The following is a 57,671-nucleotide window of genomic DNA, read 5'->3' on the forward strand; positions in this document are numbered from 1 at the left end:
TTTTCGATTCATAGGCTTCCTTGATGTATTTGTTAGTATTTATATCAAAGTTATCCTCATTCCATTCAATTATTTCATAGTCCGGACAAAATTTTCTCCAACTAGCTATGCATTTTTTTGCTAAAGGAGGTAACTCAGCTCTCCCAAACCAACAATAATGAATAATCTTTGGAATCATATTTATCTCCTCTTATACGGTTTAGTTAATTTAGTTAAACTTTTTATAATCGAAACAATATTAATTTATCCAATTAATCCTATTTTATTGAATACTAATACGGCATTTCTTGTCCCTAAAGTAAGACAAATCACAAATAAAATCTTATATTTCATTCCCAAACCATACTTAAGTACATACCTTCTCGTTTTTAAACCTTCTACAAGTATATTAAATTGTTCTTTACTTATAGATTTATATTGAAATGTAGATAAAAATACTCCCACAAAAATACTACTGCATCTTCTAACTAATGCAAGTTTTTCAGCTTCATCATATTGTTTTTTTTTAGATTCGTTGTATAAATCATCTATAATCAACAATTTATCTAATTCTCTCTTTATATTAACGTCAAAGGTTATTGAACCCAATCTATTACTTCTTGCATAATAAAAACAATGATTATTAAACCCGATAGTCCGACTGTTAAGTATTAATTTTGGGGACCACTGCTCATCCTCATGCAGTAAGCCTTTAACAAAAAATAAGTTTTTTTCAAGTAGATATTCTCTTCTAACAATAAACATCCAAGCACTTGCCCAAAAACCTGGTAATTCAGTACATATTTCATAGGTTTCAGCTGCACTTTTAACATTTAATTCATCTTCGTCAAAATAGTAAAGACATTCTGTTTCTTCATTCGTATCATCCTGGTAAATTTTAATCCTACTCATTAAAACATCTGGATTTGAATATTTATCGATTGCTCTTTGTGCAATCTTTAATGCATCATGATTTAGCCAATCGTCACTATCCACAAAAACTAAATATCGTCCCTTCGCTTCTAAAATCCCAACATTTCTGGCATCTGATAATCCACCATTTTGTTTATGTATTACTTTGATATTTTCATGTTTAAATGCATAGTCATCGCATATCTGAGGACACAAATCAGGTGAACCATCATCAACTAATATAATCTCTATGTTGTTATAGTCTTGTTTGATAATACTATCTATACATTGACATAAATATTTTTCTACATTGTAAACCGGAATTATTATGCTAAAAAAAGGAATAATGTCCATGAATTCACCTACTTATTTAATATTTTTTAAGTTTCGAGCGTATATACAGAATTCTACAAGTAATTTTCAATCCTAATATTCTTGAGAAATTGTAAATTAATTTTTGCTGTGATGAAGTTGTATATTTGCATACCCACACTGTTTCATTAATTTTATCAAATAATTTACTGCGATCATTTTTATCTATATGATTAACCACAATAAGAGCCGAATAAAAAATACATGATAGGTTATTACATAATAATTTCTTAAGTCTAATATCGATTATATTATTTTCTATCCATTTAATATTGTTCTCAATAACATTAAGTTTCATATATTCAGTCGTATATTTGTAATTATTACTGGTTGAACCTAAACGTCGATTTCTATAACAATATAAAACTTCTTTACTCACCATTACTGTATTGCATTTTAAGATCATTTTATATACCCAATCAACGTCTTCATATACAATTCCGTGCTCAAAAAATAAACTATTATCTATTAATAAATCCCTTTTTATAATATATAAAACAGGGTACCAATTGAAATTAGGATTTTCATTCAATAATCTTTCAATCATTTTTTTTCCGTTCAATATATCATTATCGAATGACTCTAATTCATGTTCTCCTTTACTAAGGAGACTGCGTTCTTGATCAGAGCAGCAGCAATAGTTGAATAGCACCATATCCAAATCTCGTTTACCTATTGTTTTATTCACAATATTATCTAATATGTCCACCAACCAATAATCATCACCATCTAAGAACACCACATATTTTCCCGATGCTAGTTTCAGTCCATCATTTCTTGCTGCTGCCTGTCCTTGATTTTCTTTGTGTATTACTCTGAATCTTTTATCTAAATTTGCATATTCCTCACAAATAATAAAACTATCATCAGTTGAACCATCATCAATTAAAATTATTTCCATATCTAATTTTTTTTGATTTAAAACACTATCTATACACTCTCTTAAGTACTTCTCAAGATTATAGATAGGAATTATGACGCTGAGTAATGGCATAATCTGCTCCTTTCAAAGACACTATATCAATTTGCATAGTAGTAACTTCTTAATTGATGCTCCATTTAAATGACTCACTCAATTCCCTTATCTTTATAGTTTCGATCATTAAATATCACAAAAAATGCCAAAAGCATTGTAACACTTGTTCCAACATTGTAACTTATGATAACAGTCTTTATATTGGAAATAAAAAATGAAATTAACAAAAAGACTACTAAAATTCTATCAAGTTGATGATATTTACTCCTAAATGCTTTGAGAAACATATAATTAAACGGTATATAAAGAAGTAGACTTCCTATTAATCCACCTAACCATAAGTCATTAACGTAACCTATATCTGAATGACTATATCCCGTAGCTTCATAAACTGTATGACCTGTTCCAAACACTAAAAATAATGACTCTGGAAAAAACCACATAGTATTAGTTAATTTACTTACAGAATCCGTACCGTTATCTTGACCGTTAAAAAATGCCAACAAATCATCAACTCCATTACTAACCCAAGACATTGTAGTAGGCAATATCTCATTTAAATAATTTAGTGCAATTGAAGAAATAAATATCAGACCAGTGATTATTAAGATAAATTTCATTTTTTCTTTTAAGCTACTTAAAAATAAAACATTAGGTATGAGACATATAATACCAATGCAAGCAATAACTAAGCCCGTTCTAGAATTAAGAAAAGGAACTATTAACAATATTGGAGTTAATAGCAAATATACAAATTTTCTTTTGTATATACCATAAAAAATCGGCAATACTGATATAATGCCAGTACCATATCCAAATGTATCCAAAACATTTTGTGAGAAGGCAAAATATCTTCTTTTAAAATGCCAGATATTTTGGGTGGTAGTATCCCCAGTATTTAAGTACATTATTGAGACGAAAAAATCCTTTACAGAAGGAATTAATGCCATTGAAATCGAGATAATTGCTTGAAATAAACCAGCAAAAATAAGAGCTTTAATTAATTCATGTAACCCATAGTTTAATTCTTTACATCTCAACATAACATATAAAATACATGTGATAATTACGGGTGTTATCAGAAAAAATCTGTATATCACTTTGATGTAATTCGAAAAATTAACTGGATCAATTAAAACACCTATCAATATAATAACTAGAATATAGAGATAGGCAATTATTATTAAATTAAGAAATGTATTCAGTTTGCTTTTTCTAAAAACATCTTTTACTTCTTTTTTATATTTTGTAATTATTTTAAAAAACGAATAAGCAAATACAATAAGTACAAAATTGATATTTGGAATAATAGGAGGAGCAAAAATAAAACAAAATAAATACATGTAAAATGTTATATTTTTAAACTCATTTTTAATAACCATCATATGTAATACTTCTCCTAACCTATGAACTGGATATTTGTTTTTCTATAATATTAAAACTCGAGTCAGTATCAAGAAGTTTGTGTAAGTCAGTTCAATCGCAGCTGCTAAGTGTAAAAGGAGCTATGTCGCTCGCTTTCATGGTTCTCAAGCAAGGAATAGCGTTTTTCATCCCTCTTAGTCAATTTCTTTTGACTTCTAAGTCACCAAATCCAAGAAATACTGTTTACGCAAAGCGTTTGTGTAATTAATTAAATCTATATAGATAATTTCCACAACCGCATCCTAAAATTGGTAGCTGTTCATCAGCTATAGAAGTTTGCGAGTTTTTGGGAATATTTAGCTTGTTTTATGAACTATACAAGTGCTACACGTACTGGCCTACGAATATGCTTTCTGAACTTCAACCTTGATAGTTAGCCTAATGTATCCAGTAGGACTTTTTATGTAGGTAATTATAGATTTCATTTAGCACATCTCTCCAACCATTCGCTCTCTTTGACACTCATAACCTAGGATTTGACGGTTCCCATTCATCATTTAAGTTTTACATACAGACCATCCAGATTCATTGCGAAGGGTTCAGTGAACTTCGACAAATAATCCCTTAATCCCTTACTGTTTTTTATGCTATGATCAGTATCAATTTTTTGATATAAACAAAGGAAACAGCAATAAAAACTCTAGTCCTCTAAAAAAAACAAATCTATGTTCTCTTATGGTGAATTTTTTTAATTATATGATAGAATAATTTTTGATTCATACAAAAAATAAGAGCTGATAGTTTGACTAAATAATTTGGCGACTTATTAACTAAGCTCCTCATGGAATCTTTAGTATCAAACTTAGTTATTAACTTGAGAAATAAGTCTCTTCGTCCAAATTTAGAAAAATCTTTCAATAGCGCCAGCAGCGTTCTGTCAAACATATAATTATGGTATGTATAATAGAATTCTATATTATTAAATTCCAAATAATCTTCTACTCTTTTTACAGAACATAATGCATCAGTTACTCTCCATGTAATATTATTCATTACAGATGTGGGGTTATTATAGTAACCATAAAGAGGAATATCTACAAAAGAACCCTTTTCACAGTGGGTTAAATATTTCCAAGTGAATTCTAAGTCCTCACCATATTTTGAATTTTCAGTGAAGGTTATATTATTGTTTTCTAAAATTGATTTTTTATATATAAATGAGAAAAATGCACAAGGTCCCCTTCTATACATAAAACTCAACATTAAGCTTTTTCTGTCTTTGTGAACATTTTTTCTTTCAGGTTTAACCCTAGTATCATTTAACAGTTTCTCTACATTTCTGGAATAGCAACAATAAGCGGTATCAATATCGTCAATAGTTACGGCCTCGCTCAAAATCTCCAAAAAATATGGATGATAAATATCATCAGCATCAAGAAATGTAATAAATCTCCCTCTAGCATTAGCTAATCCTACATTACGAGCTATACTAACTCCAGCATTCTTTTGATCAATATATCTATAATTGAAATTACTATTTTTTAAATAAGACTCTATTATTTTATTACTGTTATCTTTAGAACCATCATTAATAATAAGTAATTCAAAACTACGATAAGTTTGCTTTGATAAAGAGTCTAAGGTTCGTTCAATCGTCGTTTCCGCATTATAACAAGGTATAATGACAGTAATAGTTGGTTTTAACTCATTTCCAGAATTGTAATTATCCATAAATAACTCCTTTAAAACTTTAAATTAAATCAGCTACATAGTAATATCTCGTTTGATTGATTTCATTTCAATTGACTAAATGGTTATTAAAATCATCATTTCTAAGAAATTTTTTATAAAAAATCATTCTTAACCTATTTGGAAACATTGCTACCGTACCTTGCATTATTGCTGAGATTATAAAATCATATAATGTATAAAAACCTAGTTTTTTAAGATGCCATTTAAAGTTGATGATACACTTAAGGTAAGAATATCCACCTCTTCTTTTGTACATATCTTTGTTCGCACGCATATAAAGTAATGGCTCATAAATATTGCCACAGATGGCTCCATTCATAATAATCCGTGCCCATAGATAATAATCCTCAAACAACTCAAAATGTTTATATCCACCCACTAGATCAATTACAGATTTTTTATACATTACCGCAGGATGATTGAATGGATTTCTCTTCTTTGCAAATTTAACTATAGATTCATGTGTTATCGGTAATCTCTTTATAGACTTTATGTGATTTATATCCTCTTCAAACTCCATTACAGAGCAACTAACTACAGAAAGCAATTCATTTACCATAAACATTTTCACTTGTTTCTCGCAACGATCTCTCCTAGAAATATCATCTGTATCCATACGAGCAATCAATTCATTTTTACAATGAGTCATACCAATATTCAGCGCTTCTCCTAATCCTAAGTTTTTTTTTAATGCAACTATCTTAATACAAGGTTCATTTGCATACTCACTCAATACTTCCTCAAGCGAAGAGGTTAGTTCACCATCTTTAACAATAATTATTTCATCAGGCTTAAGAGATTGATTAAGCATGCTATCTATACTTTCACGCAAATAACATGCATTTTCCTTGTAATAAAGCGACATTAAAACTGAGTATTTCATCTCGTCCATATTCGTCTCCATTAATTTAGTTACTTTTTTTAATTGTATCCAAAAAATCACTAGTAGTAATTATCTCAGTATCAGTAAGTTCAAAATCGTAAACTAGTGAGCCAAATAGCTTGTTAGCAATTTTTAAAGAAGGCAATAATAAAATCATTTTTGCAAGTATCTCTGAGAGATAAATTTTTTTATTATTATTTAGTGCAATTGCCTTTATCATCTCTTGAATATCAATATACTCAGGATTCTGTGGGTGAAAAACTCCAGATTTCTTTTTATTAATTAAAACTCGTATGAAATCACTTAAATTATCTATATATAGCATACTTCTCTTACTTCTGATTTTCGGAAAAATAGGGGAAGCAAGAACTAAGCGCTTCAATTTTTTGAAATTACCTGGACAGTTCGGTCCATAAATCATTGGCGGTCTAATAATTGAAATTATATAGTCATTATCTTCCATTTTTAAAAGTTCTTTCTCTGCTTGAAGCTTAGTTTCTCCATATAATGTATTAGGATTTTCTTTAGTATTTTTATTAATTACAATATTTTTTTTCATGCTACCTTCTAGTCCGTAGACTGCCATAGTACTCAAAAAAACAAATTGTTTTACTCCATCTTTTTTCGCTTTTTTTGAGAGTTCAATCGTCAGTTCCTTATTTATAGTGTAGTATAAATCATGCATTGAGGACTTTTCTTTTCTATGTACTAGAGCAGCCACATGAAAAAGAACGTCAAATTGTGAGAAATCTTTCTCTCTCCATTTTTCATCCCTGACTGGAATAAAATCAATTTCATAGTCTTCTGGCCATTGACTTAACCATAATCCGAATTTCTTACCAATATAGCTTTTTTCACCTGTAATAAGTATCTTCATGTATAGCGTTCTCCGAATCAATTTACATTTTTAAAATTTACGATAAATTATATACATACAGCATTCTATTAAAATAGAAACTCAAAAATTGCTTTAAAAACCATTAATTAAGTTCAAATGATTATTATTACATTACATCAATTTATTCAGATAATCTCATCTCTGATTGTTTATTCCCCTCAACAACTCCTTCATTTTTCAGAACACTAAATATTGTTAAATAGAATACTTTAGTATCTAGCTTTAAAGATATAGCAAGAGTATATTCACCATCTAACTTTGCCTTTTCCTCAATATTCAATTCATCCCGACCATTAATCTGTGCCCACCCAGTCAGTCCAGGTTTGATATCATTTGCCCCGTACTTATCACGTTCAGCTATCAAATCATACTGATTCCACAACGCAGGGCGAGGTCCAACGATACTCATTTCACCTTTGAGGATATTAATAATCTGAGGTAGTTCGTCCAAGCTTGTTTTTCTAAGGAACTTACCTACTTTAGTGATAAAGAAATCCGGATCCTTCAATAGATGAGTTGGCATATCATCAGGAGTGTCCGTTCGCATGGTTCTAAATTTAAGGATGTAGAATTCCGTTTTATTTTTACCTAATCGTTTTTGTTTAAATAAGATAGGGCCTTTTGAGCTTGTCTTAATCGTAATCGCGATGATCAAGAAAACCGGCCATAACACTAACATTCCGATTAAAGCCAGCAGAAAATCAATGGCTTGTTTCACGTAAACATAAGGTCTCATAAATTCACCTGATCCTTTAAGATGCTATTTTCTATCTATGTACATCATCTCTATGTCCAAGAGACATAGAGATGATCGTGTGATATTGTTTAGTTCTTCATTGCCTCAGCCGCATTTTTCCCTGACTGAAGCGTCGCTTCAAATTTACTTCTATACTGACTAATAATCTCCGTACTATATCCGTTACTGTTCAGTTTTTGTTCAGTGTCGGCTATTATACTGTTGAAGCTGGCACTAAATGAGGATAATTGTTGTGCGCCTTTAGCCTTAATACTTTGCTTACTCGCCTCATCTTTTGCTCCAAGATACTCTGCAAAAGTGCTCATTAAAGTCGATTCGCTTTGATTTCTAAGCTCAGCAAGCTTGGCTTCCGTTTCACTAGTAATGGATTCATAAGAAACTTTACCAGTTCCCGCTGAACCACCACCAGCTGCACCAGTTGAATCCGTTGGTGCTGGTGTCGCTACTGGAGATGAATTCTTGCCACCTTGCTCTTGATAAGCCTTAGAAGCGGCTGTAATGGTTTTCGTCTTCTGATCCCAGCTAATGTTATGACCTACAGATTCCGATAAAAAACGTAGAGGGACATATAAAGAGCCATTCAGAATAAAGCTGGATTGCCCATTAGGTAATGCCTTAGTTGCACCGTTAAATACATAACTTGCCTTCACTTGGTTGAGTACAAGATTCTTAGATACTGCTGAAGCACTATTTCCTTTGGTTGCATTCATTAGGTACTCTTTAATCACTACTAGCTCTGATTTGCTAGGCTCTGCTACAGTAACTTTAACGTTTTTAGCATCCCAAGCTACACTCTTTTGCAAGGCATATGACATAAAGCGTAATGGAACATAAGTTGTATTGTTGTACATGAATACATATTGACCTGCAGGGGTCCCAATACTCACTCCATCAAAAATCATATTCACGTTCATACTTTGTACTTTGACCGTAGTTGTTGCCGTCTTAGTTGTTGCACTAGGTACTGCCGCTGCTAATACGGAAATAGGCGCGGATGCCGTTAAGGGTGCTAACCCTATTGAAGCTATTAACGATAGAGCTATGACTGGTAGCGTTGCTTTAGACATAATTATTCACTTCCCTTTTCTTTCGCTTTTAATTGTTCTTCTTCTTTAAGGACTTGATCACGTGTCTTCCCTTGACTCACGCCATACTTCTTAGCAACCTGTGAAAGCTCATTGTATTGTTCTTCGGAAACTTTACCAAGGATGATACTGCGTGCTTCCCGCTTCTCATCAAGCGTTAGGCCACCCTTGGCTAGATCTTTTAGACGGTTGATATCAGATACACTTAGTTGACCGAGCACAATAGCAGCTACATCTGCTTTATCCTTCATCGTTACGTTCTCTTGAATTTCTTTAGCTTTATCCGTTGAGATCTGTGCCGTATATCCATCTGAAGAAGTATCTTTCGAATCTGTTGATGGAGCATTCGTAGGTTCACTAGTAGTAGAAGCTGTTGTATCTTTTCCGGTTTCCTCAGTATTTTTGCTTCCATCATCATATGTTGATGGAGCAGGTGTTGCAGACGCTGTAGGGTCAACTTTACCATCTACTATTGTATCTTCGGGTGCAGTTCCTTGATCTTGACCACCACTAACTTGATCCTCAGACTCCAGATCAAAACCATCCACCATAGAATTCATCAGCTTATCGACAGCATAATTAGCAGCGAACAATCCACCAACACCTAGAACTACAATGATTGACAGCGTCCATAAAAGGATCTTTTTCCATCGTTTGTTGAACATTCAAGTATCCCCTTTATGAATAAATTAGCTGATAGCAACTTGGGCAACGGGCTGCATGGGTACAATCTGATTAATCACTTCACGTATAACTTCAGGTTCTTCAGCGAGAACACGTTCCAAGCGTTTAAATTCCAGTTCTAGCTGATTCAGACTTATCACATTAGGTCTACCGATAAAGATTCTTCCGTGATCTGTAGAACCTAAATTCTCTTCATCTGTTAACAGTTCTTCATATAATTTCTCGCCCTCACGAATGCCGGAGAACTGAATATCAATGTCCCTATAAGGCTCATAACCAGAGAGAGTAATTAAATCTTCCGCTAATGTTAGAATCTTAACCGGTTCTCCCATATCCAGAATGAACACTTCTCCGCCTTTGGCAAAAGAACCAGACTGGATTACAAGCTGAACCGCTTCTGGAATCGTCATAAAATAACGGACCATTTCTGGATGAGTAACCGTGACTGGCCCACCAGCAGCAATCTGCTGTTTAAAAGCTGGTATTACACTTCCGCGACTGCCAAGCACATTCCCAAAACGCACAGCAGAGAACTTCGTTTGACTTGTGGTATGCAGACTCTGCACATACATTTCAGCGATTCGCTTAGTTGCACCCATCACACTTGTTGGGTTAACTGCTTTATCCGAAGAGATCATTACAAATCTCTCCGCACCATACTTATCTGCGCAATCCGCAACATTCCTTGTACCGAAGACATTGTTCTTAATGGCTTCCGAAGGATTTCGCTCCATCAATGGAACGTGTTTATGTGCTGCCGCATGAAAGACAACATGTGGGTGATTGCTACTGAATACGTCCATCATCCGACTGCGATCCTGCACATCCGCGATTACGGTAACAATATTCAGATCTGGATATTTCTTGCGCAGCTCCATCTCAATCGTATAAATGCTGTTCTCACCGTGTCCAAGCAGCATTAACTTGTCTGGACCAAAAGGAGCTATTTGCCGACAAAGTTCTGAACCAATAGATCCACCAGCCCCTGTAACTAACACAGTCTTATGGTGTACATAACCTAGAATACTGTTCAAATCCGCTATAATCGGCTCACGACCTAGTAAATCCTCAACGCTAACATCTCGCAATTTCTTTACTGATATTTTTCCAGCGATCAGATCGTTAAGCGCCGGTATAATCTTTAGCTTGGCCCCTGTCTTCTTCGCCAAATTAATAATTTCAGAGATTTCAGTACGTGAAACGGAAGGCATGGCGATAATAATCTCATGAATTTCCCGTTCTTTCACAATAGCAGGAATCGCGTAACGATTTCCTAACACGGGCACACCCAATATAGACATATGATATTTATTGATACTATCATCGATAAAACCTACCAGCTTCGTATGAGCAAAAGACGGACCCATCATTTCCCGAGCAATTAGTATTCCACAATCGCCTGCACCAACAATAAGTGTATGGGTCTGAGTGTCTTTATAATTGATTCGATCATTATGGAGCACTCTCCACAAGAATCGAATCCCACCTACTAACACAAGAACAGTCTCCATAGTCCGAACTTCTATTGCTAAAGGTACCCGTTCTGGCAATATAAAATATGCTGCTGCAAATGAGAGTATTGACCCTACTACAATCGCTTTTGAAACAGATATGATCTCACCAATGCTTGCATATTGCCACATTCTTCGATATAAACCGAAATAGATCAGACTTCCACCGAATGCAACCGTTGCAATCACACCAAATTGCAGCATCTGTACAACATAATCCTGAATAGGATGATTAGGATACCGAAACAAATAGGATGTTATAATGCTGAACCAGATGATTGCAAGGTCAATAAAGAATAAAAGAACTACTCTAGATTTCGCTGTCATTTTCAGTACCTCCAAAAACAACATTATTGTTAAAGAACAAATCAATTTCCATAGTAGTAGTAATAGTAACCTTCGCTGGCTTTACGTTTTACATTATTGAGAACCACGCCAAGCATTTTTGCACCTACACGATCGAGGTTAGCTTTTGCTTTTACAGCAATATCCCGTTTTACCTTGCCATAGCTGACGACCATAATGACACCATCACTCTTGGAAGCCATAATCTGCGCATCCGTAACCGCCAATAACGGTGGAGTATCGATAAGAATGACATCGTAACGCTGACGTAAGTCCTGCAAGAGCGTGCTCATCCGATTTGAAGCCATCATTTCCGCAGGATTTGGAGGGATCGGCCCAGAGGTCATGATGGAAAGATTAGGAACACCAGAATCTTGGACAATGTCTTCAAGAACCGCCTGCTGCGACAGTAGTGATGATAACCCGAAACGGTTACTAAGCGAGAAAGTCTTATGTGCTGTCGGCTTCCGCAAATCCGCGTCAATCAACAATACTTTCTTATCTGCCTGTGCATAGGCTGCCGCCAAATTCGCTGATACCGTAGATTTACCTTCCTCAGGTCCGGACGAAGTTACCATGATTACTTGAATAGTCTCATCCACAGAGGAAAAATCAATATTCGTGCGTAGCGCACGAAATGCTTCAGATACAGGGGAGCGAGGGTTCGTAACGGTAATCAGATGACGTTGTTTATTTGGCAGCTGTGACATGTTCGAGTTCGCCCGCCTTTCTGGATGTTTGCGTCTGTGCCTGAGTTGCGCCTTGTTTACTTTCTTCTGAACCCAATCTAGTAATCATAGCTATCGTTGGAAGACCAAGATATTTCTCAATATCTGCTTCAGTCTTCAGCGTATCGTCCATGTATTCCAGCAAGAAAGCAATCCCTAGACCAATCATCAAGGAAACGATGAAAGCTATAGCCATATTCATTAAGACATTCGGTTCTACAGGTCCTGGCTCGTTAAGTGGATTCACTTTGGCCTCATTCAGAATCGATACGTTCTCCACGTTAAATAGGTTAGGAATCTCGTCCTTGAATACAAGTGAAATGGCATTCACGATTTCAGCAGCTCGCTGATACGAATTATCTCGAACGACAAGTGTCATCACCTGCGTATTATTGACAGAGCTCACATTAACCTTCTTCAACAGCTCTTCTGCAGTAATATTGAACTGCGGATAATCCCTAGTAACAATATCAAGGATCGCTGGAGTCTTAATAATTTCCTTATACGTATTAATCAATTGAATATTAGTATTAATCTGATTCAAATCAAGCTGCGCTGCTGCTGACTGAGTCGGAGTCTGGTTAACAATAATCTTAGTGGATGCTTCATACACCGGATTCTTAATATACAGACTGTACACACCAGCAACACCGCACACCAAAACAACTATGCTAACAATCAGCCATAGTCTCTTCCTGACGATCTGAAAATAATCGCGAAGATCCAATTCTTGTGATGACAAGTGTAATTACCTCCAAGCTATTTCTGAAATATTTCGTTACAATATTCGAACACTTCTCGATTGGCAAAAAAGCGCCTCCTCTCACCTACATGAGAGGAGGCTGTATTCTATACTTTTAAATTTATTTACTTAAAGTTAATGGTACGGTAGATAATTACTGCTGCTTCAGCACGAGTAGCTGTATCGTTCGGGTTGAACTTACCAGCATTTCCGATAACCAAGTTATGATCTGCTGCGAATGCTACGCCATCTCTCAAAGATGCACTGATCTTAGCAGCATCGGAGAATTGGCTAATTGCCGTTACATTTGTTGTTGCAGCTGGATTCATAGATTTCACTGCGCGGGAAATCATTGTTGCCATCTCTGCACGTGTGATAGTTGCATTAGGATCGAACTTGTCCGCACTGCGGCCAGTAATGATTCCTTTTTCTGCTGCAACAGCTACATATGGTGCATACCAAGCCGCCCCACTTACATCGCTAAAGCTTTGTACGGCTGAATTGTTCTCCAGGTTAAGCGCACGAATCAGCATTTTAGCGAACTCTGCACGAGTTACATTGCTCTTCGGTGCGAATTTACCTTCGCCTACGCCTTCAATCGCACCTTTTGCAGCTACGACTTGAATTTGTTTGCCAGCCCATGCTTGTACACTAGCAATATCCGTAAAGTTCACTTTATTCTCAAGCACTGCATAGGAAGAGAAGGTATCACGCGGTTCTACGATGAACTCTCCTACAAGTACACCACCTTGGAATTGCAGGCTGCCGTATACAAGCTTCGCTACGGACAGTAATTCTTTATCAAGACCCTCAGTGTTCTTAAGCGGAAGTTTAATGGTGATTGGTTGTTTGAATGTGCTTGTTGCTACACCATCCACACTAAGTCCAAATTCATAAACATCCGAAGCCAATTTCAATTGTGTAACGGAAGTTACGACTTCTGGTTTAGCAGTTGTTACAGTCAATGCAATCGCTGTGCTGAACTGACTTACAGGAATCGTTACGGTTACGCCATTAAAGGTTACTGCGATATTTGCAATACCATTCGTCTTAGCTGCTTCAACAATAGCTTTGGACAATGGAACTTCAACCGTAGGCGCAGTGATCGTGCCAAGATTCAATGTCAGCGTAAGGGCAGTTCCTTCTTTGCCGGCAGCTTTAGCTGCAGCAGCAAGATTAGCCAATGCATTGATTGTGTCGCTATCTACCAATTTCACAGTTGCTTTACCATCTACTACTTGTACTAGTTTAGATACATCGTAAGTAGCAGCAGCTGCCAGCTTCTGATCCACTGTTAGTACAGGTGGAGTTGTTATAGAACTGGAATCGGAAGTTCCTGGATTAGTTGGATTAGTTGGTGTAGATGTTTTTAGATAGGCGTTATAATAAGCCTTCGCCAACACTAAAGCGGCTGCTTTTTCATTAGTAAGTGTGGATTCAACATTGTTTTTGGTTGCTGCAATCATCTCTTTAGTAATCTTAAGTTCTGCAAGAGACGCTCTCAAGGAATAGTTCGCAGTACCAATGGTGCTGTCGAGAACAAGAGTCTTCACTTTATTAGCCAATTCACTGTTCGGATGAATAATAAGGTCAGCCAGCTCCGATTCTGATTTTCCTTTTAGCAAGTTGATTAGCTGCTGTTCAACACCGTTTGAACCAAAGATGAAGCTGTACACTTCTTCAACCGAAAGATCTGTAACACCGGCTTGTTCACCGATCTTCTTCAGTAGTGCTTGATAAGCATCATAATTAGGGGATTTCAGAATATCTGTAACTGCGGATAAATCCGGAGTATAGATAGATGATACTACTTCTAAATAGAGATCAAACAATGTAGTTTTTTCTGCATCGCTAAGCTCAAGTTGAGCCAGAACAGGTGCGAAATCTGCTTCCAGTTGTCCACGTGAAAGGCCTTGAAGCTCAGTACGGAAATCACGAAGCGTCTGCTTATCAGCATCAGTAAGTGTGCTATAAAGCTTCGTTGCACGCTCCTTCAAGCTTGCAAAATCCGAGCTAGTCGCTGCAGATGCAGTTCCAACGATTCCAAACTGATTTGCTAATCCTTTACTGCTAAGCGGAAGTCCTGCTACTGCAACCGCTGCCATGCTAACTGCTAATGTCGATACTACTAGTTTCTTTTTCAAAGTCACTAAATATCCACCTCTTTATATGTATTTAAATTCCTTTTGTTACTATAGTCCTAGACTATTTCACCTTATGTCTACACTATTACGTATATCAACGATTCACCCAATAAAACCCATTCTACCACTATTAGGTAGATTAGTCAGCCCTTTCGGGAAAAAATGCCAAACAACTTGTGTCTATTCCTCCTTTTTTGTACGTGATTACCATGATTAACCTCACCATTTGCCACAATTTGCTGAGAGTTTTCACGCATATAGTCGCGCATCTCAGGACCTAATTCTTTCTCTAAAACCACATAAGCAGCATTTAATCCAAAAGGACGGTGAACACTGTCATGTGCATCAGAGGCCAACACATGTACTGCATTTCTACGACATAACTCCAGGGATAGCTTCTGAAGTTTATTCCCGAAGACGCCTGCAAGACTTTGTGCGGTTACCTGACCTAGTGATCCTAGCTCTATCAATCTTTCTAACTTAGAAGGATCGGCAGCTACCTCAGCATTACGCTCCGGATGAGCAATGACCGGAACGAAACCTTGAATGATCAACTCGTGACAGATTTCTTCCATGTTGCGTGGGACTCGTGAAGAAGGCATTTCTAGCAAAATATACCGCGAGTCTGCAAGACTTAGCAGTTGCCCCCGCTCCAGATCATCCAGTAAATCCCCGTACACTCTAATTTCCTGACCTGGAAGAACAAGCAGTGGATTTCCATGCTGATGAAGTTTCTCATTCATCAATTCCACTGCTTCTCTTATACTGGAGGCATTATTCATATATTGACCGTTGGCGTGATGTGGTGTGGCAATGACGGAAGTAATCCCGTCTCTGTAGGCGTCATGCGCCATGGCGAGAGCGGATTCCCAATCAGCGGCTCCGTCATCCATAAAGGGTAAGATGTGGCAATGGATATCTTTCATATGTTATCTATCGGTCCCTTCTCACAGAAAATTTAGTTTTAACGGCAAAAAAATACAACCATTCCCAAAAGGAACGGTTGCTTGATTGTAAATGAGTTCTATCTTAAGCTTCAGTAGATTCTTCTTGCTGAGGTTCAATTGCATCTATTTCAGCATCCTCAGAATCTGGAGTTTCATCCTTCGAGGAGAGAACATACCCGTCGATTAAGCCCCAAAGTTCTTCTTTACCAAGGCCAATCTCTGAAGAAAATGGAATGAAATTATCCCCTGGCAGCACGCCAAGCTCCTGCTTCATGATCTTAATATGCTTTTGCCAGCGAGTCTTCGGAATCTTATCCGCTTTTGTCGCTACTACACACATAGGAAGATCATAATGCTTCAACCAATCGAACATCATCTTATCATTACTGGTCGGCGGATGACGTAGATCCACGATGAGCAGAACAAGCTTCAATGTATCGCGCTCAGAGAGATATTTCTCCACCATCTTGCCCCATGTTGCACGTTGCGTCTTCGACACTTTAGCATATCCGTAACCTGGAAAGTCAACAAAATACATGCTGTCTTCATTGATACGGTAATAGTTCATATGCTGGGTCTTACCCGGGGTGGAGCTTGTCCGAGCCAGATTCTTGCGGTTAATCATTCGGTTAATGAGGGAGGACTTCCCTACATTGGAGCGCCCTGCCAGAGCAACCTCTGGCAAAGCATCATCAGGGTATTGATCAGGGCCAACGGCACTGATTATAAATTCGGCAATATTAACTTTCATAGGACTTCCTTTCTAATGCACACTACTCGGTGGCTCACTGCTAATTTCATTATGATGCTCTACTAATGCATGATGCAAGACCTGATCCATAGTAGATACTGGTATGAACTCCACATCATTACGCACGCTCTCTGGAATTTCTTTTAGATCACGTTCATTGTCTTTTGGAAGAAGGATCTTTTTATATCCGGCGCGGTGTGCAGCGAGAGATTTTTCTTTCAGTCCACCGATCGGCAACACGCGCCCACGCAGGGTGATCTCACCGGTCATCGCTACATCCTTCGAAACATAACGCTTCGTGAGTGCGGAGATCAACGCGGTAGCAATCGTAATCCCTGCAGATGGGCCATCCTTCGGAATCGCACCTTCAGGAATGTGGATATGAATATCAATCTTCTCATAAAAATCGGGCTGGAGCCCCAGCTCCTCCGCCTTCGAACGTGTATAACTGAAAGCAGCCTGCGCCGACTCCTTCATTACATCGCCCAGTTGTCCAGTAAGTGTCAGCTTGCCCGTTCCCTGCACAACCGTCACTTCGATCAGCAGCGTATCGCCACCAACCTCAGTCCAGGCCAGCCCAGTTACTGTACCAATCTGGTCTTCGAGCTCTGCCATACCGTAACGGTATTTCGATGCACCTAGGTAATCCTTGATGTCATCCGGCAGAATGACCACACTTTCTTTTTCCTTAGACACAATCTGTTTCGCGGCTTTGCGGCATAACGCTGCAATCTGCTGCTCCAAATTACGCACTCCGGATTCACGGGTATATTCACGCACGATACGCAATAAACTGTCGTCCTCGATGATCAGTTGATCTTCTGCAAGACCGTGATTCTTCTTCTGCTTCGGCAAAAGATAACGGCTGCCAATCTGCAATTTCTCCAGTTCTGTATAACCCGGAATGAACAGCATTTCCATCCGATCGAGTAGCGGACGCGGAATGTTATGCACCACATTTGCGGTAGTCACAAACATAACGTTCGACAAATCAAACGGCAGCTCTACAAAATGATCACTGAACGAGTTGTTTTGTTCTGGGTCCAGCACCTCAAGCAATGCCGAAGATGGGTCACCCCTGAAATCTGCAGCCATCTTATCAATTTCATCTAACAGAATAACCGGATTAATCGTACCTGCCGTCTTCATCCCTTGGATAATTCGGCCTGGCATTGCACCGACATAAGTCCGGCGATGACCACGGATTTCCGCTTCATCACGCACACCGCCAAGCGAAATGCGAACGAATTTACGATTGAGTGAACGGGCGATGGAACGAGCCAGTGAGGTTTTGCCCACACCTGGAGGCCCTACAAGACATAATATCGGACCTTTTAGCTTCTTCACCAGCTGTTGAACGGCTAAATATTCCAATACCCGCTCCTTTGGTTTTTCCAAACCGTAGTGGTCCTCATCGAGTACTTGCTCTGCCTTCTTGATGTCAAGGTCATCTTCAGTCTGTTCATTCCAAGGAAGACCCAGCAACCAATCCACATAATTGCGAATTACGCCACCTTCCGCTGAGCTTACTGGCATTTTTTCCAGACGATCGATTTCCTTCTCCATCTTCTCTTTTACACGTTCCGGCAAATTCTTTTCTTCCATTAGAGTCCGCAGCTCTTCCGCTTCTCCCACTCGACCTTCCTTCTCACCAAGTTCTTTCTGGATCGCTTTCATTTGCTCGCGCAAATAATATTCCTTCTGCGTCTTCTCCATCTGCTTCTTCACACGTTGATTGATCTTGCGTTCAAGCTCCAGCACTTCACGCTCATTATTAAGAATATCAAGAAGCTTCTCCAGCCGTTTACTAACATCAATCGTCTCTAGAATTTCTTGCTTATCCTTAATTTTTAGCGATAAATGACTCGTAATGACATCCGCAAGGCGACCGGGCTCTTCAATATCGGATACAGCAGCCAGTGTCTCTGGTGTCACTTTTTTGGATAACGTTATATAGTGTTCGAACTGATTAAGTACTGTACGCATCAGCGCATCACACTCTTGATCGCTATCTTCTTCTTCTGGTAGCTCGCGCGCCATGACCTCATAATACTCATCATTATCGATATAATTAATAATTTCGGCTCGTTCTACACCCTCAACCAGTACACGAATCGTACCGTTTGGCAGCTTCAGCATTTGTCGCACATTCGCAACAGTACCGACCCGAAAAATATCGTCCTGACCAGGCTCTTCAATATTCACTTCCGACTGTGAACAAAGAAGAATCAAATTATCTTCAACCATAGCTTTTTCTAGTGCCCGAACTGACTTCTCACGGCCCACATCCAAGTGAAGAACCATGCTTGGGTACACAAGAAGACCTCTTAGCGGTAATAAAGGAAAACGACGACCTTTTGTTTTATTTGTCATCATCGCTTTCGCACCTCCCATGGCTCTCAATTAATCTCATATGAATTCATTCTAACAAAAGCAGCCCCAAAACACCAACAAAGTACTTGCAATTTAAGAATAAACAACCTTATTATCCTTAAAAAACAGCAACGTTTCTCAAAGAAATGTAAGGATTATGGAAAGCTTGAATCTATATTTTAAAAAAGGAAGCAGCAGACACACCTGCAGCTCCCTTTATTTTACAGCGGTAAGGCTCGATTTACTCGTCCACAACCCAATACAACCTAGCTCACATTTGAAGTTATAATTTAAGCTTAGCCCTTTGCAGATTCCCCAGCGGCATCAGCCTTCAGCAGTGAAGGTGCTGCAGAGAATAGCTCGCCAGCTACTGCAGGAAGCCTTACATCTGCTGTATCGGCACCAAACAGATGACGGAACACTTCTTCCACCGTTTCCATAGGTATGACTCGTAGAGGCGCGAGATCAGCGAATAAGGACTGCCAGTTTTCTTTTGGAATAAGCACCGTAGTAGCTCCCGCTTGAAAAGCAGCCTCCACCTTCGCAATTACACCACCAACAGGCTTCACGCGGCCATGTATGCCTATCTCACCAGTGATCGCTACTGTATTGTCCACGGGTAGACCACGAATGGCGGAGACGATAGCCACCGCCATCGCAACCCCTGCAGAAGGTCCGTCAATCGGTGTACCCCCAGGGAAGTTGACATGCAGATCATAACGGTCCGGCTCCAGATTCATGGTGCGCAGTACGGTCAATACATTCTCAACCGAACCTTTGGCCATGCTCTTTCTCCGAATCGTGCGAGAACCTCCACCAATCTCTTCCTCATCTACTACTCCGGTTACGTTCAGTCTACCTTGACCATTCTGCGCAGGCGCTGCGGATACCTCGATTTCGAGCAAGGTGCCCATTCCTGGTCCATACACTGCGAGCCCATTAACTAATCCAATCTGAGGCGCCGAAGGAATCTTGCGTTCTGTACGAAGTGGAAGCTGGCTACTGCCTGCTACCCATTCTACATCAGCAGCGTTTAGCGTATCTCTTTGCTCAGTTAGCGCTAATCCAGCTGCGAGCTGAATCATATTAACCGCCTCCCGGCCATTTGTTGCATATTGCTGCACTACAGTGACAGCATCCGGGCTTGGCTTCAGTCCGATCTTCTGTATCGCGTCACGCGCGATGACTGCAATCTCATCCGGCAATAGCGGACGGAAATAAATCTCCATGCAGCGCGAGCGCAGCGCGGGAGAGATCTCATCCGGGGAACGCGTAGTAGCGCCAACTAACCGGAAATCAGCGGGTAAGCCATTTTGAAAAATATCATGAATATAAGCCGGAGTGTTATTATCCTCCGAATTATAATATGCGCTCTCTAATAGCACCTTCCGGTCCTCCAGCACCTTTAAGAGCTTATTCATCTGAATGGGGTGAAGCTCACCGATCTCATCCAGAAAGAGAATCCCGCCATGCGCCTTCGTCACCGCTCCCGGCTTCGGTTGTGGCACACCCGCCACGCCCATAGCTCCGGCGCCCTGATAAATAGGATCATGCACCGATCCGATTAACGGGTCGGCAATACCACGCTCATCAAAACGAGCGGTTGTGGCATCGATCTCTGTGAATTTGGCGTCACTTTTAAAAGGGGAAAGAACATTTTTTTTCGCCTCTTCCATGACTACACGCGCTGCGGCAGTCTTGCCAACTCCTGGCGGACCATAGATAATTACATGCTGCGGGTTAGCGCTGCATAGTGCGGCCTTCAGGGCGCGCAGCCCGTCTTTTTGCCCGACAATATCTCCAATAGAAGCCGGCCTAGTTTTCTCCGACAATGGTTTGGTCAGTGAAATCATTCGCATTTTTCGAAGTTTATCCAATTCCTTGCGCGACTCTCGTTCTACCGCTGTCTTGTTTGTCTTTTGACCCCGCAGCAGATTCCAAAAGTATACGCCGATAACCAGCGCGAAAAAGAGCTGCACGATCATCACAACTATACTTAATTCCATAGGTCATCCTCCTGTTTCGTTCAGTCTACCTTTCCACCTTTGGCTACTATTAGGTAGTATAGCCGTTTCGGTAATTAGTAAACGCACAATTGAGGATTTGTTGAATTGAGTATCTCCATGCGCCGAATTCGCTTAGTACGCAGAGTATCCTTTGGTTTGGAATGGGGATGCCATTGCTTGCTTACCGACAATTGCGGAAATCCTCCCTGATTATTCGTTATATATGCCCTCTACGCTGACAATTGTGGAATTTCTCCCTGATTATTCGCTCAGAAGGGCTCAAAATGTGGAAATCGCCCATTAATTAGGGAGTTTTTCCGCAATCTAGCCCATTTCGAGCAATATCAAGCATAGATCAGGGAGAATTTTCCTAATTAGTTGGCGTCCATCGGTATCCAAACTTTGCTCCATTCTCCACACTCGTTAAGCACGCAAAGCAACCTTCAGATGGATAAGTACCTTGATTACTCTACAGCCCTCGGTATCCAAACTTTGCTCCATTCTTCACACTCGCTAAGCACGCAAAGTAACCTTCAGAATAGTATGCCGATTGCCGATAATTGCGGAAATCCTCCCTGATTATTCGTCGTATTTGCTCCCTACGCTCACAATTGCGGAATTTCTCCCTGATTATTCGCTCAGAAGGGCTCAAAACGTGGAAATCGCCCATTAATTAGGGAGTTTTTCCGCAATCTAGCCCATTTCGAGCAATATCAAGCATAGATCAGGGAGAATTTCCCTAATTACTTGTCACTACTTCACACTTTGCTACATTCTGCTCAATCCCAATAATAAAGAACATCACGTGCCAGTTTATACTCAACATTTTTGACGCCAACTCCCCTTCTTACTGGAGCCAGCCAGCCTTTTTCGCATAAATTAACTAACATCGTTCGTACAGTCTTGGGATCTAACCCAAAGTAATCTGACACATCTTTTGGACGCACTGTCCCAGCTTTGCGGACAACTAAACGGATAATTTCCTTCTCAGCGAGTAGAAGTCTACCACCCGGTGCACTAACAACCTGATGTCGACTTAGCGCCATAGTCAGCAACGTGATGCATAAATCAGACCGCTCGTTCACATCATCATAGGCAAATGAAATTACTTGGTACCCCATCCCGTACAGGAAAGTTTCACGATTCAGCTCATTGCTATACTTTTGTCGGTCCATGTCTCGTACATGTGCTGCATAACCCTTGATCTCGAACAACAGCTTCACTGGTCCTGGCAAATACGCAAAGTCAGCAAAGTATGATCGTCCGCGCCAATCCAGCACCTCATACTCCGGATGCAGATCATTGAAGTCCCCACGAAGTGGCCACCATACATTCTGCAAAAACATTTCTTCGGCATGACGATGTCCTCTCTCCAACCTCCCCCGCCTTTCACCTGTCCTACTTGTTAGATGTTGCTCAATAAATGTTTCATGGGCTTGTTCATAATTCATCCGATGTTCCCCCTATATAATTAATTTCACGAAAAAAAAAGAACGCCCCGTTCCCACCACCGGATAAACCAGGGTGTAACAGGGCGTTCTTCGCCACCTATTATTAACGAATCATAAATTCGTAAAAGACCAGATTACTTCGATTGCACTGGAGGTGCAAGATTAGCGTGTGCACGGCCTGGAATTTCACCAGTTGCCTCATATGCCACAACAATCGCATCAATTTCCTTCTTCAGCTCGTTCACTAGTTCCGCTTCAGGGACTTTACGAATCATTTGTCCGTAACGGAACAACAAACCTTCCCCACGGGCACCCGCAATACCGATATCTGCTTCACGTGCCTCACCAGGACCATTAACGGCGCAGCCAAGCACGGAAACTTTAATAGGCACCTTAAGCTTCGAAATGTATTCTTCCACCTCATTAGCGATGGAGAAAAGATCGATATCCAGTCGGCCGCAAGTTGGACAAGAGATCAGCGTCGCCGCGTTAGAGATCAGACCAAAGGTCTTCAGCAGCTCACGCGCTACCTTCACTTCTTCCACTGGGTCAGCGCTAAGCGAGATACGCAGTGTGCTGCCGATGCCCATAGAGAGCAGTGCACCAATACCCGCAGAGCTCTTTACTGTACCGGCAAACAATGTGCCGGATTCAGTAATCCCGAGGTGCAGCGGATAAGGAATGACTTCCGCAGCCTGACGGTAAGCTTCGATGGCCATAGGCACATCGGATGCTTTTAAAGATACGATAATGTCGTGGAAATCCAGCTCTTCCAGAATGCCAATATGGTATAACGCACTTTCTACCATAGCTTCTGGAGTCGGGTATCCGTATTTCTCCAAGAGATGATTCTCCAAAGAACCGGCGTTTACACCAATCCGAATCGGAATTCCTTTTTCTTTACACGCTTTAACTACCGCTTCTACCTTCTCACGACGACCGATATTGCCCGGATTAATCCGTACTTTATCGATGCCGTTCTCAATAGCCATCAGCGCAAGCTTATAGTTAAAATGAATATCCGCTACGAGTGGGATATGAATCTGCTTCTTGATCTCCTTAATCGCGGCGGCTGCCTCTTCATTGTTGACAGTAACGCGTACCAGTTGGCAGCCTGCTTCCTCAAGCCGTAAAATTTCGGCTACAGTAGCCTCCACATCAGCTGTTTTGGTTGTACACATGCTTTGAATCGCAACCTCGTTGTTTCCCCCAATAATGAGCCCGCCAACATTGACAGGACGGGTTTGGTGTCTCAAGAACATGATTTTTCTCCCCCATAACGCCAAAGCTCCACCCCTTCGCAACCGCTAGTGAAGCGGGATAAGCGGAAGAAAGGTGGAGACAGTGACATGTATTGTTAAGGTAAGCGACTTACGCGCTTTCCTCTTTCTTTTTGTCTTTCTTAAGGTTCAATTCAGGCAAAGCCTTCTCTTGAACGACCTGCTCCGTGATCACACAATCCTTGATATCATCGCGTGAAGGAACTTCATACATCACATCAAGCATGATGCTCTCAATAATCGCGCGCAGTCCACGGGCTCCCGTATTGCGTTTGATCGCTTCCTTGGCAATTGCTTCAAGTGCCAACGGTTCGAACTTCAGCGCTACGTTATCCATTTCCAGCAGCTTGATGTATTGTTTCGTGAGTGCATTCTTAGGCTCGGAAAGGATACGCACCAGCGTATTCTCATCAAGCGGCTCCAAAGTCGAGATAACCGGTAGACGGCCTACAAATTCAGGAATTAATCCGAATTTGAGCAAGTCTTCAGGCAATACCATCGACAAATATTCGCCAGGCTTGAGATCCTTTTGTCCTTCAACCGCTGCGTTGAAGCCAATGACTTTTTTACCAATACGGCGTTTAATCATTTGCTCCAGACCGTCAAAGGCACCGCCAACGATGAACAAAATGTTCGTCGTGTCGATTTGAATAAACTCCTGATGTGGATGCTTACGTCCACCTTGTGGAGGTACAGAAGCAACTGTTCCTTCCAGAATCTTCAGAAGCGCTTGCTGAACACCTTCACCGGATACGTCACGAGTAATGGACGGGTTCTCGGATTTACGTGCCACTTTATCAATCTCATCAATATAGATAATGCCGCGTTCGGCTTTCTCCACATCATAATCTGCTGCTTGAATCAGCTTAAGCAGAATGTTCTCAACATCCTCGCCGACATACCCAGCTTCCGTTAGGGAAGTAGCGTCTGCAATAGCAAAAGGAACGTTGATAATCTTCGCCATCGTCTGTGCAAGCAAGGTTTTACCCGAACCTGTTGGACCAAGCAAGAGAATATTACTCTTTGTCAATTCAACATCTTCGATCTTGCTTTGGCTGTTCACACGTTTATAGTGATTGTAAACCGCAACAGACAGCGATTTCTTCGCTTGTTCTTGACCGATTACATATTGATCCAAAATGTCGCGGATTTCCTTTGGTTTTGGGATATCCTTCAGATCAAGCTCTTCCTCATGACCGAGCTCTTCTTCCACGATTTCCGTGCAAAGCTCGATACATTCGTCACATATATAAACGCCCGGTCCTGCTACAAGCTTACGAACCTGCTCTTGTGATTTGCCGCAAAAAGAACATTTCAATTGCCCTTTTTCATCATTAAATTTAAACATCTAACCACCCCTTTAAGATTTCATCGGTGAAGAAAGAACCTGGTCAATAAGCCCATATTCCTTGGCTTCTTCCGCGCTCATGAAGTTATCGCGGTCTGTGTCCCGTTCGATTTTTTCAAGGGGCTGACCTGTGCGATCTACATAAATTTGATTCAACTTCTGTTTCGTCTTGAGGATCCAATCGGTATGAATCCAAATGTCGGACGCTTGACCTTGAACACCACCGAGCGGTTGATGAATCATAACTTCGCTGTTAGTCAGCGCATATCTTTTGCCCGGAGCCCCAGCTGTTAGAAGGAGCGATCCCATGCTTGCCGCCATTCCTACACAAATGGTTGAAACATCCGGTTTGATATATTGCATCGTATCGTATATACCCATGCCGGCTGTTACTGAACCACCGGGTGAGTTGAGGTACAAGTGAATGTCCTTCTCGGGATCATCTGCTGCAAGGAACAGCAGTTGAGCAATAACCAGATTGGCGACATCATCGTCAATCGCACTGCTTAAGAAAATAATGCGATCCTTGAGCAATCTGGAATAGATATCGTATGAACGTTCCCCACGACTTGTTGATTCCACAACCATTGGTACCAGACTCATGCCACCAACCTCTTTTCTCTATACAGATTAGTCTTATCGTTTCAAAAATATTTTAACACGTTCACGGCTCGATGTCATTTTTTCACTACAGCAGACCTGTCCACTGCTTGTCAATAATGATTGTCACGCCATTTTTTATTACCATACGCTCATACGAATACCTATGTACTCACATATATCTGTGGCCGAGGATAAAAATAAGGCACGTAACGAAACTTACGTGCCTTATCATATCTGTATGGAGGCCGACTTACTTGGCCGTTCTAGGTAGTGTTAAAAAAATCTTACTCAGCTTTAGTGTCTTCAGCAGCTGGTGCTTCTTCTACTGCTTCAACTTCTACACTGTTGCTAACAAGGAAATCAATGGTTTTGCGCAAAGAAAGTTCTTCGCTCAAGCTGCCCAGGGAACCGTTAGCTGCCAAGATGCTGCGAATTTCTTCAGGAGTACGTTTGTAAGCTTCAGCCATAGTAGCCAACTCTTCGTTAACTTCTTCTTCAGAAACTTCAATGTTCTCTTCTTTAGCGATAACTTCCAGTACCAGGTTGTTGCGAACGCGTTTTTCAGCATCGCCTTTCATTTGGTTCTGCAAGTCTTCACGTGTTTGACCGGAGAAGCTAAGGAACATATCCATGTTCATACCTTGTTGACGAAGACGAGTGTCGAAATCACGAACCATGTTCTCAACTTCGCTGTTGATCATTGCTTCTGGGATCTCAACTTCAGCGTTTGCTGCTGCTTTATCAACAACTGCGTTCTCACGAAGACCTTTCAGTTCATCCTGTTTACGGGATTCGAGCTGAGCTTTCAGATCCGCTTTGTACTCTTCCAAAGTTTCGAATTCACTTACATCTTTAGCGAACTCATCATCGAGTGCAGGAAGTTGTTTGCGTTTGATTTCGTGCAGTTTCACTTTGAATACTGCTTTCTTACCCGCAAGGTTCTCTGCATGATATTCTTCTGGGAAAGTAACTTCGATATCTTTGAAATCTCCAGTGGCCATTCCCACTACTTGCTCTTCAAATCCAGGAATGAAGGAGTTGCTACCAAGCTCAAGAGAATGACGCTCAGCTTTTCCGCCTTCGAACGCTACGTCATCAACGTATCCGTCAAAATCGATCACAGCGATGTCGCCGTTAGCCGCTGCTTCTTCTTCAATTACAACGAGTTCAGCATGACGCTCTTGCAGACGAGCAAGCTCAGCGCTCAGCTCTTCTTCAGTCACTTCAGCTTTTTGTACTGGAACTTCCAGACCTTTGTAATCGCCAAGCTTCACTTCAGGTTTAACCGTGATCTTCGCTTTGAAGATAAAGGATTGACCTTTAGCAAATTGCTCAATATCAACTTCAGGACGGTCTACAGGGAAGATATCAGTTTGTTCAACTGCTTCACCGTAAGCTTCAGGAAGAAGAATGTCGATTGCATCTTGGTACAAGCTTTCTACACCAAAACGGGATTCAAAGATCGGGCGTGGCACTTTACCTTTACGGAAGCCTGGTACGTTAGCTTTCTTAACGACTTTGTTAAAAGCTTTATCGAGTGCTGCTGCAACGCGTTCTGCGTCAACTTCTACTTCAAGAACTCCAAGGTTCTTCTCTATTTTTTCCCATGTTGCTTTCATATTATACTTTTCCCTCCAAAATATAGGTTCACAAGTTTACTTCAAAAAATGATACAATCCACGCACAGAATAACCATTATATTATATACAACATTACTTTATTTATCAAGTAGAGAAGTCTTTACAAAACCCTTGATCGCACGATAAGCTCCCTCAAATTGAAAGCGCATGCCGTCTGTAATGCCGTACATTCCACGAGTCTCCTCCTCTTGCCGTGTACCGTTTAAGCTCTCGGATACAAACTGGTGTAACGCCCCTGCCCAAATATCCAGCAGCGCATCTTCTCCATCCAGTAATTTCCGATAGTCCTCCGATCCATAAATCGACATGACGAACTGACCCCAGAGCTCCTGTGCAAAATAATACAGCGTAGGCTCGTGTACCTCCGCCTGCTCGGCTACCCGCTCCAGCACCTGACTCACCTGCGGTGGAAAATCCTCGGTCTGCAGCGGCACACTTTCAATCTCTACAATTGCTGTTTCGTGACCACGAATCAGATTGACCGTACCCTGCATCCCACGCCGCCGAAGGGTCTGCAGGGTACGAAATTGCAGCAGTGGGTGAACATTATCCCCCTGCAGCCAAGCCGTCAGCGCCTCATCGACTCCGCCGCCTTCCAGATAAGAAAGCTGCTCTAGTGCTAGGATTGTCGCCTCTGACAGCGGCTCATTCATTACCCGCTGCAGCAGCTTTTGAGGGTACCCCGCATCCTCGGTCATTTTTGATTTGGCCAAAAGGCGGGCCATATCTTCTTCTCTTAAATCTTCGTCTTCGGGGTGAACGGCTCCTTCTGCATCTCCATTCTGGGACGCATAGGGGAACGCCGTTTCCAGCCATTCCAGCAGAGACCGCCATTCCTCGTAATTCCGCTCTTCCTGTCCTTGACACTGCAGCAAAAAACGAAGCAGTTCCATCGCTTCCCCGTACCGTTCACTCTCCAGCATCACCGTAAGCTGGATTTGATAATAGTCCAGTGTCTTGGGAAACAGGACGATATTTTCTTTTGTGGCGGGGGAATCTGAATCTTTAATGAGGGCACCTCCTTATAGCTAATTATGTGAATTGAATTCTAAAACGTCATAAATGTTATTAAGACCTTAAGCTTCATCCGAAACTTAATAATTGTAGATTATAGCATACCCCGTACTCTTTTTAAAAAACAGCTTGAAAAACTTTAACGCATATGATAAGATAAATCCTGCTTGCTTTTCAGCCAACATTCATGTCCCGGTAGCTCAGCTGGATAGAGCATGCGCCTTCTAAGCGCACGGTCAGGGGTTCGAATCCCTTCCGGGACGTCAGTGAAACAGCCTTCCTTCGGGAAGGCTGTTTCTGCATTCAGGGGATGTGAAGCACCGGGTTCTTCGGAGTGAGCATCGAAAACGTCCGCTTCGCGTCAGCCCATTAGGGCTGCATCCCGCACGCGACATCAGCATAACAGCCTTCCTTCAGGGAGGCTGTTATTGCGTTTTACGGTAAAAACACTCGACGTATATGCTTAAAGAATACTCGGCTCTTCAGACGTAAAATGTAATGTTAATCATCCGACAGGTTGTTAAATAATATGTAGCTGGGATGATAGCGATTGTTGTTATTAGAGGCTTATTAGAAGCATTCTAAGATACTATGACGACTAGGTACGCACGATTAACTATATTGGTTGAAGGAACTTGGAACTGGAGCGAGTGTGGTCGGTGTTCCTCAAAGTATCCTTGATTGTATATAGATGTGTTACGTTCAGCTCATTAGGTTTGTTAAGAAACTTGTGGCTGAAGCTAGTACGGTTAGCGTTCTTCGGTACATCCTAGGGTCTGTGACGGCTGGGTACGCTCGATTAACTAGATTGGTTTAAAGAACTTGGAACTGGAGCGAGTGTGGTTAGTGTTCCTCGGAGTATCCTAAGGTGCTGTGACGACTAGTTTCGCACGATTAACTAGATTGGTTTAAGGAACTTGGAACTGGAGCGAGTATGGTTGGCGTTCCTCAGAGTATCCTAAGGTGCTGTGACAGCTAGGTTCGCTCGATTAATTAGATTGGTTTAAAGAACTCGGAACTGGAGCGAGTGTGATCGGCGTTCCTCGGAGTATCCTAAGGTGCTGTGACGACAGATACGCTTGATAAACTAGAATGGTTGAAGGAACTTAGAACTGGGGCGAGTATGGTTGACGTTCCTCAGAGTATCCTAAGGTGCTGTGACAGCTAGGTACGATCGATTAACTAGATTGGTTGAAGGAACTTGGAACTGGAGTGAGTATGGCTGGCGTTCTTCGGTACATCCCAGGGTCTGTGGCGGCTAGATACTCTCGTTTAACTAGATTGGTTAAAGTAACTTGGAACTGGGGCGAGTATGGTTGGCGTTACTCAGAGTATTCTAAGGTGCTGTGACGGCTAGGTACGCTCGATTAACTAGATTGGTTGAGGGAACTAGAGGATCGACGGTGGCGGGTTATGAGCTACTTGTTTCGGATTCGCGGCAGTTTAACTGGATGAGGAACTTTCAGTTTTTGGAGCTTACTTAGGGTGAAGTTCCCGTAAACTGATCGGACGGGTTATATCCTGCCGATATTATAACATTAGGGAATTTCTCCCTGAAATTCGCCTGTAATCGCTAAAAAACAAACTTTTCAGGGAAATCCTCCCTAAATATTACCTAAAAACCTCTATTTAGGTGTAAATCAAAGATATTAGAGGGAGGATTTCCCTAATTATGCTTCTAAAGACGATAAAACACTGAATTATAGGGAGATATTCCCTAATTAGGAATAAACAACTTCAATTCATCAATCATCCATCAATCCGTCGAGTATCTATCAGCACCTCATCAGTAACCCATCAGTAACCCATCAGTAACCCATCAGCAATCCATCAGCAATCCATCAGCAACCCATCAAACCTTACTAACAAATAAAGGCCTACAGGTTCCCCCCGTAGACCCTAGTTCATTACTTCCGGCGATTTCCCAGCCACAGCGGAAATCGAAATACAAAATTGATAAACAAAACTACAAATACAAGTACCGCTGCCGATTTATCAGCAATTTGACGTGCATCTTCTACAATCGCCTCAGATTGTACATACCAGAGGTGTACGGCCAGGGTTTCACCCGGTGAGAACAGATTGAAATCCCACATCTCGCCCGAGGTACTAAGACCGGCGGTAAGGATAATAACCGCAGACTCCCCGAAGGCGCGTCCAGCAACAAGACAAATCCCAGTAACAATGGCAGACATTGCAACAGGTAGGACTACCGTGCGGATCACGTGAAATTTAGTCATCCCAAGCGCATAACCAGCCTCGCGTATATCCCCAGGAACGGCACGTATCGCTTCCTCTGTCACTCGCGCAAGCATAGGTAGATTCAGTAGCGCCAAGCTGACGCCCCCACCAAGAATCGTAAGACCGATATCGAAATATTCCGCAAAAATCGCGAGTCCGAGCATACCGAACACAATCGAAGGAACCGATGACAGTGATTCTACGCAAATACGTAGTGCCCCTGTAAATTTATTATCTGGCGCATACTCAGCCATATAGATTCCCGCACCCAAACCAATTGGCACGGAAATAATCAGCGAGATAAACAAAATGTAAAAGGAGTTGAACAACACCGGGCCAATCCCACCACCTGCATCAATTTCTTCAGGTTGTTTAATCAGGAAATCGGGCCGAAGTGCCGGTAGACCTTTACTAAGAATCGTGAAGAGCAGCCAGAAGATCAGCAGCATGACTAAAGCCCCTAGCGTATAAAACCCGATGGTCGCGATTTTATTGTTTCTTTGGGCACGCGCTGTATGCTTTGTACTTGCGAATCCGTTCACGCTGCATCCCTCCTTTTTCTACCCAACACGCGGATGATCAGAATTAATACAAATGATATTACTAGCAAGAGAAATGCCATCATATGTAGCGCATAGTTCCAAGTAGAGTCAAACTCTACATTAGAAATTTGCATAACGATGTTACTAGTCAGCACCGATGCTGGCGTGAATAACGTCTTCGCCAATTGCGGTGTATTCCCGATAACCATAACTACAGCCATCGTCTCACCCACAGCACGAGTCATACCCAGAATAACCGCAGAGATAATTCCCCGGCTAGCCGCAGGCAGTATTACACGCATGATTACCTGTAAACGGGTAGATCCAAGAGCATATGCTGCATCCCGATATTTGCGCGGCACAGAGACAATGGCATCATCACTGATTCGGCAAATCGTTGGCAGCACCATTAATGCGAGCACAAGTGCAGCTGCTAACAAGCCATCACCTAAGCTCTCCCCGCTAATTCTGCGCAAGAAAGGAAGTAATACCGTTAAGCCTATATATCCGTAAACAATTGAAGGAATACCTACTAACAAATCTAGCACTGGACGGATGAAAGTCTTCATCCATTTTGGAGCAATCTCTGCACAAAGCACCGCCATCCCCACCGAGATAGGAACTGCGATCAGCAGTGTCAATGCAGTTAGAGAAAGTGTATTTACAATGAAGGCAGCCGCTCCAAAAGAATCCTCTTCCGGCGTCCAATTAAAGGAAAAGAAAAAGTCCGCAGGTGAGAGATGGCCGAACAGAAGCATAGCCGTTTTGCCGATAAATAGAATTACAAGTCCAAGCACGAAACAAAGCGCGAGAATGCTGAATAGAAAATAAAACTTGAACAATTTGTTGCTAAACAAATGTCTACCATGACGTTTGGAGTTAGCGGTAACCTGCGTTACGCTCTCTTTTCCCCTAGTTGCCAAGCCGTGGACTGGTGCCCCCATACTTTCCCTCCTGTAAGCGGCCACCCCCGTATCAAGATCGGAGCTGGCCGCTGTTACCGTTCAATATGATCTTTAGATGATATTAGCCCTTCATTGCTGCGATCGGAATGAATTTAAGCTTTTTCAGGGAACCTTGTTGGAACTTCTTGCTTTGTACGTATTCGATAAATTCTTTTGTTGCGCCAGTAGGTTGGCCCTTAGTCATGTAGTAACCGTAAGCCCAGATCTTATAAGATCCATTGATTACGTTGTCTGTAGTAGCAGCTACACCGTTGTGTTTAACTGCTTTTACGTCGCCACTTACATATACAAGGTCGATATAACCGATAGAGTTAGGAGTTGTGCCTACTGCTGTTTTCATGTCACCGGAAGAACCAGTTTCTTTGTAGTTCTTAGCTTTTTTAACGATTTCTCCGCCATCCAAAGCTTTAGCTTGATAGTTAACGCGTGTACCGGAACCGAAAGAGCGAGTGATAACTACGATATCAGCATCAGAACCGCCTACTTCTTTCCAGTTCGTGATTTTGCCTGCGAAAATGCCTTTAAGTTGTTCAGTTGTAAGGTTATCCACTCCAACATTTTTGTTCACGATTGTAGCAAAAGGAATAACAGCTACTTTGTTCGCTACTTGGCCGTCAAAAGCTTTGAAGCCTGGTACGTCGATGCTAGCATCCCAGTCGCAAGCGCCGATATCGGCGATGCCTTTTTTAACAGCTTGAGGTCCAGTTACTGAACCTTTACCTGATGCTGCGATTTTTACTTTAGGGTGCAGCTTTTGGAATTCTTTTGCCGCTTGAAGCGTCAATGGAAGAAGTGCGGTCGAACCGTTAACTGTGATTTTACCTTTTAGTGAATCAGCTGCTGCTGCAACCCCTGCGAAAGATGCGGTTACCGCAATTACAGCCGTTAGAGCCGTTACTGTTAGCTTTTTGAAAATCTTCATTTGTATTATTTCTCCTCTCGGCTCTACGCCGTTAAAATATGATTAGGGATATTTATTATTTCGACAGTTGCAACGCTTTACCGCCTTGAACTACCCATACACCGCCGTCACTTACGATAGCAAGCTTGCTTCCATCATTCGAAACTGCTACTTCAGATACATCTTCAGTGGAGCGGAACAGCTCAGTCTTAGCACCATTGTTATCAATGGAATAAACTACTGTGCTTCCATCTGCCGCTGAACCTGCCACAACCAAGCCGTTCTTAACGCCAGTAGACCAAGTTACTTCTACATCAAGTGCAATTTTGCTGCTTGTTCCGTCTGCTTTTACAACCTTCAATGTGTTAGCTGCGTTACCTTCAGCATCTGCGCTCAGATAAACCACGCTGCCATCAGCAGAAATTTCAGGGTACAGCTTGTTATCCGGTGTAGTTGTCAGTGCAGCTGGTTTAGCATCTTTTGTAGCCAGGTCTAGCTTGTAAAGCTGCTCTCCAGCAGAGCTGAAGTCTACAGTAAGAGAATCTTCTGTGCTGTCCGCATCGTTCTTAGCAACACCCGTCAAGTTAACGATATAAACGGCGCTCTTTTCGTCAGTGGAAATGCGCAGTTCGGATTTATTTTCAACCTTGTCCGCCAATACGGATTTTACATCACCAGTTTCTACTGAGACTTTTGCAATTTTTTCTTGTTTGTCTCCTTGGATGAAGTAAATGCTTTTACCATCGTTAGACCATACCAGATCTGTTTTTACGCTATTATCAGTACCCAGTATCTTAGTAGCTCCGCTCGACAGGTTAATCAGATTTAACAAACCAGTCTCATCGTTGAAAGCTCCCCACTGTCCATCCGGCGATACCGAGAAATCCACTGCACTGTCATTTGATGAAAATACTTCGTAGTTACCTGGTTCAGTGCTGAATTTGATAAGTTGAGCAGTTTCAGCATCACTTTTGTTCGCAATCAGATTTCCAGCTGCTGTCCAGTGTAAAGTATCAAACAATCCTTCAGGACGAGCAAAGCTTAAAATCGTGCTAGCATCAGCATCCAGCTCTCCGCCTAATGCATAAACTAACTTAGTAAGCTCCACATAGGTTTTACCGTTATAAAATACTGGAGCAACGGTGAACGTATCGGTATTACCATCTACTTGATAGCTCTTTGAGCCTGTTTTGAGTTGGACATTATGTAATCCTTTGCTGTCATTAAGTTCAAACCCGCCAGCTCCAAGTACTAACTTAGCTCCAATTTCACCAGCTACCTGATTCAGAGCGTACAGCTTGTAACCACTGCTATTAATGGTGTTAAACACAATCGGCGTACCGTTTACATTCCAAGTAGCTGTACCTTCTTTAACTGCTGTTTTTGCAGCGGCTTGATTGGTAGCTACAGATTTTACATTACTGCCGATGCTAGCTGCAGATACACTTCCAACGCCTACTGTTGCAAGAAGTGCTGAAGCCAACGTTGCGCTAATCCATTTACTGTTTTTCAATTAGATTCACCCTTTTCGTATAGGTAACTGCTAATGTCATTTTCGTCTACAATTGTCAACTCTGTTGCAGAGGAATGTTATGGAAATATTAACTATAATTATTTTTTTGAAAAAGTAGGTATATTAGCGTAATAGACTGCACTATCTAGATAAACCAAATGGACTAGACACCAAAAAACCTCATAGAGTATTGCTCTGCGGGGTGCAGTAGCTTTACTCCATGAGGTTTTTTGTAAATGTGATCTACACTAACTCTTCATTTAAATGCTTTTCCAACGTTCTCCGTACAGCTCCTGGGCCTTTGAGCATCTCATAGAAGTAACTTTCAATCTTGCTACCCAGACCGATTTCATATAAAGGTACACCAAAGATCTTCTGATTATCTAAAATCTCGTGCACATTAGAGTTCGAATCTCCCAAAGTCACTCCCTGCAGATGTGCTTGAAGTGACTCCATTAGAGGATCGGGACTTAGCTTAAATGAATTCCCTTCATCATCCACTCCGATCAAATAGCGGCACCATGCAGCAAGGGCTAATGGAATCGCCGTCAAGTCAGCTGGATTAAGATCTTCTCGTAGTACATAGGATTTGATCGTTTCCCCATAACGAATGCCCACCTTCTGCGACGTATCTGTCGCAATTCGCTGCGGGGTGTCCGGAATATATGGATTCGTGAGTCGCTCTTGCAGCACTTCATCCAAGAATTGCTGTGGTCCTAGAATGATTGGATCTACAACTACAGGCAATCCTTCCTTGTACCCAATCCTCTCGACTAATGAACGTAGGGTCTGATCCTGCATCTCATCCGAAATCTGCGTGTAGCCTAGTAGACAGCCAGTAACCGCTAAGGCAGTATGTAAGGGATTCAGACAGGTCGTAACCTTCATCGTTTCAACTCGGTTCACGGTCTCACGATCAGTGAATATAATGCCCGCTTCTTCTAATAAAGGTCGCCCATTCGTAAACTTATCCTCAATAACCAGATATTCACTAACTTCTGCGTTAACGAAAGGTGCGGTATGAGCGTTTCTCGAGGTAATAAGTATGTCCATACCGCCAATCCCTTGCTCCTGTAAGGCATTACGTACAGCCTCGGACGGACGAGGTGTGATTTTATCAATCATCGACAAAGGGAATGTTATCCGACTCTCGTCTTCGAGATACACTACGAATTCATCCTCCACAAGTCCTTTTACAGCCCATGCCTTGGCGATTGTAATCACGCTATTCTTCAGCATATCCCCGTTGTGTGAACAGTTATCCATACTAACAAAAGTCATCGGATACTGCCCTTTAAGATAACGACCGTAAGCAAGTGAAGCGATCACACTCATGCTGTGGGAAGGCTGCTCCGGCCCTTGCTCCATATCTTTTTTCACAATATCAAGGTACTTTCCATTAGCATCTGTTAAAGTGTAGCCTTTCTCTGTAATGGTGAAGCTGGCCATCTGCAGGCTCGGATTCTCAAAAATTTCAACCAGACGGCAGTAATCCTCCGCTCGATTTGTGTTCGCCATTACAGCCTCGGTAATGCTGCTGATGACCTTTTTCGTAAACTCGCCATTCGCATTCATTAATACGAGAAGTGTTAAATGATCATACGGTTTATAAATCTTGTCAATCAGCTCGTAGTCTGAGGAGGTAGCGGCGATAATACCTGTATCTGCTTTTCCAAGCTCCAACAGCTTCTGGTGAGCATTTGCAACAAATCCACGAAAAATATTACCCGCTCCAAAATGAACCCATTCCGGCCTAACGCGCGTATTCTCCGCCACCTGCTTATAATCAAACTGAGGAAGCTCCACGTCAGCGTCCTTCCATGCCTCTGCACATGATTGAATACTCTCTCTTGTCAGAAGCAGCATTCACTTCACCCCCATCGTATTGTCGAGACTGTCCCATACACCAAGTAAATACATGATCCCCATTGCTCTATCGTACAGCCCGTACCCCGGGCGGCAAGTCTTCTCTTCACCCCACAAATGACGACCATGATCCGGACGCACATACCCCGTATATCCATTCTCATGATACGCTTTAACAACCTCTGCCACATCCACACTGCCATCCCGTCCACGATGAGACACCTCAATAAAATCTCCGTTCTCAAAAACCTTAACATTTCGAATATGAGCAAAATGAATACGATTACAGAATTCCCGAATCATAGCCGGCAGATCGTTCTTCGGATTCGTACCGAGCGACCCAGTGCAGAAGGTTAATCCATTATACGGACTATCTACTGCGTCAAGTAAACGACGGATCGTATCACGGCTGCGGACAATGCGGGGCAAGCCAAAGATCGGCCAAGCAGGATCATCGGGATGAATAGCCATTTTGATATCGACTTCTTCACAGACAGGAATAATTCGCTTCAAAAAATAGATCAAGTTCTCGAACAGCTTCTCTTCCGTTACATCTGCATAAGCGGCGAATAGCTCATCAAGCTTCGCCAGACGCTCCGGCTCCCAGCCAGGCATCGTAAATTCGCCAGCCCCCTCCAGAATACGATTCACCATGTCGCGAGGGTTATCATTAACGGCTGCATTTTCATAAAAAAGAGCATTTGAGCCATCCGGCAATTCCTTGTACAGCTCCGTCCGAGTCCAGTCAAAGATCGGCATAAAGTTGTAACAGATCACTTTAGTACCGACCTTGGCTAACTTCCGGATGGTATCTATGTAAATATCGATATATTTATCACGCGTCGGGAGTCCAATTTTGATATCATCATGGACATTCACACTCTCTACTACGGCAGTGCTAAACCCTTTGCCCGTAATTTGATCCGCAACCTTTTGGATTTCATCCATCTCCCATACTTCGCCCGCTACCTTATGATGCAGTGACCAGACAATGCCCATTACCCCCGGAATTTGCCGGATATGATCAAGCGTAATGTTGTCATTGCCTTCTCCATACCATCTCCATGTCATGTTCATCTGGATAAAAACCTCCTATAATTTCATGTGTCGAAATCTTGTATACAAGATACTATACTCAAATATTAGAGTTAAACATTGGATTTTGTCAATGACTTTAATACATCTAATAAAAACTTGTATACAAGTTAAATTGAATATATAATGAATCTTAATTACAAATTCAATGGCAATGGAGACGTAACTCATGTCCACCAAAAATGATATTTTGAACCTATTGAAGCGCGAAATCCTTAATCTAACGCTAAAGCCTGGAACCATTCTGAGTGAGACCGTGTTGTCCGAACGGTTTCAGATATCCAGAACACCATTGCGCGATGTACTTAAGCAGCTATCCCTCGAGTCCTATATTGATGTGTATCCGAAGAAAGGGAATCTTGTTTCGTACATTGATTTGGAATCGGTTGAGCAGATGATCTATTTAAGAAGTGTTTTGGAAAAAGATATTATAAAAGGTCTATCCGGCAGCCTTACTCTTAAAGGTATTATGGAACTTAAGAAGAATCTGGAAGAGCAAAAAAATGCCATCCATCAAGAACATGCATTTGAGCACTTTCTTGCCTTGGATGACGCCTTTCATAAGACGCTATTCTCTTTAGCAGGACATGAATTTTTGTGGGAACAAATTAAGTTCTCCCATGTGCATTATGAAAGATACCGCCGTCTGCATACTCTAAAGCAAGAAAAGCTGGAGAAAATTTTAAGGGAGCATCACATGATCCTGGATTGTATGACAAACCATGAAACGGATAAAGTGGATGCATTAGTCCAGCATCATTTGCGTGAAGATATGAACTCCTTATACTTGCTGGAGAATTTTGCGGATTATATCAAAACGTAATACACGCGTATTAACAGAGCCTACTTAAAAACAAAAGGACCGCCTCATGCAGCCACGGTCCTTTTTTCATTTATCATTGTAGTTAAAATGACAAACTATCTTTCAAATCGGAACCACCCGAAATCGAACTGACTTCCAGGCAAGAAGATAAACGTTACTTTCTGCTCTCCTGTCACTTTCTCCAACTCAAATACTCGCTCTACATATCCATCTGATTGTGTAAATTCGATCAGTTGATGGTTAGACTCTTCACCCTCTTCGAAGCGAATATGAATGGTATTCTTATCGATCGGTGATCTTCCGCAAATAACAAGCCTTGAAGCACCTTCCATGATAAAGTCCATCTGCTCGAACACAAGGGATACGTTATTCCCGATTCCTTCAACGCCCTGTTCAGCGATGGTAAATGTGTCACCGTAAATACGATCGCAATCTACAGCATGGTTCTGCTCGAACGCTCGATTCTTTTTCACAAATGAAAAGCCTTTAATATGCACCTTCTTCTGCAATACGAAACAAATAGAGCTGATGCCAGTGAGTCTCTTGGATAATCGATAGGTTGCCTCCTGATAAACATTCCATTGTGATTCCTTCTGATAAATAACGTCTGCCAAAAGTTCACTGTTCTCTTCGTCCGGCATGCCTTCCCAAATCTGGAGCTCGTAGGCTTCGTTAGACAATGCGAATAGGGGAATCGTTATCAAATCCGAGCCGTAAGGTCCAAAGTCAATCTCACGATAGGCAACCTGCGTCTCACCATCTCGACTCGTAGCTACGCCTCGTTCATTTCCGTTTCCGACTTCACCTTTAAACTCGTCATATAATCCACCAGAAATGAATCCATACGGATCCTTAAAAGCCGTTCCCAGACCGCTCGCCGTAAATTCCAACTGTGAAATCAGCCTTGTTTTCTCCGTACCGTTCTTACTCATACAGCGAACGCGGAAATTCCCATCTCCTAATGCCGTGATTTTGGCTTCTTTTCCAAACGATTCGATCCGTGCTAAATTAGACTCGATCCCAGCGTCATTTACAATGCTCCATGCTACTTCAGAATAGGAAGTATCTACAGGGTAGAGGTTTGCGCTAACGATCATTTCTCTTCTAGATTCATTGAACTGTTGCCCAGAATGACTTACAATCTCTATTTTCCGTAAAGGAATTTCTTCTTCATTCCCCAGCACACATGGCATATCTAAATTTCTTGTGTTTGCCGAAATACCTACTCTACGATCTGGCACAGGGAGTGATTGAAGCTGTAGCTTACTGCCTTCTACACCTCCCGAAGTAACCTCAACTGTAATCGTTCCAGCCTCTAAGCTGGCAGCCACAATCGCCATTAACTTGCCGCTAAACAAGCGTCTACTCGTTCCTTTGTAAGGATCATAGTCCGTGCTATCTCCATTATCTAAACCGATTAACCGCCCTGCTCCGTTCACTTGAACTTGTACACGATTGTTGGCATTCTCAACGGTATGACCCATCTCATCCTCCATCGTAATTTCGACGAAGATTAAATCTGTACCGTCCGCAAGAAGTGTATCCTTATCCGCCTTTAAGCAGATTCGACTCGCATCACCAAACGATTCTCTGATGTCTACTGCAATGATTTGGCCAGCTTCATTATAAGCGATGGCTTTAAGCTCGCCTGGTTCATAAGGAATCTTCCACCAGCCAGCTAACTGCGTCCCATGTTCATGGTCGATATCATAGGTCCCTACAGTCTCACCATTGAACTGCAATTCTATCTTCGGCGCATTCGAGCAGACTCGAACATCGATCATCTGGCCTGGATTAAAATCCCAATAGGTGAGAATATGCACCATCGGATTGCTCTTGTAATTCGTCCAAGCCGATTGATAGATATAATAAGAATCCTTCTTAAAGGTCGCTGTATCCATCTGCCCGAAGTACGAGTTCTTCGTATGATACGGTGTAGGTTCACCAATATAGTCAAAGCCGGTCCATATGAATTGACCTAATGAGAACGCCGCATCTCGCTCCGCAATAATACACGCTTCTGCTGACTTCGCTCCCCAGCTTGTAGAGCTATTGCCTAGCGCAGAGCATTGCTCATCGTCGTCAGCCAAGATGGATTGCTCGAATGGGAAGTGATATATTCCCCTACTCTGCACAATAGAGGCGGTCTCACTGCCATAGATGATCCAGTCAGGATGCTCTGCGTGATGCTGATGGTAATATTTTTCCGCATAATTGTAGCCTGCCACCTTTACGATGTCCGCACATTTCTGAGCATTCTCCCATGGCATATAGTTCGATCCAATGGTCACTTTTCCGTTGCCTCTTGGATCATAATGAAGAACGGCTTCCATCAGCATACTCGTTATTTCTTGGCCTCGTTCATCTGCATGTGTATCATAAATTTCATTGCCAATACTCCACATAAGCAAGCTTGGATGGTTACGATCTCGCATGACCCAGCTACACACATCTCTTAAGGCCCAGTCCTTGAAAAACCTTGCATAATCATATGAAGTCTTCGATCGTTCCCACATATCAAAGGCTTCCGAAACCACAAGCAGCCCCATTTCATCCGCTAAGTCCATAAGCTCTGCAGCAGGCATATTATGAGCGGTGCGTATCGCATTCACACCCATGTCCTTTAAGATCTTAAGTCTTCTTCGCAAGGCTGCTGTATTAAACGCCGAACCCAATGCTCCAAGATCATGATGCTCGCAAACTCCGTTAAGCTTAATTTTCAAACCATTAAGGAGCATTCCCTCTTGCGGATCCAGTACTATCGTTCGAAAGCCTATACGCTGTGTTACTACCTCAATGGTTCTCCACACTTCTTCAGAACCCTGATCAGATGCCATATATTGCAATTCCGTTTTCAGCTGATATAAATGCGGCTCATCCGTGCTCCATAATAAAGGCGTATCTACAGATAGCACCTGACTTACACGAGAGGGAGCTTGTGTTTGTTCTCCAGCTGAGAGCTTTTCTACACAGGTCTTTATCACTCGGTCCTGATGTAGAATGGTTTGCGAAAGCCGCATCTCTTCCGTGAAGTTCACATCGGTATCGACCTCCACTCGCCACTCGCTATCCTCTTGTACCGTATGAATATAAATCCCATCTGTCACGATGTGACTGGAATCTCTTGTCTTGAGCCATACGTTCCGATAGATCCCCGCTCCTGAATACCATCTACTATTCGGACTCTGGTGCACGACCTTCACTAGAATTTCATTTTCCCCGTCTATGAGCAAATCTGTAATCTCGTATTCAAAGGAAGAATACCCGTATTTCCACTCTCCTACCCATTGATGATTCACATAAATCGCCGAGTCCATATAAATACCATCAAAGCATAACAATCTCTGCTTATCGTCCTTCTCCTTTATAAAACGCTTTCGATACCAGCCAATGCTATCCTCATACAAGTCTAAAGTATTATAAATCAACCAATCATGAGGGAGATCTACGGTATGAAAATCCAAGAATTCTCCATCCGTCACTTCTAAGGTGCTCTTAGCAAATTCCCAGCCTTCATTAAACAATCTTTTATGATTCAATATGTATCTTCCTTTCTTCTCGTAGGAGTATGAAACAAAGAGAGGGAACATTAGAAGGAGTGGCCCTACTGGACACACTCCTCCTAATGTTAATATTTAGTATATTTTGCGTTGAAGCCGGTCTGGGATACCGCTTTTTCGATAAAAATACGTATTGATGATATCTCTCCACTCGCGAGCATGCAGTGCCTGTTCATGCAGACGGTCTGCCACCTGCCCGTGTCTGCTATCGTCTATTTTCCCCTCAAGAGATTGCCACATCTCTTTCAGTTGATCTGCCCGTTCCACACCTTCAAAATGCGAATCATAAATATGCTCTATGACCGTTTTACCAGAATGAAGTTTATGCGTATACGGGACATGATGGAAGAACAGCAATAGCTCATCCGGACATGTAGTTACCGATTCATACAGATCTACATTCGCGCCTTGATACTGTCCGACATATCCTGTACCTGTCTTCATTGTCCGGTCTACGCCAATGCCTTGTAGGTCCGCAAAATGATACGTTCCCCATTTCGAATACTCATATCCATCCACATTTGGACCGTAATGGTGATCCGGATTGACCATCCAACCTACCCCAAGCGGTGAAGTATAAGATTCATAGATATGCCAAGAGGTTAGCAAGATCTCACGAATAGTATCGATTAACTGCTCATCCTCTGCACTGAAAGTGAGCATTATCCATTCCTTCGCAATTTGCTCTGCACTAAATTCCGGATTCCAAGCGAGTCGACCGTAACCATACAGATTGGCCTGTGCTAACAAATGCCCTGTCCAGTTATGGTCATTGCCAATATTCGAAACAGCCGCGAAGCCGCTATATCTATTACCATACATGGATCCATCAACAACCCGCTTTACCGATGACTCCGAATCTGTTGCGTACGTATTAAAATCAAGAACTTCCTTCCATTGAGGGACGAGGTAGCAGACATGGCGCTGTTGGCCTGTATATTCCTGCGTAATCTGGAATTCAATCATCATATTCGTGTGCTTCATGGCACCGAACAACGGAGATACGCCTTCTCGCACTTGGAAATCCATTGGACCATTCTTCACCTGTAAAATAACATTCTCCATGAATCGGCCATCCAGCGGTTTAAAATGATCATATGCCGCACGTGCGCGATCGGTAGAACGATCCCGCCAATCCTGCTTGCAATTGTAGACAAAGCAGCGCCAGATGACGATTCCCCCGAAAGGCAATAAAGCTTCAGCTAGCATATTTGAACCCTCTGCATGATCACGATCATAAGTAAACGGACCTGGACGATTCTCTGAATCTGCTTTTACGAGAAAACCACCGAAGTCTGGAATCTCTTTATAGATTTCTATAGCCTTAGCCTTCCACCATTTGCGAACCTCAGGATCTAATGGGTCCGCTGTATTCAATCCCCCGAGTTCGATCGGACTAGCATAGTTAATACTTAGGAACAGCTTCACACCGTAGTTACGGAAGATATCTGCAACCCTCGCGATGTCTGGAAGATAGCGGTCCGTAATAAACATCGTCTCAAACCGATGTACATTGACATTGTTTATAGCAATCGCATTGATCCCTATCGAAGCGAGCATTCTCGCATAATCTTGCAAACGATCAAAGTCCTTAGTGATTTCGTTGCCCGCGTAGAATATCGACTTCCCTGCGTAACCACGTTCGATGCTTCCATCGATATTATCCCATTGATTCATCATGCGGAGTGTATTTACCGGATGATCCAACACGTCCAACGCTTCAATAGATTGACCCGTTCCAAGTAAGCGTAAGAATGCAAATACGCCGTACAGTAATCCAACAGGTGTTGCGGCACCGATTCCAATGCAATTCTTCTCCACATTTGTTCGAATGACATATCCTTCAAGCCCAACCTCTGTCCTCTCAGCTTCGCTGAAGGCATGCGTAAGAAGTGGATGATGACTGTCAAACGTACCGATTGTAATACAAGCTTGCTCAGCTATATCCTGAGACTGAGTAATGATAGCATCGATATTAAGCATTCCTTGTATGCCGCGTGTTAGTTCTTGCACAGCACTTTTGATCACTGGGTGTTCCTGATTGGAGGTCAAGATGTTATAACACCATGAAGCATAGCGCTCTCTTATGGCGCTCGATTGGATATTAGGATATTCGAGCCAAGCTTTATACCCTGCGTTATGTAATTCTGTTTTTTTCTTTGCCATAATTCGGTGTCCTCCATTAGTGTAAGACTTTTATGCCCAAATGTTGCTAGCTATGCAATGGTTCTCTTATACTTTTGTAAACGATAGATTAACCGCATCCCTACTATATAGGAGGAACACGAATGTGACGTACCATGCGCAGCAGGACTTACAACCGTTCCATCTCTATTTTGTATATAAAAGAACTAGTACAAATACAGATGACTATCAAGGAACATTCCATGCCCATCAAGGTGTTGAAATTCTTATTGTTCATGAAGGTAAAGGTACGCTGATTATTGATCAGAATAGTTATGAAATAAAACCAGGGATGATCTGTATTTTCCAACCTTACCAACTGCATCATATTCAAATTGAAATTAATGAGGCGATTCCTTTCGTGCGTTCGATCGTTCATTATGAGCCTAGCCTATTTAAAGCTTATTTTGAGAAGTGGCCTATCCTGCAAAAGTTTTTTAATCATATTCATAGTGGCGATTTGGCCTCACCTCGATGGTATGAACAGCAGGACCTTCAATCCCTGACGGCTCTTCTGAAAGATCTGGATGAAGCGCTTCCAACTTTGCACAAAAATGATTTCCTTGAGGAGGTTTCGTTGTTTCTCATCACGTTCCTACATACTTTAAAGCCGTTATGGGATACACAGCATCAGACGACCTCCAGGGAACAACTGCTCCGCAAACCACATCAGGCGGAAAGTATCATGGAATGGCTGCAGTTGCATTACAAGGAACCTTTGCGGCTGGATCAAATGAGCAAGGATCTGCATCTTTCACCCCATCATTTATCCCACTTATTCAAGGAATGTACAGGCAGCAGTATTTCCGATTATTTAACGGTAAAAAGAATGCAAGAAGCGGTTCATCTTCTGACTTCAAGTGAATACACAGTCGCGCACATCGCCGAGGAAGTCGGAATCACGAATTGCTCTCATTTCTGCAAACTGTTCAAAACTCATTTCGGCACAACGCCTAATCGATTTCGGAAGCAATGGTATATCCATCATTAGGTTGTTGAATATTCCATCTGCCTCATTCCTAGTTAACATCATATCAAGCCGGTTCGTGAACAAGTATTCACATCTTGTGTAAAAATGCCGCTACTTTGCGATTTATACCTGATTTTAAGCAGCTTTCAGCCAAAAATTGAATACTTTACATTTACTGGATTCCGGAGCACAATAATGAGCGAGCGCTCACTCATTATCGTGTTGGAGAGCACTCTGTAACACCATTCAGTATCCCAGACTATTCAGAATCGAGGAGATGAATATGGGTCCGGAATTTCCAGTCATTTCAGTGAACCGTGTCAGAAAAGCCTTTGGAGACAAACAGGTTCTCGAGGATATTTCGCTTCAAGTCGAACGTGCAGAAATCTTCGGTATACTAGGCCCATCTGGCTCCGGAAAAACAACGCTAGTGAAGCTGTTAACAGGTATCGATGTGGTGACCTCAGGCGAGGTAAAGGTGCTTGGTGTCACCATGCCTAAGCTATCCATCCTGCAGCAAATTGGATACATGGCTCAATCCGATGCCCTATATACGGAACTCAGCGCAAAAGAAAATCTGGAGTTCTTCGCTGCGCTATATGGACTTAAAGGTGCGGAGCGCGGCAAACGTATCAAAGCTGTTATGGAACTGGTGGACCTACAAGAGCATCTGCGCAAAAGAGTAGATCAATACTCTGGCGGAATGAAACGCCGCCTATCCCTGGCGATTGCTCTGCTCCATGAGCCTCCGCTGCTTATTCTTGATGAACCTACCGTTGGCATCGATCCTGTACTGCGTTTATCTATATGGAAAGAATTAAAAGCGCTGAACCAGAAAGGTACCACGATTGTATTAACTACGCATGTCATGGACGAAGCAGAGAAATGTGATCGCCTCGGAATGATACGTGATGGCAAGCTGCTTGCCGCCGACACACCTGCTGGACTACTTCAAGCCACTGGCTCAACTTCTATTGAAGAAGCCTTTCTATATTATGGAGGTGTCCGTTCATGAGAATCCGAGCGATCACCTTACGGATTTTGCGACAATTTATTCATGATAAAAGAACGATGGCCTTAATGTTTATCGCACCGCTCCTCGTTCTAAGCTTAATGAGCTTGGTATTTAACGGTGATGCCTATGAGCCAACAATCGGAATATCCGAAGTGCCATTAAGTATCTCAGCTGCGTTAAAAGAACAACAGGTCACAATCCAAGATTATGCCAGCGCAGAGTTAGGAAAAGACGCTCTAGTAGAAGGAAAGATTGACGCTTTGATCACTTTGGACGGAAAGGCCGGAGAATCACCAGGCATGCCCCAAGTGTTGTTAGAAGGCAGCAATCCAACGGCCAACAAGGCGGTAATTATGACGCTTCAACAGCTATCTCAGAAGCTTCTTCCTAGTACAGAGACACCATTACAATTACAGCCCCAGATCAGCTACCTATACGGTTCTGAGAATATGAAGACGATCGACCGCTTCGGTCCAATTATGATTGGTGTATTTGTTTTCTTTTTCGTATTCCTGATTGCCGGTGTTTCTTTCCTGCGAGAGCGGACTACAGGCACCCTTGAACGTTTGCTTTCCACTCCTTTAAAAAGATGGGAGATTGTACTCGGGTATGTATGTGGTTTCGGCATTTTCACCGTATTCCAAGCGCTGTTGATCTCATGGTTCTCCATTCAGATTCTTGGCATTATGATGACAGGAAGCTTTGGTTACGTAATGCTGATCACCTTACTCCTGTCGATGACAGCTTTGACGCTGGGCACGTTACTATCTGCTTTTGCAGCTAACGAGCTACAGATGATTCAATTCATTCCACTCGTTATCGTGCCACAAGTTTTCCTCAGCGGACTGTTCCCACTCGACACCCTACCACTGTGGCTACAGCGCATCGGCTACGCGACCCCGATTTATTATGGATCAGAAGCGCTTATGAACATCATGATCCGTGGCAAAGGATGGAACTCCATCGCTTTGGATGTCTATGTGCTGATCGGATTCTCACTACTGTTCATGATTCTGAATGTATTGGCACTGCGCAAACACCGGAAAATGTAGCCTCACTAAGAACTTTCATCGGTTGAACGGAATGAACCAAGTTTGGAGGATAAATGTAATGAAAGAACATGATTCTGCGGATCAAAATATAGAAGAGCAGTGGATTGAAGAGCTGCTGGCCAGAAGTGAAGACGATAAATTGACACCGAAGCAGATTTCCATTTTGCATGCGGCGATTGAGGTGTTCTCCGAAAAAGGATACGCTGCTACAGCGACTAGTGTGATTGCTCAAAAGGCAGGCGTAGCAGAGGGAACGATTTTCCGATATTACAAGACCAAAAAAGATTTACTGCTGTCCATCGTAGCTCCCACCATGAGTCGTATGCTCGCCCCTTTTGTGCTACGGAATTTCAACGGGGTACTTGACGTACCCTTTGACAGTTTTGAAGAATTCCTGCGGTCATTCATCAGTAATCGGTTGGAGTTTGCCCGCAAGAATTATAAAATTCTAAAGATCCTAATTCAGGAGATCCCTTTCCAGCCAAAGCTCAAAGAGCAATTCACGGAGAATATTCTGAGTAAAGTGCTGGAACGTTTCATCGAAATTGTTGAACATTTCAAGGCAAAAGGCGAAGTCATTGAATTGCCTGCACCCGCTATTCTACGCTTCACTATTTCATCCGTTGTAGGGTATGTGATTAATCGCCTGCTGCTACAGCCAGAGAAGGACTGGAACGACGACGAAGAGATTAACCTGACGATCCATTTTATTATGCATGGGATTGGTGGAGCCGCGGCCCCTATTTGATGCGCACGCCCGTTCTGTTATCATAAGAACTATATAATAATCGGACTTTTCGAAGAACAAGTTACGAGGAAGGAATTATGTTATGGGCTTTAGTGTAACAGAACGGGTAATTAAGCTGCTGTGCGGCAAGTCTATTTTTGAAAAAGGATTGGCTTATCACCAGTCTGGAAGCGTCGATATCCTTGATATTGAAGAACGAAATGAATCCATCCCAGATCTGCCCAGATCTCGTTATGAAGCGCTCGTTCAAGGGGGCATTGGCTACGAAGTCATGGTTGTCATTGATATCGATGGTGATGTATCGGCAGAGTGTACTTGTCCCGCTTACTCACATGGGGGGCCTTTCTGCAAACATATTGCTGCCGTATTGATCAGCATTGATGCCCTTGAGTCTACCGGAGAACAGGCGGAGCCTTCCGGGGCCACCCGTCTTTCTTCTATAGAAGATACCGGAGTCTTAACCCCACGTATAGTTACGGATTCTACGCGAGACATAGGAGGAAATTCCAGAGATCAGCATCTGGTGAGCAGCCTGTTAGGCATGTTCAGCAACCATAAGCCGCGTCCGAGTGGTACTGGAGCTTTTGTGGACAATAGAATCCCATTAAATGTAGAGTTCATCTGCAAGCCATTCACTTACAGCTACACCGCTACCATGCTGGGGATAGAAATAAAAGTCGGCTTGAAACGTCTATATGTCGTTCATAAAATAAGAGGTTTTCTGGAACGCATTCATCGTGGAGAAACCTTCGAGTTCTCTAAGCATTTCATCTATGATCCTGCCATTCACAGCTTTCGGAAGGAAGATAACATCGTTCTTCAGAAGCTGATTGAAATTGTCTTAAATGAAAAAATGTATCGTGACAACGTCACTAACTACTCTCCATATGGTGGTAACCTGGGAGGAGATCGCCTGCTGGCTGTCCCTCCTTTTTTCTGGGAGACGCTCCAGCCTGCGCTTTCAGAGGTTTCATCGGTATATCTGCAACAAGGAGAGATACTACACGTAGGCATTCATATGTCTAATGAAGCACCGCCTCTTAGCTTTGCATTCGAGCAAGCCGAAGGCGAAGGATACCATCTGGATATTCAAGGACTTGAGCAGATCTCAGTTCTGGAAGACTATGGACTCGTGCTGTCTGAAGGGAAGCTGTTGAAGCTATCCCCTCAGGAATGCATGCGCCTATCTGAGATGAAGAAAATGCTGGAATCTTCCCGGCGAGATGGCATCGATATCGCACCTGAGCAAATGGAGCCTTTTATGGACAAGGTTATTCCTGGACTGAAAAAACTGGGCAACGTGCATATCGCCGACTCCATTGCTGATCGAATTGTACAACACAAGCTTACAGCGAGGCTTTATCTGGACCGTGTGAGAGATAGACTACTCGCAGGGTTAGAGTTTCAGTATGGTGACATCATTATCAATCCTTTAGACGAAAATGCCCATATTCGCGGTACGAACTTGATTCTTATTCGCGACGGCGAAGGAGAGGCCCGAATTCTGGAGCTAATGGGGCATGAATCCTTCGCCAAAACCGAAGGCGGGTATATTATGACGGATGAGGAAGGTGAGTACGATTTTTTGTACCATACGATTCCGTTGCTTGAGCCACTGCTAACGGTCTATGCGACCACCGCTGTCAAAGATAGATTGTTCACGGGGACCACGCCACCAAAGGTGAGCATTAGTTGGAATGAGAAAACCGACTGGCTTGATTTTAAATTCGACATGGGTGGTATTCCCGAATCTGAGATTGTGATGGTCTTGAAATCACTTCAGGATAAACGTAAATACTACCGCTTGCCCGAAGGGGCGTTGCTGCCGCTGGAAAGTGAGGAGCTTCAAGAAATCATCACCTTTATGAACGAAATGGGTATTCGGGAAGGTGAGATCAAAGGTGCCGCATTTTCTCTGCCGATTGTACGTGGTTTACATTTGACCTCCGCAGACGAGAAAAGTGACTCCGTTAAGCTTGGCAGATCTTTTAGGCGGCTACTGGCGAATATGCACAACCCTGAGAACCTTGATTTTCCTATACCAGAAAGTCTAGTTCCTGTGCTTCGGGATTATCAGCAGTATGGATTTCAGTGGCTGAAAACATTGGCCCATTACCGTTTTGGCGGTATTTTGGCGGATGATATGGGTCTTGGAAAAACGTTGCAGAGTATCGCTTTTCTGCTCTCTGAGCTTCCAAATATTCGTCAGAGTGGTCTGCCGGCTCTTATTGTCGCTCCGGCGTCTCTTACCTACAACTGGCTTAATGAACTCAAAAAATTTACGCCTGAAATCAAGGCTGTTATTGCAGATGGAAGTTTAACGGAACGCGGTCGAATTTTAAAAAATGCAGCAAAGGCTGATGTAATCATCACCTCTTACCCGCTGCTTCGCAGAGATGTACAGTTGTATGCTAAGAAATCTTTTCATACCCTAATTCTCGATGAAGCACAAACTATAAAGAACCATACAACACAAACCGCTCAAGCTGTGATGGCTCTTCAGGCCCGGCATCGTTTTGCACTTACTGGGACTCCTGTGGAGAATGCGCTGGAAGATCTTTGGTCCATCTTCGGCACTGTATTCCCTGGGCTGTTTCCAGGCAAGAAGGCTTTCCACGATTTACCGCGAGATGTTATTGCTAAACGGGCACGTCCCTTTTTGCTGCGGCGCTTAAAGAGTGATGTGTTAAAGGAGCTTCCTGAGAAAATCGAGTCCCTTCAAGCCTGTGAGCTACTGCCTGAGCAGAAGAAGTTATATGTCGCTTATCTCGCCCGTTTGAAAAAAGAGGCGCTTAAGCATCTTACACAAGATAGCTTTGGCAATAATAATCGGATTAAAATCCTTGCGGGACTCACCCGTCTGCGCCAGCTATGCTGCCACCCGGCTCTTTTTGTAGATGGGTATGAAGGAGGCTCCGCCAAGTTCGAGCAGCTTCTTGAAATCATCGAGGAATGCCGCAGCTCAGGTAAACGAATGCTAGTATTCTCCCAGTTCACAGAAATGCTTGGCCTAATTGGACGGGAGCTTGGATATCAAGGCATTCCATATTTTTATCTAGACGGTCAAACGCCTGTGTCACAGCGGGTAGATTTATGTAATAAATTTAATGAAGGAGAGCGGGATATTTTCCTGATCTCTTTAAAGGCTGGCGGAACCGGACTCAACTTAACAGGGGCTGACACTGTAATCTTATACGATCTGTGGTGGAACCCTGCCGTCGAACAGCAAGCTGCAGATCGGGCTCACCGAATCGGGCAGAAAAAAGTAGTGCAAGTCATTCGGCTCGTCACCCAAGGCACTGTGGAGGAGAAGATGTATGAGCTACAACAGAAGAAAAGGAACTTGATCGATGAGGTAATCCAGCCAGGCCAGGAAGGGTTATCTACTCTGACAGAACAAGACATCCGGGAAATTCTGATGATCTAGGTGTAATGATGTTTGAAGAAAAAAAGGATATCCTTCAGCCAAATGGCTTTTGGGATATCCCTTTTTCTATAGTAAATACGTCATAATCATCATCAGATTATGCGATTGTAACTCCTGCACTAGCGTAGCCTGCAACGGTTGCTGCAACATCAAGGCCAGCCGTTACCGTTGAAGTAAAGACCAACAACAAGCGCTCTCCCACAGTTACAGGAATGCTCAAACCTGTGGTATTCCCACTGCTAATAGATCCAAGAGAAATTAATCCTGTAAGAGCAGGACTTAATGTAACTAAAGCCCCAGGTACTGCTGTGAAGGTATTGTTAGGTGTAGTAGATCTGTATAATTGAGCCGTGATTGTTACTGTAGAACCAACCAAACTAACGGAAGCTGTCGTACTGAAATAGGCTGCCATAGAAGTAAGCGTTCCAGTTCGAGGAACTGAGAACGCAAAGTTCAGCAAGGTTCCAGCTGCTCCTGTAAGATCTATAGTGCCACCTGTAATAGCGATATTTGTTGCAGTGCTACCAAAACCAATCGCACTTGAAGTATTCAAAAGACCTCCCAATACTGTGGTCATAACAGCTGGCAGACCAGAAGCATATGGAATAATGGCTCCTGAACCCGTAGCTCCTGTTACGCCTGCGACTCCGGTTGCTCCTGTTACGCCTGCACTTCCGGTCGCTCCTGTTACGCCTGCACTTCCGGTCGCTCCTGTTGCGCCTGCATTTCCTGTCGCTCCTGTTGCGCCTGCAATTCCGGTTGCTCCTGTTGTGCCTGCATTTCCGGTTGCTCCTGTTGCTCCTGCATTTCCGGTTGCTCCTGTTGTGCCTGCACTTCCTGTCGCTCCTGTTGCGCCTGCGCTTCCGGTTGCTCCTGTTGCGCCTGCGACTCCTGTTGCTCCTGTTGCTCCTGCACTTCCGGTTGCTCCTGTTGCGCCTGCGCTTCCGGTTGCTCCTGTTGCGCCTGCGCTTCCGGTTGCTCCTGTTGCGCCTGCGCTTCCGGTTGCTCCTGTTGCGCCTGCACTTCCGGTTGCTCCTGTTGTGCCTGCATTTCCGGTTGCTCCTGTTGCGCCTGCATTTCCGGTTGCTCCTGTTGTGCCTGCACTTCCTGTCGCTCCTGTTACACCTGCGCTTCCGGTCGCTCCTGTTACACCTGCGACTCCTGTTGCTCCTGTTGCGCCTGCACTTCCGGTTGCTCCTGTTGCGCCTGCACTTCCAGTTGCTCCTGTTGCGCCTGCATTTCCGGTCGCTCCTGTTGCGCCTGCATTTCCGGTTGCTCCTGCTGCGCCTGCATTTCCGGTCGCTCCCGTTGCACCTGTATTTCCGGTCGCTCCCGTTGCACCTGTACTTCCCGTCGCCCCCGTATCTCCTGTGGCACCGGTTTCTCCGGTAGCTCCTGTATAACCTATATATTCACTATACAATTCAGAGTATACAAGCCGATGGGCAGTCACTAATTGGCCTGTGCTGCTTTTTCCCCAAACTGAGACTTGAATTGGATCGTCTATCTGAGCTGATGTTATGAATAAAAATTCGAATGAATCAAAATCTGCATAATAATCTTTCGTTAGCACTTGATTAGGACCCACAGTATGAAGTTCACTAACATATAGTGTTCTTGTACCGTTCATATAGTAGCCTTGAATTTGTATCATAGCCGCAGAAACATCACTCTGATTGACAAGCTTAATAGTAACCAGCTGGGTGGGTCTTCCTCCGCCTACCAGATTGTTTTCTATAGGTCCAGTAGATAAATAACTCAAGTTATCAACTCCTTTTATTTTTAAATAGATTGCCTACAAAAAGATTGTCCTACAAAAACTCTAAATAGTTGCGTTACTATAAACATTCCTCCGATCTACTCTAAATTCGCTAGCAATGAGCCTATTATATTTTTCAGTTGGAAATTTCCGGCTCTTAATAGTAATATTCTTATCTTGATTTAAGGTGTGGACATCCATCAAAAGCTACTACTATACATATTAAATACTTATAAAAACTCTGAAAATCTATCATCATTTAATTAGCTGTAGATCTTAGGAGCATTATTCTGTTCTCCCCATAACATGTCCCTTTAACAAAACAGAGGATAGCTCAGGAACCTTACTCACGCTCCAGAGTACCCCCTCTTTTTACCATCAAACTACGTGAATAAATTAAGTCAATTCATGAACAGACCAAACGATACCCGCTGTGTTAGCGCCGCCCAAATCCAAAGGAACCGTCAAGCCATTTGACACATAGAACAAACCAATAACATCACCTGCTGTCAGTGCAAATTCACCAGCCAACGTTACAGTCCCGCTTCCCAAAATAGCTCTCAAAGTTAGAATAAGCGCAACATTCACATCCAACACTGGAAATAATCCACTAACCAGATTTGTTGTTGTTGGAGAAGTTCTCTGAACTACGAAAGCTGGATTGATCGCACTGCCGAGACTAATTGAGATTGAGGCAGTTGTGGAATAGTTGATAGTAGCTTCAATTGAATATCTGCCGGTTGTCGGAATGGTATAATTGCCCCCAACTTCGTCGAAAGTCGGGCTATCATAAAATGGTGTTGTTACAGTCCAACCTGTTATTTGTGAGGAAGTGGAGACCGACAATGAAGATTTAAATGCCGAAAATCCCTCTTGTTGAATATTCGGACCCGTGACTCCTGTTGCTCCGGTAATACCTGTTACTCCAGTTACTCCTGTTGCACCTGTTGCCCCTGTTGCTCCTGTTGCTCCTGTTGCTCCTGTTGCTCCTGTTGCTCCTGTTGCTCCTGTTGCTCCTGTTGCTCCTGTTGTTCCTGTTGCTCCTGTTGCTCCTGTTGCTCCTGTTGCTCCTGTTGCTCCTGTTGCTCCTGTTGTTCCTGTTGCTCCAGTCGCTCCAGTTACTCCGGTTGCTCCAGTTACTCCGTCTGCTCCAGTCGCTCCTGTTACTCCAGCTGCTCCTGTTGCTCCGGTAACTCCAGTTGCTCCTGTTGCTCCGGTAACTCCAGTTGCTCCTGTTGCTCCGGTAACTCCAGTTGCTCCTGTTGCTCCGGTAACTCCAGTTGCTCCTGTTGCTCCATCTACTCCGGTTGCTCCAGTCGCTCCTGTTACTCCATCTGCTCCTGTTGCTCCTGTTGCACCAGTCACTCCGTTTGCTCCCGTTGCTCCAGTCACTCCGTTTGCTCCCGTTGCTCCTGTTGCTCCTGTTATTCCAGTTGCTCCTGTTGCACCAGTCACTCCGTCTGCTCCCGTTGCTCCCGTTGCTCCAGTTGCTCCTGTTACTCCAGTCACTCCGTCTGCTCCCGTTGCTCCAGTCACTCCGTTTGCTCCCGTTGCTCCAGTCACCCCGTCTGCTCCTGTTGCTCCAGTCACTCCGGCTGCTCCCGTTGCTCCAGTTGCTCCGTCTGCTCCCGTTGCTCCAGTTGCTCCAGTCACTCCGTCCGCTCCTGTTGCACCAGTCACTCCGTTTGCTCCCGTTGCTCCTGTTGCTCCTGTTGCACCTGTCACTCCGTCTGCTCCTGTCGCTCCAGTTACTCCAGCTGCTCCTGTTGCTCCGGTAACTCCAGTCGCTCCTGTTGCTCCATCTACTCCGGTTGCTCCATCTACTCCGGTTGCTCCAGTCGCTCCAGTTACTCCAACTGCTCCTGTTGCTCCTGTTGCACCAGTCACTCCGTTTGCTCCCGCTGCTCCAGTTGCTCCAGTCACTCCGTCCGCTCCAGTCACTCCGTCTGCTCCCGTTGCTCCAGTCACTCCGTTTGCTCCCGTTGCTCCAGTCACCCCGTCTGCTCCTGTTGCTCCAGTCACTCCGGCTGCTCCCGTTGCTCCAGTTGCTCCGTCTGCTCCCGTTGCTCCAGTTGCTCCAGTCACTCCGTCTGCTCCTGTTGCACCAGTCACTCCGTCTGCTCCCGTTGCTCCAGTCACTCCGTCTGCTCCAGTCGCTCCGTCTGCTCCCGTTGCACCTGTCACTCCGTCTGCTCCCGTTGCTCCCGTTGCTCCAGTGACCCCGTCTGCTCCATCAGCTCCTGTTGCTCCAGTCACTCCGTCCGCACCTGTCACACCTGTCGCTCCTGTTGCTCCAGTCACTCCGTCTGCTCCAGTCGCTCCTGTCACTCCGTCTGCACCTGTCGCTCCAGTCGCTCCGTCTGTTCCCGTTGCTCCAGTCACTCCGTCTGCTCCCGTTGCTCCAGTCACTCCATCTGCTCCTGTTGCACCTGTCACTCCGTCTGCTCCCGTTGCTCCAGTTGCTCCGTCTGCTCCCGTTGCTCCAGTCACCCCGTCTGCTCCATCAGCTCCAGTCGCACCTGTTGCTCCAGTCACTCCGTCTGCTCCCGTTGCTCCAATCGCTCCGTCTGCTCCTGTTGCTCCAGTCACTCCGTCTGCTCCTGTTGCTCCAGTCACTCCGTCTGCTCCTGTTGCTCCAGTCACTCCGTCTGCTCCCGTTGCTCCAGTCGCTCCGTCCGCCCCTGTCGCTCCAGTTACTCCAACTGTTGCACCGAGTAATTCAGAATGAACAAGTCGGTGAGCAGTCACGATTTGACCTATACTATTTTTTCCCCATACTGAAATTTGAATAGGATCATCTACCAGGCTTAAAGTCGTAAATATAAATTCAAATCCATCAAAATCCGCATAATAATCTGATGATATTACTTGTTCAGGCATAACGTTTAAAAGTTCACTAACATATAAAGTTCTTGTCCCATCTATATAATATCCTTGGACGAGAACCGTAGAAGAAACAACATCGCTTCGGTTATCGATTTTGATCGTAACATGTTGAGTAGGTCGTATACCTCCCACCATGGTATTATCAATCGGCCCGGTAGATAAATAGCTCAATTTCTCAACACTCCTTTAGATTATTGCTGAATATTTTTCCCACGCTGCTATTCGATGAGGATCTACTAATTGCCCCGAAGCCTGTTTTCCCCAGACCGAAATCCCTACCTCTGCTTCAACCTCGTCTACTGTTGCAAACACAAATTCAAATGCATCTAAATCAGCAAAATAGTTCCTAGTAAGAACTTGGTTAGGTGCGAGATTTAGCATTTCATTCACGTACATCGTTCTTGATCCATTTAATAAAAAGCCTTGAATGACAAAATTATATGGATTAAGAGAATCACGGTTAACTACTTTTACTGTTACGATTTGAGTCTGTCTGACCCCCAGAATTGAAGTATTATCTATAGGTCCAGTTGAATATAAAGCCATCTTTATTCACTCCTCTCTCCCACTGCAGTTTGAAAGATTACAAACTATAACACTAGTAACATGGTTCATAATTAATAGCTCTATATAGTAATATTCTGTATTTAAAATTAATGTGTGGACATTTATGCAAAGGAATTGCCATTCGAGTAATGACTACCTTCTATACTTTGAATTCGCAATCTACTAATCGAACAATCTAATACTCAAACATCTTCTAGATTTCACTGAGTAACACACCCTATTGCTTTTTTCGAAATATTCGTTATACTGATAAAAATTATTCAAGCATCGATGAGCGGGAGAGTAGTTAACGTGTTCTAGTCCTCAGCGAGCCGGGTAAGTGTAAGCCGGCACAGATCACCTAATGAAGCGCACCCGTGAGATGGACTTCTGAACCCAAGTAGGAAGCCCCGGCTAAAGACCGTTATCCTGTAAGGTGGCTAAACGTCTGTTTAGCAACGAGAGTGGTACCGCGAGCGCTTAAGCCCTCGTCTCTTTTGAGACGAGGGCTTTTTTGTATTTTCTAAGGAGGGTATAACATGTTAAAGCAAATCATCAAAAACAGCATTGAACAAAGTGTAAAAAAAGTGTTCCACAGCTTAGATATTTCCTACCCTAAGGATGTTGCTATTCTAATCGAACAGCCAGCGAATCTGGAGCATGGTGATTATTCCTGCAATATTGCTATGCAGCTAGCTAAAACCCTGCGCAAATCTCCTCTCGTCATAGCCGAATTAGTAAAAACAGAGATTAAATTACAAGAGAGTTACACAGGTCTTTTACAAAAAGTCGAAGTAGCTGCTCCTGGTTTCATTAATTTGTATATCGATTGGCAGGTGTGGGCTAAACATTCCTTTGATCTACCTGACAGCACAGGGGAAAAGGTCATCATCGAGCACACTTCCATCAATCCCAATAAAGCTGCTCATGTAGGTCACCTGAGAAATGCTTGCATCGGCGATACACTAGTCAGAATAATGAAAAGAACCGGATATAATGTTGAGGTCCATAACTACGTTGATGATCTGGGCA

General features: G+C 43.0%; 43 protein-coding genes, 1 tRNA gene and 1 other annotated feature (2 of these 45 cut by a window edge). Of the genes, 9 read left to right on the plus strand and 35 right to left on the minus strand.

Translation table 11 applies throughout. From position 1 onward, the window contains the following. The 24 genes from R50345_RS23710 to R50345_RS23825 form a co-directional block, all read right to left on the minus strand. Positions 1–178 carry the 5' portion of a glycosyltransferase family 32 protein gene (locus R50345_RS23710; RefSeq protein ID WP_042130616.1) on the minus strand. 569 nt of this gene lie to the left of the window's left edge, so 178 of the gene's 747 nt are visible here — the first part of the coding sequence; its start codon is at positions 176–178; its stop codon lies beyond the left edge, outside the window. 65 nt (positions 179–243) lie between these two features. Then, a complete protein-coding gene (locus R50345_RS23715; RefSeq protein ID WP_052414711.1) occupies positions 244–1,245 on the minus strand; it encodes a glycosyltransferase in 1,002 nt (333 codons plus the stop codon). Between the two features lie 16 nt (positions 1,246–1,261). After that, complete coding sequence (locus R50345_RS23720) at positions 1,262–2,257, minus strand: glycosyltransferase family 2 protein (RefSeq protein ID WP_042130618.1); 996 nt, start codon at positions 2,255–2,257, stop codon at positions 1,262–1,264. 74 nt (positions 2,258–2,331) lie between these two features. Next, complete coding sequence (locus tag R50345_RS23725) at positions 2,332–3,624, minus strand: hypothetical protein (RefSeq protein ID WP_042130619.1); 1,293 nt, start codon at positions 3,622–3,624, stop codon at positions 2,332–2,334. Between the two features lie 703 nt (positions 3,625–4,327). Beyond that, a complete protein-coding gene (locus R50345_RS23730; RefSeq protein WP_042130620.1) occupies positions 4,328–5,335 on the minus strand; it encodes a glycosyltransferase family 2 protein in 1,008 nt (335 codons plus the stop codon). Positions 5,336–5,402: 67 nt separating this feature from the next. Further along, the gene (locus R50345_RS23735) at positions 5,403–6,248 is read right to left on the minus strand and encodes a glycosyltransferase (protein WP_052414712.1); all 846 of its coding nucleotides are present in this window, start codon (positions 6,246–6,248) and stop codon (positions 5,403–5,405) included. Positions 6,249–6,264: 16 nt separating this feature from the next. Continuing rightward, positions 6,265–7,116, minus strand: a complete 852-nt coding sequence (locus tag R50345_RS23740) for an NAD-dependent epimerase/dehydratase family protein (RefSeq protein WP_042130623.1) — start codon at positions 7,114–7,116, stop codon at positions 6,265–6,267. A 142-nt stretch (positions 7,117–7,258) separates the two neighbouring features. Then, positions 7,259–7,873 carry a sugar transferase gene (locus tag R50345_RS23745; protein ID WP_042130625.1) on the minus strand — a complete coding sequence of 205 codons (615 nt, stop codon included), beginning with the start codon at positions 7,871–7,873 and terminating at the stop codon, positions 7,259–7,261. Between the two features lie 89 nt (positions 7,874–7,962). Then, a complete protein-coding gene (locus tag R50345_RS23750) occupies positions 7,963–8,961 on the minus strand; it encodes a copper amine oxidase N-terminal domain-containing protein (RefSeq protein WP_042130627.1) in 999 nt (332 codons plus the stop codon). Positions 8,962–8,963: 2 nt separating this feature from the next. Further along, entirely contained in the window at positions 8,964–9,644 is a 681-nt protein-coding gene (locus tag R50345_RS23755) for a hypothetical protein (protein ID WP_042130629.1), read from the minus strand. A gap of 24 nt (positions 9,645–9,668) precedes the next feature. Then, entirely contained in the window at positions 9,669–11,501 is a 1,833-nt protein-coding gene (locus R50345_RS23760; RefSeq protein WP_042130631.1) for a polysaccharide biosynthesis protein, read from the minus strand. A 41-nt stretch (positions 11,502–11,542) separates the two neighbouring features. Then, positions 11,543–12,229, minus strand: coding sequence for a CpsD/CapB family tyrosine-protein kinase (locus R50345_RS23765; RefSeq protein WP_042130632.1), 687 nt, complete (start codon positions 12,227–12,229; stop codon positions 11,543–11,545). Continuing rightward, positions 12,210–12,989, minus strand: a complete 780-nt coding sequence (locus tag R50345_RS23770) for a YveK family protein (RefSeq protein ID WP_042130634.1) — start codon at positions 12,987–12,989, stop codon at positions 12,210–12,212. The genes R50345_RS23765 and R50345_RS23770 overlap by 20 nt, the downstream gene beginning before the upstream one ends. Positions 12,990–13,114: 125 nt before the next feature. After that, positions 13,115–15,139, minus strand: coding sequence for an S-layer homology domain-containing protein (locus R50345_RS23775; RefSeq protein WP_042130635.1), 2,025 nt, complete (start codon positions 15,137–15,139; stop codon positions 13,115–13,117). A gap of 137 nt (positions 15,140–15,276) precedes the next feature. Continuing rightward, positions 15,277–16,059: a tyrosine-protein phosphatase gene (locus R50345_RS23780; RefSeq protein ID WP_042130637.1), complete on the minus strand. Its 783-nt coding sequence runs from the start codon at positions 16,057–16,059 to the stop codon at positions 15,277–15,279. A gap of 103 nt (positions 16,060–16,162) precedes the next feature. Next, positions 16,163–16,831, minus strand: a complete 669-nt coding sequence (gene yihA, locus R50345_RS23785) for a ribosome biogenesis GTP-binding protein YihA/YsxC (protein ID WP_042130640.1) — start codon at positions 16,829–16,831, stop codon at positions 16,163–16,165. Between the two features lie 12 nt (positions 16,832–16,843). Next, positions 16,844–19,207 carry an endopeptidase La gene (gene lon, locus R50345_RS23790; RefSeq protein WP_042130641.1) on the minus strand — a complete coding sequence of 788 codons (2,364 nt, stop codon included), beginning with the start codon at positions 19,205–19,207 and terminating at the stop codon, positions 16,844–16,846. 293 nt (positions 19,208–19,500) lie between these two features. After that, on the minus strand, positions 19,501–21,210 hold the full coding sequence (lonB, locus tag R50345_RS23795) for an ATP-dependent protease LonB (protein WP_042130643.1): 1,710 nt from the start codon (positions 21,208–21,210) through the stop codon (positions 19,501–19,503). A 779-nt stretch (positions 21,211–21,989) separates the two neighbouring features. Then, complete coding sequence (locus tag R50345_RS23800; protein ID WP_042130645.1) at positions 21,990–22,661, minus strand: type IV toxin-antitoxin system AbiEi family antitoxin domain-containing protein; 672 nt, start codon at positions 22,659–22,661, stop codon at positions 21,990–21,992. A gap of 134 nt (positions 22,662–22,795) precedes the next feature. Further along, entirely contained in the window at positions 22,796–23,923 is a 1,128-nt protein-coding gene (gene ispG / locus R50345_RS23805) for a flavodoxin-dependent (E)-4-hydroxy-3-methylbut-2-enyl-diphosphate synthase (RefSeq protein ID WP_036685055.1), read from the minus strand. A 109-nt stretch (positions 23,924–24,032) separates the two neighbouring features. Next, positions 24,033–25,289 carry an ATP-dependent protease ATP-binding subunit ClpX gene (clpX, locus tag R50345_RS23810; protein WP_042130648.1) on the minus strand — a complete coding sequence of 419 codons (1,257 nt, stop codon included), beginning with the start codon at positions 25,287–25,289 and terminating at the stop codon, positions 24,033–24,035. Positions 25,290–25,301: 12 nt separating this feature from the next. Further along, on the minus strand, positions 25,302–25,892 hold the full coding sequence (clpP, locus tag R50345_RS23815) for an ATP-dependent Clp endopeptidase proteolytic subunit ClpP (RefSeq protein ID WP_036685049.1): 591 nt from the start codon (positions 25,890–25,892) through the stop codon (positions 25,302–25,304). Positions 25,893–26,176: 284 nt separating this feature from the next. Next, positions 26,177–27,511, minus strand: a complete 1,335-nt coding sequence (gene tig / locus R50345_RS23820; RefSeq protein ID WP_042130649.1) for a trigger factor — start codon at positions 27,509–27,511, stop codon at positions 26,177–26,179. 98 nt (positions 27,512–27,609) lie between these two features. Continuing rightward, entirely contained in the window at positions 27,610–28,455 is an 846-nt protein-coding gene (locus R50345_RS23825; protein WP_042130651.1) for a hypothetical protein, read from the minus strand. A gap of 280 nt (positions 28,456–28,735) precedes the next feature. On the opposite strand from R50345_RS23825, the gene R50345_RS23830 reads away from it, so the two are divergent. Further along, positions 28,736–28,809 (plus strand) — tRNA-Arg (locus R50345_RS23830). 928 nt (positions 28,810–29,737) lie between these two features. Continuing rightward, complete coding sequence (locus tag R50345_RS31465; RefSeq protein ID WP_156114860.1) at positions 29,738–29,896, plus strand: hypothetical protein; 159 nt, start codon at positions 29,738–29,740, stop codon at positions 29,894–29,896. 557 nt (positions 29,897–30,453) lie between these two features. Here the strand turns inward: R50345_RS31465 and pstA are convergent. The 6 genes from pstA to uxuA form a co-directional block, all read right to left on the minus strand. Next, positions 30,454–31,329, minus strand: coding sequence for a phosphate ABC transporter permease PstA (gene pstA / locus R50345_RS23835; RefSeq protein ID WP_042130653.1), 876 nt, complete (start codon positions 31,327–31,329; stop codon positions 30,454–30,456). Beyond that, positions 31,326–32,273, minus strand: a complete 948-nt coding sequence (gene pstC / locus R50345_RS23840; RefSeq protein ID WP_042130655.1) for a phosphate ABC transporter permease subunit PstC — start codon at positions 32,271–32,273, stop codon at positions 31,326–31,328. Before pstC ends, pstA begins: the two co-directional genes overlap by 4 nt. An 82-nt stretch (positions 32,274–32,355) precedes the next feature. Then, positions 32,356–33,216 (minus strand): phosphate ABC transporter substrate-binding protein, encoded by an 861-nt coding sequence (locus tag R50345_RS23845; protein ID WP_042130657.1) that lies wholly within the window; start codon positions 33,214–33,216, stop codon positions 32,356–32,358. 55 nt (positions 33,217–33,271) lie between these two features. Then, complete coding sequence (locus R50345_RS23850) at positions 33,272–34,708, minus strand: stalk domain-containing protein (protein WP_042130660.1); 1,437 nt, start codon at positions 34,706–34,708, stop codon at positions 33,272–33,274. Between the two features lie 243 nt (positions 34,709–34,951). After that, positions 34,952–36,574 carry a mannitol dehydrogenase family protein gene (locus R50345_RS23855; RefSeq protein WP_042130661.1) on the minus strand — a complete coding sequence of 541 codons (1,623 nt, stop codon included), beginning with the start codon at positions 36,572–36,574 and terminating at the stop codon, positions 34,952–34,954. Continuing rightward, positions 36,575–37,651: a mannonate dehydratase gene (uxuA, locus tag R50345_RS23860; protein ID WP_042130662.1), complete on the minus strand. Its 1,077-nt coding sequence runs from the start codon at positions 37,649–37,651 to the stop codon at positions 36,575–36,577. A 187-nt stretch (positions 37,652–37,838) separates the two neighbouring features. Here uxuA and R50345_RS23865 point away from each other — a divergent pair, with 187 nt between their 5' ends. Beyond that, entirely contained in the window at positions 37,839–38,492 is a 654-nt protein-coding gene (locus R50345_RS23865; RefSeq protein WP_042130664.1) for a GntR family transcriptional regulator, read from the plus strand. Between the two features lie 95 nt (positions 38,493–38,587). Here R50345_RS23865 and R50345_RS23870 read toward each other — a convergent pair whose 3' ends face one another. Next, complete coding sequence (locus R50345_RS23870; protein ID WP_042132420.1) at positions 38,588–42,031, minus strand: glycoside hydrolase family 2 TIM barrel-domain containing protein; 3,444 nt, start codon at positions 42,029–42,031, stop codon at positions 38,588–38,590. Positions 42,032–42,127: 96 nt separating this feature from the next. Beyond that, complete coding sequence (locus tag R50345_RS23875; protein ID WP_042130666.1) at positions 42,128–44,218, minus strand: alpha-glucuronidase family glycosyl hydrolase; 2,091 nt, start codon at positions 44,216–44,218, stop codon at positions 42,128–42,130. Between the two features lie 124 nt (positions 44,219–44,342). Here R50345_RS23875 and R50345_RS23880 point away from each other — a divergent pair, with 124 nt between their 5' ends. From R50345_RS23880 to R50345_RS23900, 5 genes are all read left to right on the plus strand, one after another. Continuing rightward, complete coding sequence (locus tag R50345_RS23880) at positions 44,343–45,227, plus strand: helix-turn-helix domain-containing protein (RefSeq protein WP_042130668.1); 885 nt, start codon at positions 44,343–44,345, stop codon at positions 45,225–45,227. Between the two features lie 262 nt (positions 45,228–45,489). After that, complete coding sequence (locus tag R50345_RS23885) at positions 45,490–46,221, plus strand: ABC transporter ATP-binding protein (protein ID WP_042130670.1); 732 nt, start codon at positions 45,490–45,492, stop codon at positions 46,219–46,221. Beyond that, complete coding sequence (locus R50345_RS23890; protein WP_042130672.1) at positions 46,218–47,273, plus strand: ABC transporter permease; 1,056 nt, start codon at positions 46,218–46,220, stop codon at positions 47,271–47,273. The genes R50345_RS23885 and R50345_RS23890 overlap by 4 nt, the downstream gene beginning before the upstream one ends. Positions 47,274–47,331: 58 nt before the next feature. Beyond that, positions 47,332–48,021, plus strand: a complete 690-nt coding sequence (locus R50345_RS23895; RefSeq protein ID WP_081389966.1) for a TetR/AcrR family transcriptional regulator — start codon at positions 47,332–47,334, stop codon at positions 48,019–48,021. Positions 48,022–48,103: 82 nt separating this feature from the next. Continuing rightward, positions 48,104–51,448, plus strand: a complete 3,345-nt coding sequence (locus R50345_RS23900) for a DEAD/DEAH box helicase (RefSeq protein WP_042130673.1) — start codon at positions 48,104–48,106, stop codon at positions 51,446–51,448. A 97-nt stretch (positions 51,449–51,545) separates the two neighbouring features. Here R50345_RS23900 and R50345_RS23905 read toward each other — a convergent pair whose 3' ends face one another. The 3 genes from R50345_RS23905 to R50345_RS23915 all read right to left on the minus strand — a co-directional run bounded on the left by R50345_RS23905 (position 51,546) and on the right by R50345_RS23915 (position 56,639). Then, positions 51,546–53,210, minus strand: coding sequence for an exosporium glycoprotein BclB-related protein (locus R50345_RS23905; RefSeq protein ID WP_042130675.1), 1,665 nt, complete (start codon positions 53,208–53,210; stop codon positions 51,546–51,548). A gap of 393 nt (positions 53,211–53,603) precedes the next feature. Then, positions 53,604–56,087 (minus strand): beta strand repeat-containing protein, encoded by a 2,484-nt coding sequence (locus R50345_RS23910; RefSeq protein ID WP_081954276.1) that lies wholly within the window; start codon positions 56,085–56,087, stop codon positions 53,604–53,606. Between the two features lie 192 nt (positions 56,088–56,279). Further along, positions 56,280–56,639 (minus strand): hypothetical protein, encoded by a 360-nt coding sequence (locus R50345_RS23915; RefSeq protein WP_042130677.1) that lies wholly within the window; start codon positions 56,637–56,639, stop codon positions 56,280–56,282. A 282-nt stretch (positions 56,640–56,921) separates the two neighbouring features. Beyond that, positions 56,922–57,138, plus strand: a binding site (T-box leader). A 40-nt stretch (positions 57,139–57,178) separates the two neighbouring features. Here R50345_RS23915 and R50345_RS23920 point away from each other — a divergent pair. After that, positions 57,179–57,671 carry the 5' end (the start) of an arginine--tRNA ligase gene (locus R50345_RS23920; RefSeq protein WP_042130679.1) on the plus strand. Its footprint extends 1,373 nt past the window's final position, so 493 of the gene's 1,866 nt are visible here — the first part of the coding sequence; its start codon is at positions 57,179–57,181; its stop codon lies beyond the right edge, outside the window.

Origin of the sequence: Paenibacillus sp. FSL R5-0345, assembly GCF_000758585.1 — a bacterium.
Taxonomy (GTDB): Bacteria; Bacillota; Bacilli; order Paenibacillales; family Paenibacillaceae; genus Paenibacillus_AQ.

Coding starts and splice junctions, on each gene's coding strand:
- pstC (WP_042130655.1), bottom strand. CDS start 32,273: ATGGGGGCACCAGTCCACGGCTTGGCAACTAGGGGAAAAGAGAGCGTA.
- R50345_RS23885 (WP_042130670.1), top strand. CDS start 45,490: ATGGGTCCGGAATTTCCAGTCATTTCAGTGAACCGTGTCAGAAAAGCC.
- R50345_RS23725 (WP_042130619.1), bottom strand. CDS start 3,624: ATGATGGTTATTAAAAATGAGTTTAAAAATATAACATTTTACATGTAT.
- R50345_RS23890 (WP_042130672.1), top strand. CDS start 46,218: ATGAGAATCCGAGCGATCACCTTACGGATTTTGCGACAATTTATTCAT.
- R50345_RS23760 (WP_042130631.1), bottom strand. CDS start 11,501: ATGACAGCGAAATCTAGAGTAGTTCTTTTATTCTTTATTGACCTTGCA.
- R50345_RS23825 (WP_042130651.1), bottom strand. CDS start 28,455: ATGCTGGAGAGTGAACGGTACGGGGAAGCGATGGAACTGCTTCGTTTT.
- lon (WP_042130641.1), bottom strand. CDS start 19,207: ATGATGACAAATAAAACAAAAGGTCGTCGTTTTCCTTTATTACCGCTA.
- R50345_RS23740 (WP_042130623.1), bottom strand. CDS start 7,116: ATGAAGATACTTATTACAGGTGAAAAAAGCTATATTGGTAAGAAATTC.
- R50345_RS23910 (WP_081954276.1), bottom strand. CDS start 56,087: ATGCCTGAACAAGTAATATCATCAGATTATTATGCGGATTTTGATGGA.
- yihA (WP_042130640.1), bottom strand. CDS start 16,831: ATGAAAGTTAATATTGCCGAATTTATAATCAGTGCCGTTGGCCCTGAT.
- lonB (WP_042130643.1), bottom strand. CDS start 21,210: ATGGAATTAAGTATAGTTGTGATGATCGTGCAGCTCTTTTTCGCGCTG.
- R50345_RS23750 (WP_042130627.1), bottom strand. CDS start 8,961: ATGTCTAAAGCAACGCTACCAGTCATAGCTCTATCGTTAATAGCTTCA.
- uxuA (WP_042130662.1), bottom strand. CDS start 37,651: ATGAACATGACATGGAGATGGTATGGAGAAGGCAATGACAACATTACG.
- R50345_RS23800 (WP_042130645.1), bottom strand. CDS start 22,661: ATGAATTATGAACAAGCCCATGAAACATTTATTGAGCAACATCTAACA.
- R50345_RS23915 (WP_042130677.1), bottom strand. CDS start 56,639: ATGGCTTTATATTCAACTGGACCTATAGATAATACTTCAATTCTGGGG.
- R50345_RS23765 (WP_042130632.1), bottom strand. CDS start 12,229: ATGTCACAGCTGCCAAATAAACAACGTCATCTGATTACCGTTACGAAC.
- R50345_RS23865 (WP_042130664.1), top strand. CDS start 37,839: ATGTCCACCAAAAATGATATTTTGAACCTATTGAAGCGCGAAATCCTT.
- R50345_RS23875 (WP_042130666.1), bottom strand. CDS start 44,218: ATGGCAAAGAAAAAAACAGAATTACATAACGCAGGGTATAAAGCTTGG.
- R50345_RS23755 (WP_042130629.1), bottom strand. CDS start 9,644: ATGTTCAACAAACGATGGAAAAAGATCCTTTTATGGACGCTGTCAATC.
- R50345_RS23895 (WP_081389966.1), top strand. CDS start 47,332: ATGAAAGAACATGATTCTGCGGATCAAAATATAGAAGAGCAGTGGATT.
- clpX (WP_042130648.1), bottom strand. CDS start 25,289: ATGTTTAAATTTAATGATGAAAAAGGGCAATTGAAATGTTCTTTTTGC.
- R50345_RS23745 (WP_042130625.1), bottom strand. CDS start 7,873: ATGAGACCTTATGTTTACGTGAAACAAGCCATTGATTTTCTGCTGGCT.
- R50345_RS23780 (WP_042130637.1), bottom strand. CDS start 16,059: ATGAAAGATATCCATTGCCACATCTTACCCTTTATGGATGACGGAGCC.
- R50345_RS23720 (WP_042130618.1), bottom strand. CDS start 2,257: ATGCCATTACTCAGCGTCATAATTCCTATCTATAATCTTGAGAAGTAC.
- R50345_RS23900 (WP_042130673.1), top strand. CDS start 48,104: ATGGGCTTTAGTGTAACAGAACGGGTAATTAAGCTGCTGTGCGGCAAG.
- R50345_RS23715 (WP_052414711.1), bottom strand. CDS start 1,245: ATGGACATTATTCCTTTTTTTAGCATAATAATTCCGGTTTACAATGTA.
- R50345_RS23855 (WP_042130661.1), bottom strand. CDS start 36,574: ATGCTGCTTCTGACAAGAGAGAGTATTCAATCATGTGCAGAGGCATGG.
- R50345_RS23735 (WP_052414712.1), bottom strand. CDS start 6,248: ATGGACGAGATGAAATACTCAGTTTTAATGTCGCTTTATTACAAGGAA.
- ispG (WP_036685055.1), bottom strand. CDS start 23,923: ATGTTCTTGAGACACCAAACCCGTCCTGTCAATGTTGGCGGGCTCATT.
- R50345_RS23730 (WP_042130620.1), bottom strand. CDS start 5,335: ATGGATAATTACAATTCTGGAAATGAGTTAAAACCAACTATTACTGTC.
- R50345_RS23845 (WP_042130657.1), bottom strand. CDS start 33,216: ATGAAGATTTTCAAAAAGCTAACAGTAACGGCTCTAACGGCTGTAATT.
- clpP (WP_036685049.1), bottom strand. CDS start 25,892: ATGAGTCTGGTACCAATGGTTGTGGAATCAACAAGTCGTGGGGAACGT.
- tig (WP_042130649.1), bottom strand. CDS start 27,511: ATGAAAGCAACATGGGAAAAAATAGAGAAGAACCTTGGAGTTCTTGAA.